This window comes from Flavobacterium sp. (genome assembly GCF_031411595.1).
GTDB lineage: Bacteria > Bacteroidota > Bacteroidia > Flavobacteriales > Flavobacteriaceae > Flavobacterium.
In genome coordinates, this window is the sequence record NZ_JANOBI010000030.1 from 1 (window position 1) to 57,671 (window position 57,671).

At 37.5% G+C, this 57,671-nt stretch carries 60 protein-coding genes (1 of these 60 running past the window's edge); 35 read left to right on the forward strand and 25 right to left on the reverse strand.

Annotated elements, in window-relative coordinates; translation table 11 throughout:
- The first annotated feature begins 89 nt into the window (after window positions 1–89).
- The 16 genes from RMO03_RS06600 (at window position 90) to rocD (ending at window position 16,376) form a co-directional block, all read left to right on the forward strand.
- Window positions 90–1,007: an XdhC family protein gene (locus tag RMO03_RS06600; protein WP_309641303.1), complete on the forward strand. Its 918-nt coding sequence runs from the start codon at window positions 90–92 to the stop codon at window positions 1,005–1,007.
- On the forward strand, window positions 1,004–2,173 hold the full coding sequence (gene glp / locus RMO03_RS06605; RefSeq protein ID WP_309641304.1) for a gephyrin-like molybdotransferase Glp: 1,170 nt from the start codon (window positions 1,004–1,006) through the stop codon (window positions 2,171–2,173). The genes RMO03_RS06600 and glp overlap by 4 nt, the downstream gene beginning before the upstream one ends.
- A 45-nt stretch (window positions 2,174–2,218) precedes the next feature.
- The gene (locus RMO03_RS06610) at window positions 2,219–2,965 is read left to right on the forward strand and encodes a sulfite exporter TauE/SafE family protein (protein ID WP_309641305.1); all 747 of its coding nucleotides are present in this window, start codon (window positions 2,219–2,221) and stop codon (window positions 2,963–2,965) included.
- A gap of 1 nt (window position 2,966) precedes the next feature.
- Window positions 2,967–3,209, forward strand: a complete 243-nt coding sequence (locus tag RMO03_RS06615; protein WP_309641306.1) for a MoaD/ThiS family protein — start codon at window positions 2,967–2,969, stop codon at window positions 3,207–3,209.
- A 49-nt stretch (window positions 3,210–3,258) separates the two neighbouring features.
- The gene (locus tag RMO03_RS06620) at window positions 3,259–4,329 is read left to right on the forward strand and encodes a HesA/MoeB/ThiF family protein (RefSeq protein ID WP_309641307.1); all 1,071 of its coding nucleotides are present in this window, start codon (window positions 3,259–3,261) and stop codon (window positions 4,327–4,329) included.
- Between the two features lies 1 nt (window position 4,330).
- Window positions 4,331–4,777: a molybdenum cofactor biosynthesis protein MoaE gene (locus RMO03_RS06625; RefSeq protein ID WP_309641308.1), complete on the forward strand. Its 447-nt coding sequence runs from the start codon at window positions 4,331–4,333 to the stop codon at window positions 4,775–4,777.
- Between the two features lies 1 nt (window position 4,778).
- Window positions 4,779–5,693 (forward strand): bifunctional molybdenum cofactor biosynthesis protein MoaC/MoaB, encoded by a 915-nt coding sequence (gene moaCB, locus RMO03_RS06630; RefSeq protein ID WP_309641309.1) that lies wholly within the window; start codon window positions 4,779–4,781, stop codon window positions 5,691–5,693.
- Window positions 5,683–6,687: a GTP 3',8-cyclase MoaA gene (gene moaA / locus RMO03_RS06635; protein ID WP_309641310.1), complete on the forward strand. Its 1,005-nt coding sequence runs from the start codon at window positions 5,683–5,685 to the stop codon at window positions 6,685–6,687. Before moaCB ends, moaA begins: the two co-directional genes overlap by 11 nt.
- 187 nt (window positions 6,688–6,874) lie before the next feature.
- Window positions 6,875–8,200: an allantoinase AllB gene (gene allB, locus RMO03_RS06640; protein ID WP_309641311.1), complete on the forward strand. Its 1,326-nt coding sequence runs from the start codon at window positions 6,875–6,877 to the stop codon at window positions 8,198–8,200.
- The gene (gene alc, locus RMO03_RS06645) at window positions 8,182–9,198 is read left to right on the forward strand and encodes an allantoicase (RefSeq protein WP_309641312.1); all 1,017 of its coding nucleotides are present in this window, start codon (window positions 8,182–8,184) and stop codon (window positions 9,196–9,198) included. The genes allB and alc overlap by 19 nt, the downstream gene beginning before the upstream one ends.
- Complete coding sequence (locus RMO03_RS06650; protein WP_309641313.1) at window positions 9,198–10,616, forward strand: urate hydroxylase PuuD; 1,419 nt, start codon at window positions 9,198–9,200, stop codon at window positions 10,614–10,616. Before alc ends, RMO03_RS06650 begins: the two co-directional genes overlap by 1 nt.
- A 9-nt stretch (window positions 10,617–10,625) precedes the next feature.
- Window positions 10,626–11,474, forward strand: coding sequence for a 2-oxo-4-hydroxy-4-carboxy-5-ureidoimidazoline decarboxylase (gene uraD / locus RMO03_RS06655; protein WP_309641314.1), 849 nt, complete (start codon window positions 10,626–10,628; stop codon window positions 11,472–11,474).
- A 136-nt stretch (window positions 11,475–11,610) separates the two neighbouring features.
- Complete coding sequence (locus tag RMO03_RS06660) at window positions 11,611–12,945, forward strand: DUF6986 family protein (RefSeq protein ID WP_309641315.1); 1,335 nt, start codon at window positions 11,611–11,613, stop codon at window positions 12,943–12,945.
- Window positions 12,946–13,123: 178 nt separating this feature from the next.
- Window positions 13,124–14,167, forward strand: coding sequence for a HAMP domain-containing sensor histidine kinase (locus RMO03_RS06665; protein WP_309641316.1), 1,044 nt, complete (start codon window positions 13,124–13,126; stop codon window positions 14,165–14,167).
- Window positions 14,168–14,300: 133 nt separating this feature from the next.
- Window positions 14,301–15,020 carry a DUF1003 domain-containing protein gene (locus tag RMO03_RS06670; protein WP_309641317.1) on the forward strand — a complete coding sequence of 240 codons (720 nt, stop codon included), beginning with the start codon at window positions 14,301–14,303 and terminating at the stop codon, window positions 15,018–15,020.
- A gap of 111 nt (window positions 15,021–15,131) precedes the next feature.
- Window positions 15,132–16,376, forward strand: a complete 1,245-nt coding sequence (rocD, locus tag RMO03_RS06675) for an ornithine--oxo-acid transaminase (protein ID WP_309641318.1) — start codon at window positions 15,132–15,134, stop codon at window positions 16,374–16,376.
- Between the two features lie 29 nt (window positions 16,377–16,405).
- On the opposite strand, the gene RMO03_RS06680 is transcribed toward rocD, so the two are convergent.
- Together RMO03_RS06680 and RMO03_RS06685 are read right to left on the reverse strand one after the other, a co-directional pair.
- Window positions 16,406–16,744 (reverse strand): CCC motif membrane protein, encoded by a 339-nt coding sequence (locus RMO03_RS06680; protein ID WP_309641319.1) that lies wholly within the window; start codon window positions 16,742–16,744, stop codon window positions 16,406–16,408.
- Between the two features lie 20 nt (window positions 16,745–16,764).
- Window positions 16,765–17,028 (reverse strand): DUF2752 domain-containing protein, encoded by a 264-nt coding sequence (locus tag RMO03_RS06685; RefSeq protein WP_409024911.1) that lies wholly within the window; start codon window positions 17,026–17,028, stop codon window positions 16,765–16,767.
- Between the two features lie 123 nt (window positions 17,029–17,151).
- Between RMO03_RS06685 and RMO03_RS06690 the strand changes: the two genes are divergently transcribed.
- The 3 genes from RMO03_RS06690 to RMO03_RS06700 all read left to right on the forward strand — a co-directional run bounded on the left by RMO03_RS06690 (window position 17,152) and on the right by RMO03_RS06700 (window position 18,144).
- Entirely contained in the window at window positions 17,152–17,334 is a 183-nt protein-coding gene (locus tag RMO03_RS06690; RefSeq protein WP_309641321.1) for a hypothetical protein, read from the forward strand.
- A complete protein-coding gene (locus RMO03_RS06695) occupies window positions 17,327–17,875 on the forward strand; it encodes a Smr/MutS family protein (RefSeq protein ID WP_309641322.1) in 549 nt (182 codons plus the stop codon). The genes RMO03_RS06690 and RMO03_RS06695 overlap by 8 nt, the downstream gene beginning before the upstream one ends.
- 65 nt (window positions 17,876–17,940) lie before the next feature.
- Window positions 17,941–18,144: a hypothetical protein gene (locus RMO03_RS06700; protein WP_309641323.1), complete on the forward strand. Its 204-nt coding sequence runs from the start codon at window positions 17,941–17,943 to the stop codon at window positions 18,142–18,144.
- A 97-nt stretch (window positions 18,145–18,241) separates the two neighbouring features.
- Here the strand turns inward: RMO03_RS06700 and RMO03_RS06705 are convergent, their stop codons facing one another.
- Window positions 18,242–19,219, reverse strand: coding sequence for a hypothetical protein (locus RMO03_RS06705; protein WP_309641324.1), 978 nt, complete (start codon window positions 19,217–19,219; stop codon window positions 18,242–18,244).
- A gap of 141 nt (window positions 19,220–19,360) precedes the next feature.
- On the opposite strand from RMO03_RS06705, the gene RMO03_RS06710 reads away from it, so the two are divergent.
- Entirely contained in the window at window positions 19,361–20,485 is a 1,125-nt protein-coding gene (locus RMO03_RS06710) for a cysteine desulfurase family protein (RefSeq protein ID WP_309641325.1), read from the forward strand.
- Between the two features lie 65 nt (window positions 20,486–20,550).
- Window positions 20,551–21,186, forward strand: a complete 636-nt coding sequence (locus RMO03_RS06715) for a porin family protein (protein ID WP_309641326.1) — start codon at window positions 20,551–20,553, stop codon at window positions 21,184–21,186.
- A gap of 82 nt (window positions 21,187–21,268) precedes the next feature.
- Here the strand turns inward: RMO03_RS06715 and RMO03_RS06720 are convergent, their stop codons facing one another.
- From RMO03_RS06720 to RMO03_RS06750, 7 genes are all read right to left on the reverse strand, one after another.
- Window positions 21,269–22,657 carry an alpha-amylase family glycosyl hydrolase gene (locus RMO03_RS06720; RefSeq protein WP_309641327.1) on the reverse strand — a complete coding sequence of 463 codons (1,389 nt, stop codon included), beginning with the start codon at window positions 22,655–22,657 and terminating at the stop codon, window positions 21,269–21,271.
- A gap of 97 nt (window positions 22,658–22,754) precedes the next feature.
- Window positions 22,755–23,231: an SgcJ/EcaC family oxidoreductase gene (locus RMO03_RS06725; RefSeq protein ID WP_309641328.1), complete on the reverse strand. Its 477-nt coding sequence runs from the start codon at window positions 23,229–23,231 to the stop codon at window positions 22,755–22,757.
- A gap of 112 nt (window positions 23,232–23,343) precedes the next feature.
- Window positions 23,344–25,416: a CotH kinase family protein gene (locus RMO03_RS06730; RefSeq protein ID WP_309641329.1), complete on the reverse strand. Its 2,073-nt coding sequence runs from the start codon at window positions 25,414–25,416 to the stop codon at window positions 23,344–23,346.
- 138 nt (window positions 25,417–25,554) lie between these two features.
- The gene (lpdA, locus tag RMO03_RS06735) at window positions 25,555–26,943 is read right to left on the reverse strand and encodes a dihydrolipoyl dehydrogenase (RefSeq protein ID WP_309641330.1); all 1,389 of its coding nucleotides are present in this window, start codon (window positions 26,941–26,943) and stop codon (window positions 25,555–25,557) included.
- A 105-nt stretch (window positions 26,944–27,048) separates the two neighbouring features.
- Window positions 27,049–28,818 (reverse strand): ABC transporter ATP-binding protein, encoded by a 1,770-nt coding sequence (locus RMO03_RS06740; protein ID WP_309641331.1) that lies wholly within the window; start codon window positions 28,816–28,818, stop codon window positions 27,049–27,051.
- A 134-nt stretch (window positions 28,819–28,952) separates the two neighbouring features.
- Window positions 28,953–29,693, reverse strand: coding sequence for a tRNA pseudouridine(38-40) synthase TruA (truA, locus tag RMO03_RS06745; protein ID WP_309641332.1), 741 nt, complete (start codon window positions 29,691–29,693; stop codon window positions 28,953–28,955).
- Window positions 29,694–29,750: 57 nt separating this feature from the next.
- On the reverse strand, window positions 29,751–30,440 hold the full coding sequence (locus tag RMO03_RS06750; RefSeq protein ID WP_309641333.1) for a TMEM175 family protein: 690 nt from the start codon (window positions 30,438–30,440) through the stop codon (window positions 29,751–29,753).
- Window positions 30,441–30,737: 297 nt separating this feature from the next.
- Here RMO03_RS06750 and RMO03_RS06755 point away from each other — a divergent pair, with 297 nt between their 5' ends.
- Window positions 30,738–31,232, forward strand: a complete 495-nt coding sequence (locus RMO03_RS06755) for a metallophosphoesterase family protein (RefSeq protein ID WP_309641334.1) — start codon at window positions 30,738–30,740, stop codon at window positions 31,230–31,232.
- A gap of 228 nt (window positions 31,233–31,460) precedes the next feature.
- Here the strand turns inward: RMO03_RS06755 and RMO03_RS06760 are convergent, their stop codons facing one another.
- Window positions 31,461–31,874 carry a DUF4293 family protein gene (locus tag RMO03_RS06760; RefSeq protein WP_309641335.1) on the reverse strand — a complete coding sequence of 138 codons (414 nt, stop codon included), beginning with the start codon at window positions 31,872–31,874 and terminating at the stop codon, window positions 31,461–31,463.
- A gap of 185 nt (window positions 31,875–32,059) precedes the next feature.
- Here RMO03_RS06760 and rho point away from each other — a divergent pair, with 185 nt between their 5' ends.
- On the forward strand, window positions 32,060–33,823 hold the full coding sequence (gene rho / locus RMO03_RS06765; protein ID WP_309641336.1) for a transcription termination factor Rho: 1,764 nt from the start codon (window positions 32,060–32,062) through the stop codon (window positions 33,821–33,823).
- 108 nt (window positions 33,824–33,931) lie between these two features.
- Here the strand turns inward: rho and RMO03_RS06770 are convergent, their stop codons facing one another.
- The 4 genes from RMO03_RS06770 to RMO03_RS06785 all read right to left on the reverse strand — a co-directional run bounded on the left by RMO03_RS06770 (window position 33,932) and on the right by RMO03_RS06785 (window position 39,685).
- Window positions 33,932–35,047, reverse strand: a complete 1,116-nt coding sequence (locus RMO03_RS06770) for an endonuclease (RefSeq protein ID WP_309641337.1) — start codon at window positions 35,045–35,047, stop codon at window positions 33,932–33,934.
- 13 nt (window positions 35,048–35,060) lie between these two features.
- On the reverse strand, window positions 35,061–36,278 hold the full coding sequence (locus RMO03_RS06775; RefSeq protein ID WP_309641338.1) for a methyltransferase domain-containing protein: 1,218 nt from the start codon (window positions 36,276–36,278) through the stop codon (window positions 35,061–35,063).
- 52 nt (window positions 36,279–36,330) lie between these two features.
- Window positions 36,331–38,307: a KUP/HAK/KT family potassium transporter gene (locus RMO03_RS06780; protein ID WP_309641339.1), complete on the reverse strand. Its 1,977-nt coding sequence runs from the start codon at window positions 38,305–38,307 to the stop codon at window positions 36,331–36,333.
- A 154-nt stretch (window positions 38,308–38,461) separates the two neighbouring features.
- Entirely contained in the window at window positions 38,462–39,685 is a 1,224-nt protein-coding gene (locus RMO03_RS06785; RefSeq protein ID WP_309641340.1) for a hypothetical protein, read from the reverse strand.
- 149 nt (window positions 39,686–39,834) lie between these two features.
- On the opposite strand from RMO03_RS06785, the gene RMO03_RS06790 reads away from it, so the two are divergent.
- A complete protein-coding gene (locus RMO03_RS06790) occupies window positions 39,835–40,881 on the forward strand; it encodes an oxidoreductase (RefSeq protein WP_309641341.1) in 1,047 nt (348 codons plus the stop codon).
- 4 nt (window positions 40,882–40,885) lie between these two features.
- Here RMO03_RS06790 and RMO03_RS06795 read toward each other — a convergent pair whose 3' ends face one another.
- From RMO03_RS06795 to RMO03_RS06810, 4 genes are read right to left on the reverse strand one after another with little or no spacing between them, the layout of a single operon-like run.
- Window positions 40,886–41,335, reverse strand: a complete 450-nt coding sequence (locus RMO03_RS06795) for a sensor of ECF-type sigma factor (protein ID WP_309641342.1) — start codon at window positions 41,333–41,335, stop codon at window positions 40,886–40,888.
- A gap of 19 nt (window positions 41,336–41,354) precedes the next feature.
- Window positions 41,355–41,768, reverse strand: coding sequence for a hypothetical protein (locus RMO03_RS06800; protein WP_309641343.1), 414 nt, complete (start codon window positions 41,766–41,768; stop codon window positions 41,355–41,357).
- Window positions 41,769–41,798: 30 nt separating this feature from the next.
- Window positions 41,799–42,338 carry a sigma-70 family RNA polymerase sigma factor gene (locus RMO03_RS06805; protein ID WP_309641344.1) on the reverse strand — a complete coding sequence of 180 codons (540 nt, stop codon included), beginning with the start codon at window positions 42,336–42,338 and terminating at the stop codon, window positions 41,799–41,801.
- Between the two features lie 56 nt (window positions 42,339–42,394).
- Window positions 42,395–43,510, reverse strand: coding sequence for a GyrI-like domain-containing protein (locus tag RMO03_RS06810; RefSeq protein WP_309641345.1), 1,116 nt, complete (start codon window positions 43,508–43,510; stop codon window positions 42,395–42,397).
- 164 nt (window positions 43,511–43,674) lie between these two features.
- Between RMO03_RS06810 and RMO03_RS06815 the strand changes: the two genes are divergently transcribed.
- On the forward strand, window positions 43,675–45,705 hold the full coding sequence (locus RMO03_RS06815; protein WP_309641346.1) for a dipeptidyl-peptidase 3 family protein: 2,031 nt from the start codon (window positions 43,675–43,677) through the stop codon (window positions 45,703–45,705).
- A 63-nt stretch (window positions 45,706–45,768) separates the two neighbouring features.
- Here RMO03_RS06815 and RMO03_RS06820 read toward each other — a convergent pair whose 3' ends face one another.
- Window positions 45,769–45,957: a hypothetical protein gene (locus RMO03_RS06820; RefSeq protein WP_309641347.1), complete on the reverse strand. Its 189-nt coding sequence runs from the start codon at window positions 45,955–45,957 to the stop codon at window positions 45,769–45,771.
- A 79-nt stretch (window positions 45,958–46,036) separates the two neighbouring features.
- On the opposite strand from RMO03_RS06820, the gene RMO03_RS06825 reads away from it, so the two are divergent.
- Window positions 46,037–46,432 (forward strand): nucleoside triphosphate pyrophosphohydrolase family protein, encoded by a 396-nt coding sequence (locus tag RMO03_RS06825; protein WP_309641348.1) that lies wholly within the window; start codon window positions 46,037–46,039, stop codon window positions 46,430–46,432.
- Window positions 46,433–46,619: 187 nt separating this feature from the next.
- On the opposite strand, the gene RMO03_RS06830 is transcribed toward RMO03_RS06825, so the two are convergent.
- Window positions 46,620–47,687, reverse strand: a complete 1,068-nt coding sequence (locus tag RMO03_RS06830) for a branched-chain amino acid aminotransferase (RefSeq protein ID WP_309641349.1) — start codon at window positions 47,685–47,687, stop codon at window positions 46,620–46,622.
- A gap of 290 nt (window positions 47,688–47,977) precedes the next feature.
- Between RMO03_RS06830 and RMO03_RS06835 the strand changes: the two genes are divergently transcribed.
- The 5 genes from RMO03_RS06835 to RMO03_RS06855 all read left to right on the forward strand — a co-directional run bounded on the left by RMO03_RS06835 (window position 47,978) and on the right by RMO03_RS06855 (window position 50,319).
- Window positions 47,978–48,463, forward strand: coding sequence for a DUF4920 domain-containing protein (locus RMO03_RS06835; RefSeq protein ID WP_309641350.1), 486 nt, complete (start codon window positions 47,978–47,980; stop codon window positions 48,461–48,463).
- Window positions 48,464–48,916, forward strand: a complete 453-nt coding sequence (locus RMO03_RS06840; protein ID WP_309641351.1) for a hypothetical protein — start codon at window positions 48,464–48,466, stop codon at window positions 48,914–48,916. It begins immediately after the preceding gene.
- Between the two features lie 2 nt (window positions 48,917–48,918).
- Complete coding sequence (mnmD, locus tag RMO03_RS06845; protein WP_309641352.1) at window positions 48,919–49,581, forward strand: tRNA (5-methylaminomethyl-2-thiouridine)(34)-methyltransferase MnmD; 663 nt, start codon at window positions 48,919–48,921, stop codon at window positions 49,579–49,581.
- Window positions 49,582–49,697: 116 nt separating this feature from the next.
- Complete coding sequence (locus RMO03_RS06850) at window positions 49,698–49,895, forward strand: hypothetical protein (protein ID WP_309641353.1); 198 nt, start codon at window positions 49,698–49,700, stop codon at window positions 49,893–49,895.
- Window positions 49,896–50,124: 229 nt separating this feature from the next.
- Window positions 50,125–50,319 carry a hypothetical protein gene (locus RMO03_RS06855; protein WP_298225086.1) on the forward strand — a complete coding sequence of 65 codons (195 nt, stop codon included), beginning with the start codon at window positions 50,125–50,127 and terminating at the stop codon, window positions 50,317–50,319.
- 98 nt (window positions 50,320–50,417) lie between these two features.
- On the opposite strand, the gene RMO03_RS06860 is transcribed toward RMO03_RS06855, so the two are convergent.
- Window positions 50,418–51,359, reverse strand: coding sequence for a LysR substrate-binding domain-containing protein (locus RMO03_RS06860; protein WP_309641354.1), 942 nt, complete (start codon window positions 51,357–51,359; stop codon window positions 50,418–50,420).
- A 148-nt stretch (window positions 51,360–51,507) separates the two neighbouring features.
- Here RMO03_RS06860 and RMO03_RS06865 point away from each other — a divergent pair, with 148 nt between their 5' ends.
- From RMO03_RS06865 to can, 3 genes are all read left to right on the forward strand, one after another.
- Window positions 51,508–51,789, forward strand: a complete 282-nt coding sequence (locus RMO03_RS06865) for a hypothetical protein (RefSeq protein WP_309641355.1) — start codon at window positions 51,508–51,510, stop codon at window positions 51,787–51,789.
- Between the two features lie 78 nt (window positions 51,790–51,867).
- Window positions 51,868–53,523, forward strand: coding sequence for a SulP family inorganic anion transporter (locus tag RMO03_RS06870; RefSeq protein ID WP_309641356.1), 1,656 nt, complete (start codon window positions 51,868–51,870; stop codon window positions 53,521–53,523).
- Between the two features lie 74 nt (window positions 53,524–53,597).
- Window positions 53,598–54,236 (forward strand): carbonate dehydratase, encoded by a 639-nt coding sequence (gene can / locus RMO03_RS06875; protein ID WP_309641357.1) that lies wholly within the window; start codon window positions 53,598–53,600, stop codon window positions 54,234–54,236.
- Between the two features lie 28 nt (window positions 54,237–54,264).
- Here the strand turns inward: can and RMO03_RS06880 are convergent, their stop codons facing one another.
- The 3 genes from RMO03_RS06880 to RMO03_RS06890 form a co-directional block, all read right to left on the reverse strand.
- A complete protein-coding gene (locus RMO03_RS06880) occupies window positions 54,265–55,464 on the reverse strand; it encodes an LETM1-related biofilm-associated protein (RefSeq protein WP_309641358.1) in 1,200 nt (399 codons plus the stop codon).
- A gap of 77 nt (window positions 55,465–55,541) precedes the next feature.
- Window positions 55,542–56,111, reverse strand: coding sequence for a YdeI/OmpD-associated family protein (locus tag RMO03_RS06885; RefSeq protein WP_309641359.1), 570 nt, complete (start codon window positions 56,109–56,111; stop codon window positions 55,542–55,544).
- 6 nt (window positions 56,112–56,117) lie between these two features.
- Window positions 56,118–56,645 (reverse strand): superoxide dismutase family protein, encoded by a 528-nt coding sequence (locus RMO03_RS06890; RefSeq protein ID WP_309641360.1) that lies wholly within the window; start codon window positions 56,643–56,645, stop codon window positions 56,118–56,120.
- 159 nt (window positions 56,646–56,804) lie between these two features.
- Between RMO03_RS06890 and RMO03_RS06895 the strand changes: the two genes are divergently transcribed.
- On the forward strand, window positions 56,805–57,671 hold the 5' portion of the coding sequence (locus RMO03_RS06895) for a YihY/virulence factor BrkB family protein (protein ID WP_309641361.1). The gene runs 51 nt beyond the window's last position; only the first 867 of its 918 coding nucleotides appear in the window; the start codon lies at window positions 56,805–56,807; the stop codon falls past the right edge of the window.

Here is a 57,671-nt window from a genome sequence, read left to right on the forward strand (position 1 = left end):
ATTTATCTCGCAAAGACGCAAAGGCGCAAAGAAGAAAATTCATAAAATGATCAGAAAGCGAAATTGATGTAAGATTTTTATAAATTATTATGGTTTTAGATTTTTATAAAAGCGTTCGAGATTTACTGCAACAAGAACAGCGCATTATTCTGATGGTTGTCATCGCCAATGAAGGCAGCAGCCCCGGAAGGAAAGGCTTTAAAATGGCAGTGTCGAAAAGCAAAATGTTCGGCACCATCGGCGGTGGTATTATGGAACATAAACTCGTTGAGTACGCGCAAAGTCTTTTAACGAAATCGACATTCCGTCCATTCATCAAACACCAAATTCACGATAAATCAGCACCATCCGACCAATCAGGAATGATTTGCTCGGGTCAACAGACGATTGCTTTTTATGATTTGAATCTTGACAATAGTGAAGTGATTGATTCGATTGTCACGAAAGAAAATCACAGCATCCGATACACAGAAAAAGGCATCGATATTAATTTGCATCCAACAGCCACACACCAATGGGAATTTGTCGAATCAACTTCACTCCCAAACCGAGTCTACATCATCGGCGGCGGTCATGTAGGCTTAGCGTTAAGCGAAGTTTTAGCAAGACTCGATTTCGAAATCTACATCCTCGACCACCGCGAAAATCTCAATACGATGGAAGCCAACACTTTTGCGCATTTCCGAAAAACCATCGAGTTTGAATCGATTGAAAAAGAAATTCCCGAAGGCAATAATATCTATGTCGTCATCATGTCGTTCGGTTACCGCACTGACGAAATCATCATCAGACGTTTGCTTCATCGACGTTTTAAGTATATCGGCATGATGGGTAGCAAAGAGAAAATTGCCACGTTGTATTCGCATCTACTATCCGACGGATTTACCCAAACTCAATTGGATAACGTGCATTCACCCATCGGCATCGACATCAAAAGCGAATCGGCTCAAGAAATCGCAATCAGTATCGCGGCACAACTCATCAGCATAAAAAATAAAGCCTCATGATTTCAATTGATGAAGCCTTTTCGAAATTAGATGGAGTCGATTTTCCATTGAAGGAAACAGCAGTTTCATTAATGAATGCAAGTCATTGTGTGTTGTCTGAAACAGTATTGTCACCGATCAATATGCCGCCGTTTCGCCAATCGAACATGGATGGTTTTGCGCTTTCTTTACATGAGGCATTGGTTTACGAAATTGTGGGTGAAGTCAAAGCCGGTGATTCCAAATCTATCGACCTCAAACCGGGACAAGCCGTTAAAATATTTACCGGAGCTGCAATTCCTAATTCGGCGCAGGCGGTCATTCAAATCGAGAAAGTTTCAACCAAAGACAACCAATTGTTTTTGCAAGAAACCGTTTTACACGAAACCAACATTCGGCCTTTGGGTTCTCAAATTCAGCAAAATGATATCGCTTTAGAAAAAGGCACTTTCCTTAATCCCGCAGCGATTGGTTTTTTGGCGGGTTTGGGTTTCACTTCCGTGAATGTCTATCAGAAACCAACAGTCGCTATAATCACAACCGGAAACGAATTAGTAGCGGCCGGTCAACCTCTGGCACATGGTCAAGTCTATGAAAGCAATGGCATCATGTTGCAAACCGCATTACATAATTCCCATTTCAATCAAGTGAAAATGTATCAAATGAGCGATGATTTTGAAAACACAAAATCGACGTTAAAGCAAGCCATTGATGATAACGATATTGTTGTGGTTTCGGGAGGCATTTCAGTTGGCGATTACGATTTTGTATACCATGCATTACAGAGTTTGAATGTCGAAACCTTATTCTATAAAGTCAATCAAAAACCAGGAAAGCCTTTGTTGGTAGGGAAATTAAACGATAAAATGATTTTTGCATTACCTGGAAATCCCGCAGCGAGTTTGACTTGTTTTTATATTTATGTGTTGCCGACACTTCAAAAATTTTCGGGTATGAAAACTTCGTATAAAACCACAATTCAGAAGAATTTGGCGAACGATTATGCTGTTGACAATACGCGTGATCAGTTTTTGAAAGCTACGATTTCGAATGATGAAGTCACGATTCTTTCACATCAAGATTCTTCGATGTTAGATTCGTTTGCATTGGCGAATGCTTTGGTCTATTTGAAAAATGGCGATTATACCATGCTCAAAGGCGATAAAGTTGCGGTTTATCTTCTATAGCAAAAGGAATAGTGGTTATCTTTGTTTGTTATTAAAATAATTAAAATGCTCATCGACGATTTATTCAATTCACCATTATTATTACTGTTGTTGCCCATCATCGCTTTTCTTTATGCGAGCGTTGGTCACGGTGGTGCGAGTGGTTATATCGCTGTCATGAGCCTTTTTTCGTTTCCGATTTCGGTAATGAAACCCACAGCTTTAGTGCTCAATATTTTAGTTTCGGGGATTTCGTTTTACTTTTATTTCCGTGAAAAAAAATTCGACATCAAACTGTTCTATCCGTTTGCCATCACGTCGATTCCGTTTTCTTTTTTAGGCGGATTGCTAACCGTTGAAACCCATTATTATAAAGTCATTTTAGCTTCCGTTTTGGTTGTTGCTGTGCTTCGATTGATCGGCATTTTTGGAAAAGAAAAGCCCGTTTTAAAACCCATCAATATTCCATTAGCACTTTTGATAGGAGCTGTCATCGGATTTTTATCAGGATTGATTGGCATCGGCGGCGGCATTATTTTAAGTCCTGTAATTTTATTATTAGGTTGGGCCAATATGAAACAAACCGCAGCAGTTTCAGCGTTGTTTATTTTTGTGAATTCGATTGCGGGACTTTTCGGCTTTGTTTCGAAAGGCGGAACATTGCCGTTGTCATCAACTGTCGTGATTGGTGTAGTATTGATTGGTGGCATTTTGGGAAGTTATTATGGCAGTAAAAAATTCAATACAGTAACTTTGAGAAACGTGCTCGCTTTTGTTTTAGGCATCGCCATTTTGAAATTATATACGACCTAACATGACCATTACCGTAAAATATTTCGGAATCATTGCTGATTTTACTCAAAAAAAAGAAGAAACGTTTGCTTTGAATGAAGTAAACCATTCCATACAATTATTGCAATCACAATTAGAAAAATTATATCCTGAGATAAAAAGCACTACCTATTCATTAGCCATAAATCAAAAGCTGACGAATCAAAATGCAATACTTCACGATCAAGATGAGGTTGCTTTATTACCACCATTTGCTGGCGGTTAAACAAACTTAGAAACTCAGAATCTCAGCTACTCAGTAACTCAGAAAAGAAATGAAACGATACCAACGACAAATCGCCTTGCCCGAAATCGGAATCGCCGGCCAACAAAAACTCACCGAAGCCAAAGTGTTGGTTATCGGTGCCGGAGGTTTGGGTTGTCCGGTGTTGCAACAATTAGCTGGTGCAGGCGTAGGTTGCATCGGTATTGTTGACGGCGATGAGATCGAAGAAAGTAACTTGCACAGGCAAGTATTATATACATTATCCGATTGTGGAAAGAATAAAGCAACGACAGTTGCTGAAGTCATTTTCAAGCAAAATCCAGAAGTAAAAGTGATGCCTTTTTCAAATCATTTCACCACCGAAAATGCTTTCGAAATCATTGAGGATTATCAAATGATTGTAGATTGCACCGATAATTTAGCAACGCGTTATCTCATTAATGATGTGGCATTGGTTAAAAAAATCCCGATGGTTTATGCTTCGATTCATCGGTTTGAAGGACAACTTTCGGTTTTCAATTACGAACTTGGTCCAACGTATCGTTGTTTGTTTCCCGAAAAAGAAGATTTGAAAGAAGATTTGAATTGCAATGATACCGGCGTTTTAGGAATTTTGCCCAACACTTTAGGTTTATTGCAAGCGACCGAAGTACTCAAAATAATTCTTGGTATTGGTGAAGTTTTAAGTGGAAAACTGTTGATTTATGATGCATTGCAACATCAAATGCAAACCATCGAAATTCAAAAAAATCCACTTCAAATTCAAAACGGATTGCTCAATGGTTTAGACATTTTAAATAGCAATAGTAAAGCAGTAAAAAGTATTACAGCAGCTACTTTTATTGAAGCTATTAAAGATGATTCCAAACTAATTATCGATCTTAGAGAAACGCATGAAGAAGCAAAATTAATCGCAAAAAACATCCAAAATATTCCACTGAATCAATTGGAAAACTATTTGGAAAACCACGATAAAAACCAAAAAATTATCTTATTTTGTCTGTACGGAAATAAGAGCTTGCTCGCGGCCAATTACTTGATGAAAAACGGTTTTACCAATGTGTTTCATTTAGTCAATGGCAGTGAAGCTTTACCCGAAATAGAATTCAATGTAAATTAGTATGTCGACAATTAAACCAAAAAAATCATCGTTTATCAACGGCGCTATTTCGTCCGAATTTATAGGCGAATCGATTGCCAAGCACCAAAGTAAAACCACGATTGGCGCGCACAATATTTTCTTAGGTCAAGTTCGTGCTGATGTGATTGATGAAAAATCGGTTGTAGCAATCGACTATTCTGTATACGAGGAAATGGCTGAAGCAACTTTCTATGACATTCGAGAAGCCGCGTTCGCCAAATTCGATTTATCTTGCTTGCACATTTACCACAGTTTGGGATTGGTTAAAGTAGGAGAAATTTGCTTGTTTGTTTTTGTATCAGCACCACGCCGAAAAGTAACCTATGAAGCATTAGAATTTTTGGTAGAATTGATTAAAGAAAAAGCACCGATTTTCGGAAAGGAAATCTTCGAAGACGAAACACACACTTGGAAAAAAAACATTTAAAATGGTCGACATCACTCATAAAATCACAACACTAAGAACCGCAGTAGCGCATGCTATTGTCAAAGTGGGTTCGCCTCAAACCATACAAGCCATTTTGAACAAAACGGTTCCCAAAGGCGATGTGTTGACTGTAGCAAAAACGGCAGGACTGTTCGCGGTCAAAAATACGTCGAACACCATTCCCGATTGTCATCCGATGCCGATTGAGTTTACAGGAATCGAGGTTGAATGTTTGCAAGATTCGATTCATATTGAAGTCACGGTCAAAACGATTTACAAAACCGGTGTTGAGGTGGAAGCCATGCACGGCGCATCAATTGTGGCGTTGACGATGTATGATATGCTCAAACCGATTGATAAGAATGTCGAAATTTCGACAGTAAAATTACTACACAAAAAAGGCGGAAAATCAGATTATGCCAACAAAGATTATTCGCATCTTGCTGTTGCTGTCATAGTTTGTTCAGATAGTGTTGCTGCCGGAACTAAAGAAGATACTTCGGGAAAAGTCATCGTAGAAAAACTTCAAAAATTCGGATTGACCGTTTCCAATTATACCATAATTCCTGATGAAATCGAAACCATTCAAAGCAGCATTCAAAATCTTCAAAGTCAAAAAACAGACTTGGTTATTCTGACTGGCGGTACCGGATTGTCGCACAAGGATGTGACACCCGAAGCCTTGATTCCATTGTTAGACCGAAGAATTCCGGGCATTGAAGAAGCGATTCGTTCGTATGGACAAGAAAGAACACCTTATGCAATGTTGTCGCGATCTGTTGTTGGTTTTATAGGCGATACTTTAATCATGGCATTGCCAGGATCAACGACTGGTGCAGCTGAATCAATCGATGCGGTTTTCCCGTCGGTGTTGCATTTGTTTCAAATATTGAATGGCTTCAATCATGGAAAATAAAACACTTTTGCAGGATTCATTAGGTCGTCATCACGATTATTTGCGCATTTCGATTACGGAACATTGCAATTTGAGATGCACCTATTGTATGCCTGAAGAAGGCATTGCGTTGACACCCAAACCGCATTTGATGACTGCCGATGAAATTATTCATATTGCAGAAACCTTTGTAAGTTTTGGCGTCAAAAAAATCCGTTTGACTGGCGGTGAACCTTTGGTTAGAAAAGATGCGAAAGATATTATTTTGCGTTTGGGAAAACTCGGCGTCAATTTGACCATCACGACCAACGGAATTTTGGTTCCTAATTTCATCAACACATTCAAAGAAGCCGGAATTAAAAAGGTGAATATCAGTATTGACAGTTTAATTCGAGAAAAATTCAATCAAATTACGAGAAGAAATTATTTTGATACGGTTTTGAAAAATATTGATTTGTTGCTTGATGAAGGTTTTCAAGTAAAACTCAATGTGGTGTTGATTCTGGATTTTAATGATAATGAAATCATTGATTTTATTGCTTTAACCCAATATAAAAATATTCAGATTCGTTTTATTGAATTCATGCCTTTCAGCGGCAACCAATGGGATAAATCGAAGTTGGTGACTTACGCGCAAGTGCTTGAAACGGTTCAATCGGAATATCAATTGAATGATATTGAGCGTTTGATTGATGCACCAAACGACACCGCTAAAAATTTTAAAATTAAATCCCATATCGGAAGTTTTGCGATCATCAGTTCGGTAACCAATCCGTTTTGTAGCACTTGCAACCGCATTCGATTGACGGCTGACGGAAAATTGAAGAACTGTTTGTTTTCTAATTCTGAAACATCTTTGCTCGAAACGTTGCGTTCAGGTGCATCAATTTTACCATTAATTAAACAAAATCTTCTTTCAAAAAAAGCAGTTCGAGGTGGTATGGATGATGATTCTAAATTTCAAAATCCCGATTTGTTTTCTAAAAATAGAAGCATGATTGCGATTGGTGGGTAAATTTCTTTCTATTTATTATTTTAAACTTTGCGCCTTTGCGTCTTTGCGAGAAATAAAAAAATGGCTCGCAAAGACGCAAAGGCGCAAAGAAATCTCGGAATGCAATTATTCTAAAACGATACTTGTGTTTTTTTTAATTAAAACTATATTTGTTGGTTGACTTTTATAAAAATACAATTCAAAAAACTTGAAAGAAAGAAAAATATACAGCAACAATGTTTGGGTTGAAAATCGATTGCAGTCTGCAACGGTTTGTTTCCTTAACGGAACCATCACAGCCATTCATTTTGAAAAATCAGAAGGTGCTGAAGATTTCGGAAATGTAGTTGTAATGCCCGGTGTGATTGATGTTCATGTACACATCAACGAACCAGGGCGAACCGATTGGGAAGGTTTTGAAACTGCAACTCAAGCAGCAGCAGCCGGCGGAACGACTACGATTATAGATATGCCGCTCAATGCAAGTCCGGTGACTACAACCCTTGATGCATTCCAACAAAAATTGGAAGCTTCCAAAGGGAAAATGAATGTGAATGTTGGTTTTTACGCCGGATTGATTCCAGGAAATGCTGCTCATTTAGAATCATTAATGCAAGCTGGAGTTGTAGGCGTGAAATGTTTTTTAACCCATTCCGGCATTGATGAATTCCCAAATGTTACTCAAAAAGATCTCGATGAAGCGATGCCCATCATTGCAAAATATCATTTGCCATTATTAGCGCATTGCGAATTATACGATAGGGAAGTCGATAGTGATTTTGAAAATCATCCTACGAGTTACCAACATTATTTGGCAAGTCGACCAAAACAATGGGAAAACGATGCGGTAGATTTAATGATTCGAATGTGCAGAAAACATCAATGCCCAGTGCATATTGTGCATGTGGCTTCCGCAGAAGCGTTGGCTAAAATTGATGCCGCCAAACAAGAAGGATTACCGATTACGGCGGAAACATGTGCACAATATATCTACTTTAATGCGGAAGAAATTCCCGATGGTAATACGATTTTTAAATGTGCACCTCCGATTCGCGAACGCTCTAATAATCTACAATTGAAGCAAGCTTTTCTTACCGGCGTTTTAGATTTTATTACCACAGACCATTCACCGGCACCAGCCAATATCAAAGAAATTGCAACAGGAAACCTCAAAAAAGCTTGGGGAGGAATTGCAGGAATTCAATTTTTACTGACGGCTTCTTGGACTGCTTTGAAAGACACCATGGCATTAGAACAATTCATTCCATTATTGACATCGCGTCCTGCACGATTTATCAAAGCTGATAAAAAAGGGATTATTGCAGTAGGAAATGATGCAGACTTAGTCATTTGGAACCCTGAGAAATCCCAAGTAGTAAATGAAAGCGCAGTGCTTTTCAGACATAAAATAAGTCCCTATATTGCACAAAACTTAAGCGGAGTTGTGCTCGAAACCATAGTCAATGGCGAAACCGTTTATCAAAATCAATCAATACAAAATAAAAATAAAGGACAATGGCTTTTGAAAAAGTAAAAGAAATCATCAAAGAATCACCGGCATTTACACAATTAACCGACTTGGCTGCCGAAAGATTGGGCGGAAAAGTGTTGTATGCAACCGATGATTTTTTTGCGGAAAAAGAAAACCTGATTGCACCAACGCGTGGCATATTCATTACCGACAAATACACCGATCGTGGCAAATGGATGGACGGCTGGGAAAGCCGCAGAAAAAGAACACCGGGACACGATTGGGCAGTAATCCAATTGGCGACTTCAGGAAAAATCACAGGTTTCGATATCGATACGAATTTCTTTTTGGGCAATCACCCACCACATGCTTCGATTGAAGCGGTTAACCTTGAAAGTACTGACGGAATCACCGATTGGGAAAACGTAACTTGGAAAGAAATTTTACCCAAATCACATTTAGACGCCGGTTCTCAAAACTTTTATGAATGTGAAAGCAACGAGATTTTCACGCATCTTCGCTTGCACATTTATCCTGATGGCGGCGTAGCAAGATTGCGTGTTTACGGCGAAGTTTTCAAAAACTGGGATGCCGTTTCAACGAATCAGCAAATCGATTTGGCCGCTACGATTAATGGTGGTCAAGCCATTGCTTGCAACGACATGTTCTTCAGTGACATGAGCAACTTAATCATGCCAAACCGCGGCGCCAATATGGGCGACGGCTGGGAAACCAAAAGAAACCGCACACCCAACAACCGAGATTGGGTAATTTTGAAACTCGCGCACCAAGGCATGGTCGATAGTATTATTGTCGATACTTGTCATTTCAAAGGAAATTATCCTGACAGTTGTTCGATTGAAGCTTGTGCTTCCGATAACGATAATGTTGAAAATGCCGATTGGAAAATCTTGTTGCCACAGCAAAAACTCAACGCTGATTTCATACACGAATTTGGAAATGAAATCAATAAAGGACAAGTCATTACACACGTTAGACTCAATATTTTTCCTGATGGCGGCGTAAGCAGATTAAGAATTTTTGGTAAAATCGTCAAATAGTGAAAGTCAATATTTTTATATTATTGGTATTGTATGTCGTCTACTTTGGCATTTTAATTACGCTGGGCTATCTGACGTATAAAATGCCGGGTTTTAAAATTGGAAAATCGAAAGAAGATTCCGATGAGAATGAAACGATCAAGATTGCCAGTATCAATTATATGTATACCGGAATGCTGCTCGCGATTCTCGGAATTCTTGTCAACACGTATCTGTTGGTGCAAGGAACACCGCTCGAAAGTCACATGATGGAATGGCTCAACATCGTCATTCGCTTGATGCACATTACTTTTGGAATTGCGTGGATTGGCGCTTCGTTTTATTTCGTATTTCTCGAAAATGCTTTGAACAGAACCGAAAATGTTCGTGATGAACTCGCAGGCAATTTGTGGGCAGTGCACGGCGGTGGATTTTATTATGTTGAAAAATACAAAATAGCGCCAAAGGAAATTCCAAAGCACTTGCATTGGTTTAAATACGAAGCTTACTTTACTTGGCTTTCGGGTTTTTGTTTGTTGTTTGTAGTCTATTATTTTAATGCTTCGGCGTTATTGATTGATAACAATGTATTAGACATTTCAGCCACTCAAGGCATCGTAATAGGTATTGGGTCTTTTGTCGTGGCTTGGCTCATTTACGATTTCCTTTGCAAATCAAAATTAATCAAAAACCAACTGCTGTTTTCGATTATTGGATTTCTGATTTTGATTGCTTTTGCAGCGTTTTATTGCCATGTGTTTAGCAGTCGTGCGGCTTACATTCACTTTGGTGCGATGATTGGCGGCATTATGGTCGCGAATGTTTTCTTTGTGATTATTCCGGCCCAAAAAGCGATGGTTCATGCTGCCAAAATGGGCTTGCCGTTAGATCCGACTTTGGGGAAAAATGCTTTGACACGTTCGCTGCATAATAACTATTTTACATTGCCGGTTTTGTTTGTCATGGTGAGCAATCACTTTCCATCGACATTTGGCTATGAATATCCTTGGTTGATTTTGGCGATTATTTCTCTTGGCGCGGCAGGAGTGAAGCATTATCTTAATTTAAAAGAAAAAAAGCAACTCAACGTTTGGATCTTGCCGGTTTCGGTCGTGATTCTTTTAGCCGCTTGTTTTATTTCGGCGCCGAGTACGAATCCTTATGAATGTAAGTCGGAAGTTTCGTTTACGGAAGTCAATGCGATTGTTCAAAAACGATGTGTGCAATGTCATTCGGCTACACCAACGGATGATGTTTATAAAGTCGCTCCCAATGGTGTGATGTATGACACACCGGAAGATATAGTAAAGAAAAAAGATTTAATTATGCAGCGCGTTGTCATTACGAAGACGATGCCGCAGAATAATAAAACCAATATTACAGCAGAAGAACGCAATACGATTCGATGTTGGATTGAACAAGGCGCAAGCTTGAAATAAAATAGCAATATGACACTAACAGCATTTAATACTTTAGATAAAGAAACAGCAAAGCAGCATTTGTTCGCTTGTTGTGGTTCGACAAAATGGGCTGATGCCATGATGCAACATTTTCCTTTTGCGACGGAGAAACAGTTGGTTGATTGGTCAGCTTCGATTTGGTATGATGCATGTGGCGAATCCGATTGGCTCGAATCGTTTACACACCATCCGAAAATTGGTGATGTGAAAAGTCTGACGGAAAAATTTGCGGGTAAAGAGCAAGCTGGTGTTGCTGTAGCGACAGCAGAAACGATTGACGCTTTAGCCAAAGCCAATGCCGATTATGAAAGCAAGTTTGGTCTTATTTTTATTGTATGTGCTACTGGTAAATCTGCCAATGAAATGTTGCGATTGCTACTCGATCGACTTCAAAATACTGCAGCCGAAGAGCGCAATATTGCGATGGGTGAACAACAGAAAATTACCATCATCCGATTTAAAAAATTACTGACAGAAGCTGATTTTGAGTTTTTGAAGGTGAGTCAAATTACCACTCATGTTCTCGATACTGCTGTCGGTTTACCCGGAAAAGATATTTCGATTCGATTGCAAAGCAAACAAAACGGCATTTGGCAAACCATTGCACAAGGCATCACCAATTCCGATGGCAGAATTCCGGATTTGCTTCCACAAGAAAAAAACTTGAAGCCTGATATTTATAAAATGGTTTTCGATACGGGGAATTATTACCAACAACAAAACTTAAAGACATTTTATCCTGAAGTTGAAATTCAATTCAGCACTTTCGACGAAAGCCATTATCATGTTCCTTTGCTCGTCAATCCTTTTGGTTACAGCACTTATAGGGGAAGTTAATTTATAATCGTATGCCCTAGCCCCGATAGAAGGGAAAATCCTTGGCATTGGGAGATTGCCGCGCAAGCTCGCAATGACAAGATTGGAATGATAGCGGGATTAGCTCCTAAAAATTTATAATTCAAAATTCAAAATAATGACCATACCGTCCAACAAAAAAGAACAATTATTCCATAGTTTAAGTCAAGCGAATAACACCTTCAACGAAATTTATCCCGGCGACAGAAGCGATCGCCAACCTGTGCATACTTTGTATGGCGGTGCGAACCTTTTCAAATCGGATGCACCGATTGCTTTGGGACATCGCGCACTTGAAATATTAGAAACCTATGCTCCGAATGCTGAAGTTTTCGGTCAAGCCTTTGGACTTACGGGCGGAAAAGATTTCAGCCAGCGCATTTATGACAAAGTTGTGGCGAAATTAAAATCGGAAGCGATTGAAGATTTCAGAATTGACTTCGAAGACGGTTATGGCAACCGCAGCAATGAAGAAGAAGATGCCACCGCAGTAACGGCAGCTCTCGAAGTAGCTAAAGGCATGCGCGACAAAACACTTTCTCCGTTTATTGGAATTCGCATCAAGCCATTCACGGAAGAAATGAAAGAACGTGGTTTGAGAACGTTGGATATTTTCGTGAGTACCTTGGTGAAAGAAACCGGCGGCAAACTGCCTCATAATTTTGTCGTGATGTTGCCCAAAGTAACGATTCCGCAACAACCTGAAACACTGGCGAATTGCTTTACAATTTTAGAAGAAGAATTGGGGTTGACGAAAGGCATTCTAAAAATGGAAATGATGGTCGAAACCACGCAAGCCATTATGGACATCAACGGAACGAACCCATTATACCGATTCATCAAAGCGGCGCAAGGACGATGTATTGCGATGCATTTCGGAACATACGATTATACGGCAAGTTGCAGCATTACTGCCAAATACCAAGAAATGGATCATCCGGTTTGTGATTTTGCACACCATATGACCAAAGTGGCTCTGGCACATACGGGCATTTGGCTCAGCGATGGCGCTACGAATACGATGCCTATCGGTCCGCATCGTGGTGATTTGACACCGGCACAAGAAGCGGAAAACCGTCAAGTGGTGCACCGTGCTTGGAAAAAAGGTTATGATCATATTCGACATTCGTTATGGAATGGTTATTATCAAGGTTGGGATTTGAATCCGGCGCAATTTCCGATGCGATATGCCGCTGTGTATGCGTTCTTTTTGGAAAGTTATGATGATGCCGTAGAACGTTTGAAAACCTTTGTAGATAAAGCGGCACGTGCGACTTTAATCGGCGATGTGTTTGATGATGCGGCTACCGGACAAGGGTTATTGAATTACTTTCTTCGCGCGTTAAACAGCGGTGCGATTACAGAAGAAGAAGTATTGGCTACCGGATTGACACTCGATGAAATTCGAGGACGTTCGTTTAAGAAAATTTTAGAAAATAGAATGGCGAAATAATTTGATGTTTCAATATAGAAAATGTTGCCGCCACAGCTGTATTAATTGATATATCTGTGGCAGGTTTTTTTAATTTGCTGTGAATCAACGCTATTATTCTTATAGCCATTGTTTTTTTTGTAGATTTAAAAACCAAACGAACAAACAATCGTATATCTATAAACCAAAACAATATATTATGCAACTATACAAAAGATTGTCTCGAGTTGGTTTTCTCCAAAACAGTTATGCTTTTAAATTTCTTTTCATTGCTTTTCTCGGGATTCATATTCCATTAATCGGAATTTTATTTTTTGTGTTGTATGCACCACAATCCGCATCTTCTATGACGATTTTGCTTTTTGCTTTGGTGATGACATTGGTGGCTACAGGGATTACTTTAGTGGTTTTGAAAAGACTGATTCGTCCTATAGAATTGGCTTCGAGTGCGTTGAACAATTACAGAAAAAACAGAACGATGCCATTGTTGCCAATAGAATACAAAGATGAAGCGGGTTTGCTCATGCGCTATATATTAGAAACGATTCAAGACAATGAAAAATACATCAACGAAAAACAAGATTTGATGTATTTGCTGTCTCATGATTTGAGAACGTTTACAGGTAATTCTCAATCGTTGTCTGAATTAATTTTGGCAGAAAAACCAACGGAAACCGTCGCTCAATATGCCGAATTAATATACCAATCAACCACGCAACAATTGCATTTTATAGAAAGTTTTTTGAAGCTACTCAAAGTACAAGATGAAATTGCAAAAAGGCTTCCTGAGTTGCAGAATATTTCGTTTGTCGACATCAACTCAAGTGTTGAACAACAAGTTAAACAGCAATTAACATTGAAGAATATCAAATTGAATTCTACAATAGATGTTAAAGACAAAGCACTTTTAATCAATAGCGAATTACTGGTTCGTGTGTTGGTTAATTTAATCGATAACGCTATTAAGTTTTCATATCCGGATAGCGAAATAATGATAAAATACTACATCAAAGATGAACGTATGATGATTACTATAACCGACAATGGTTTGGGTTTTAATATGAATCAATCTGATGCGATTTTTCAAAAATTTACAGATCAAAAAAAGCTGGGTACCGCTAATGAATCTTCAACTGGAATTGGTTTGTATTTGTGTAAAACTATAGTCGAAAAATACAAAGGAAGATTGATTGCTTCGAGTGAAGGCGTGAATAAAGGCGCAACTTTTACTTTGAGTTTTTAACTGCAAATAACGCAAAGTTTACACAATTCCGAAGCATAGGGGCGCAAAGGGAATTTTGCATCGATAAATAAATTCAACTGCTTTATTTCTGATGCAGAAAAGCCTAACTTAGCCGTTAAATAGAATTGCTTTTATGAAAAAATCTGCAACGTTTAAAAGTGCCATTTCGGGTATTGAATTTACAAATGCCGACAAAATATCTTGTCAAATCGTCAGTAAATCTATTTTTGATTTGATGAAAGCGGAGCATCCAACGTTAAATAATAAAGATTTTATTGCATCCAAAGAATTGAATTTGTATCGTGAAAAATACATTGCCAATTATTTAACCAAAGGTATAGGCGAATTGAGTGCGCTCGAGAGCAAAGTCATGAGTTCATTCAATGAAAATCAGTTGATTGTAAACAAATTAGAAGACGAGCCAAGTCAAACCACTTTCGGTCAAAGAGTTGCTGATAAAGTCGCTACTTTTGGTGGAAGTTGGACGTTTATTATCTTCTTTGGTGTTTTCATTTTGATATGGATTGCCAGTAATATTTACCTTTTAGCCAACAAAGGTTTCGATCCGTATCCGTTTATTTTACTCAATTTAATTCTTTCTTGTTTGGCTGCTTTGCAAGCTCCGGTGATTATGATGAGTCAAAATCGGCAAGAGGAAAAAGATCGTGAAAGAGCCAAAAATGATTACATGATCAATCTGAAATCGGAATTGGAAATCAGAATGCTGCACGAAAAATTAGATCATTTGATGCTGCACCAACAACAAGAATTGATTGAAATTCAAAAAGTACAAATCGAAATGATGAATGATATTTTAGTCAATATTAAAGGCACTGGTAAAGCGAAAGACTAAATTCTTGTTGGAATTTATTAAATGCTCAATTTTTTATCTAATTTTGTATCATAATTGGATGATTTCTCTCCACAAGCAGGAATTGTTATCATATATTTAAAAAACAAGTACATGTCAGTTTTAGAAAAAACAAGTTCTGCTGCGATTATCAACCTCGAAAATAAATATGGCGCGCACAATTATCACCCATTGCCGGTGGTTTTGAGTAGGGGTGAAGGTGTCTATGTTTGGGATGTTGAAGATAAAAAATACTATGATTTTCTTTCCGCTTATTCCGCTGTAAATCAAGGGCATTGTCATCCGAAAATTGTCGGTGCGATGATCAATCAAGCGAAAACACTAACATTAACCTCGCGTGCTTTTTATAACGATCAACTAGGGCCATACGAAGAATACTTGACAAAATATTTTGGTTTTGATAAAGTATTGCCCATGAATACAGGTGCAGAAGCTGTTGAAACGGCGTTGAAGTTATGCAGAAAATGGGCTTATGAAGTGAAAGGTATCGCTGAACATCAAGCGCAAATTATTGTTTGTGATGGTAATTTTCATGGAAGAACAACAACGATTATTTCGTTTTCTAATGATGAAAATGCACGCAAAAACTTCGGCCCTTACACAGAAGGCTTTATCAAAATTCCTTACGACTCTATTGAAGCATTGGAGGAAACTTTACAATCTTCCAAAAATATAGCCGGATTTTTAGTGGAGCCCATACAAGGTGAAGCCGGTGTATACGTTCCACATGACGGTTATCTTGCCAAAGCGAAAGCTTTGTGTGAAAAACACAACGTATTGTTTATTGCCGATGAAGTGCAAACTGGTATTGCGCGTACCGGAAAATTATTAGCCGTGCACCACGAAAATGTGCAACCTGATATTCTGATATTAGGTAAAGCAATTTCTGGTGGAGTTTATCCAGTTTCCGCAGTTTTGGCTAATGATAGCATTATGAATGTAATCAAACCAGGACAACATGGTTCAACTTTCGGAGGCAATCCAATTGCTGCGGCTGTTGCGGTTGCTGCTTTAGAAGTGGTTCTGGACGAAAATCTAGCTGAAAATGCCGAGCGACTTGGAAAAATATTCCGTTCAGAACTCGAAAAATATATTCAGACATCCAATATTGCCACTTTAGTTAGAGGTAAAGGCTTGTTGAATGCAGTAGTCATCAACGATACCGAAGAAAGCGATACTGCTTGGAATATTTGTTTGGCATTGCGCGATAATGGTTTGTTAGCCAAGCCTACACATGGTAACATCATTCGTTTTGCACCGCCACTGGTGATGAATGAAGCACAATTACTCGATTGTGTCTCGATTATTGTAACGACACTACAACAGTTTGAAAAATAAAAAAATCCTCCAATTGGAGGATTTTTTGTTTATTCTACTTCTTCTTGTTGTTTTAGTTTCTCGATTAGGTTTTGTTGGAAGTCTTTAATGCCTTCTTCGCCCATTACCGCATACATGTAGATATTAATAATAAAGTAAATAGCACTCAAAACAATACCGATAATCGCCAATACTCTTCCTGTATTGATGTTCGAATAACCTTCATACAATTCAGGATTTTCAATATACAACGCAGTATCTTTTTTGGCTAGCATCAAAGCGACGATGCCTAATACGAGTCCGATAATTCCCCAACAACAACAAGTCAGAATTGATAATATTCCTAAAATAAGCACTGCTGTAGCATTGGGTAATTTTTGTTTTTCCATATTAAAGTGGGTTTTAAGGGTTAGTGAGTCATTTTATAAATATAAGAAACAATCATAATGATGGCGTTAATAATGGCCAAGCTTACAATGATTTTGTGGTAATTTCTGCCTTTATCAATAAAGTGCAAACCGAGAACACCAAAAAGTAAAAGGGTAGTATAGATGGCCGGAAATTGATGAAACGCTCCCGAAAAATTTCCTTTGAGGATTAAAAGTAAAGCTCTTTGTGTTCCGCAACCCAAACAATCGACTCCGAAAAGTTTTTTGTTTAGACAGGGAATCATGTATTTTTCTAAATCCAAAATGCGTGTTTTTATATTTACAATTTTACAAAAAATATTGATTGAAAATTACAAGTTTGCTAATTTAAAGTTTGTTACTTTTGAATACCTTAAAAATAATTTCGAATGAAAAAGATATTAATTCCTATGATGATTGTTGCGATCATTATCGCATTTTATGAGCAAAGTAAACCAGAAAAAAACATCTATATTATCATTGTCGCCATCGCAATTTTTATGTTTGGGATGATGCGATTGAGTGCCAAAACACCTAGCAAAAATCAAGAAGAGGAGGAGCAAGATGTTTAATATAGGTGACCAAGTTTCGGTATTGGATGAAGCGATTAACGGCGTAGTGGTTTCGATTAAAAACAACGAGATTTCTATCGAAACTGAAGATGGATTCATGATGACGTATTTTGTCAATCAATTGATTAAAAATTTTAAAACCAGTAGTTTAAGTAAAAACATAGGAAGTTTTAATTCAGATAAAATAAAACAGGAAAAAGAAATTCCAAAACCGAGAAGTTTTGTAAAAGAACCCAAAATAAAAGGCGAAATTCCACCACCGGAATTCGATTTGCACATCGAAAAATTAGTCAAAAATTTTAGAGGAATGAGCAATCACGACATCCTCACTTTGCAATCAGAAACCGCTAAAAGGCATGTTGAATTTGCCATCAGAAATCGCATTCCAAAAATCGTTTTTATCCATGGAGTTGGTGAAGGAATTCTGAAATCGGAACTTGATTTTTTATTGGGACGTTATGAAAACATTTCATTCCGAGATGCCAATTATCAAAAATACGGACTGGGTGCTACGGAAGTTTATATCAGGCAAAATAAATAGTCTGACATAAAGATATTGGCAGTGTAAAAATTGCTACTTTTCATCATCAACAAAATTATAAAACTATGAAATCACTAAATTTACTCATGCAGGAAATCATCCAGTTGACGGCAGAAATAGAAACCAAATTTCCGGAATTATACAAGTATTTGAATGAAACGCCTTTGAGTCTTTCCGAAACCAAAAAGGAAGCTATCAGCACCAACGATCTAAAACAGTATTTAGAAAGTTTAAAAACCCAACTGCAACATCATATCGAAACGCATTAGGAATAACACATATGATGACCAGCGTAAAAATTCGCATAAAAACCTACATCGGTAAAGATTTTGCTAAAATCAATCAGGCGCTTACTATTTACTACGGTTAGTCGGCGGTCAATAAGTTGCCCAATAGTATAGAATCCCCAAGGTAAAAAGTGTTGTTGTCTTTTTGAAACGTCACCGCTTTCAAGGTAATGGTGTGAAGATAAACACCCGGACTGTTTGTTGTGCTAACAACCTCAATGATACCGCTAACATCAGCCACACCATCTTTCGCAAACCATTCTTCATTAATGGCAGGCGAAGTAGGCAATATCGCACTGCAGAAATAATCTTGGTTGCTTGTGGTTAAAGCAGTTTCGAATAATCGATAAACCAATTTGTTCGTGGTACTCGAAATCAATCCGGTTTTGGCAACACCCAAATTCGTAATATCTAACAAAGTAGCATCGAAATTTTGAATGTATAAACCTTCAATACCGTTTGTTCTTGCGTTATAAAGCAATTGATTCGATGGACAAATCTGAATGTCATCAGGATCAAAATTCATCGGCAATGTTGTAGCTGTAGTCGAGTATTCACCAAATGGGAAAGTCTCGTAAACTTGTGTGCCGCTTGGTTTAGAAAACACAATGTTTTTGAATACAATATTGTGAATGTATTTCAAAATCTTAGTTGCACCTGTGGTCGTATCAGGGCTAGAATACACAGCTATTGTAGCAATTTGAATGGTTCCAGAAGTAGCAATCCATTCTTCGGTGGCAATGGGTGAAATTGGCGCCGGTGTATTGCAAAGATTCGCAGCTGTTACAGCTCCGTTATAAGCCCTGTAAGTTACGCTAACAGTTCCGCCAATAGCGATTGTTGTTGGGGTATCGAGTGGCGTTACATTGTTGGGAAATGCGTTTAATGATTCGGGGATTTTGATGTATAGCACTTCATTTCCATTCAATTTATAAATGGTTTCTCCGCAACTCCCGGCTTGTACGTTTGTAAAATCGATAGTCTCAATGGTTAAATCTCCGTCATCGCATCCGTTCAACATCAGTATGAAAACCAATAATCCAAGAATTTTTTTCATGTTAAGGCTATTTTTGACAAAAGTAGGATTTTAATTGAAACCCGAGCAAGTATTACGATGCGAATTGTATGGAGTGAAACAAAATAAAATGACAATCAATTTGCTAAGGATTAAGTTCGCAAAATTAGTAACTTTGGCGCCATGAAAAAAGTATATCTCGACAACGCAGCCACAACATCAATCCACCCCGAAGTGATTCTGGAAATGACGCGCGTGATGCAAGAAGATTACGGAAACCCTTCGTCGACGCACAGTTTCGGAAGACAAACCAAAAGTGTATTAGAACTTTCGAGAAAATCGATAGCAAAATCAATCCATGCTTTGTCACAAGAAATTGTTTTTACTTCTGGCGGAACCGAATCAAACAATTGGGTGTTGCGCAATGCGGTTTTGAGTTTGAAAGTAGCGCGGATTATTTCAAGTAGAATAGAACATCACGCGGTTTTGCATACACTTGAAGCTTTGCAAAATGAATTTAAAATCGACATTGATTATGTCAATATACTGCCCAACGGCGAAGTTGATGTGACGCATTTGGTGACATTACTTTCAGACAATAAGAAAACATTGGTGTCACTAATGCATGTCAATAATGAAATAGGAACTGTGTTAGACTTAGATTTAATCAGTAGAATATGCAAACAACATCAAGCGTATTTTCATTCCGACACCATCCAATCTATAGGAAAAACAACCTTCGATTTGCAGCAACTTCCCATTGATTTTCTCGTGGCCAGCGCGCATAAATTTCACGGTCCTAAAGGCGTTGGTTTTATATTCATCAGAAAAGCATTGCCGATACAACCGATGTTATTCGGCGGTGAACAAGAAAAAGGTTTGCGTCCGGGTACAGAATCGATTCACAATATTGCCGGCATGGCTAAAGCTTTAGAGATTTCTTATGCTGATTTAGAAGCGAATCAAAAGCATATTGAAGATATAAAATCTTATGCAGTGGCTCAATTTCAGCAGCATTTTCCTGATTTTAAAATCAATGGAAATACAAACGGATTTTACAATATCATCAATATTCAACTGCCGTTTTCAGAAGATAAAACAGCGATGATTTTATTTCATCTCGATATGAAAGGCATCGCAGTTTCTCGTGGTAGCGCTTGTCAGTCGGGCAGTATCAAACCTTCTCATGTATTGGCGGAAATATTGAATGATGCTGATTTGAAAAACCCTTCACTGCGAATTTCATTCAGCCATTTCAATACAACAGCTGATATTGACTATTTGATTGAGGCCTTAAAAGCTTTATAGTTTTTGAAAATTTATTAGTAATATTCTTTTATTATAGTATGTTTACGGAAATTTAAATCTAAAACATGAAAAGAATACTGACCATCACACTTTTTACATTTTGTTTCTCTGCCCTTACGTTCGCTCAGAAAAAAGGCGATACTGAATTTGGATTCAACGTTGGTTTTAATGGTTCAACTGTTTCAAATGTCGATGGCAGCTCCAAAATAGGAAATGGGATCAATCTTGGTTTCGCAGCAGATTATTATTTTTCAAATCGATGGAGCATCAAAGGAAAACTGATTTACGACCAAAAAGGTTGGAACGACGGCTACATTGAGTTTTTTAATGAATTTGACCCAAGTATTCCTGGGAATACTTATAAAACAGATTTCAATTTAAATTATTTAACCATTCCGGTAATGGCCAATTGGCACTTTGGTAGAAAGAAAAATTGGTATTTGAACTTCGGACCTTACATTGGATTTCTAATGAGTGCTAACGAAACCAGATTTGACACGGATTTAAAAGACGGCTTCAACACCACAGATTTTGGACTGTCAGTAGGTATTGGTGTTAAAATTCCAGTCTCCGATAAATTAAAAATTTCGTTGGAGTATGATGAGCAGGATGGTCTTTCAGATGTATTCAAGAGTTCGGGTAAAACCGTTACCAACAGTCGTTTTAGTTTGAATGTTGGTGTTAATTTTATTTTAAAGTAAATTTCAAATAGCTTTAAAAAGTTAGCCACAAATGCACAAATTAATCTGTGCGTTTGTGGCTAATTAATTTTAAAAGTATCGTTTATTTTACTAAAACCAAATACTTCCAAGGTTCTAAGGTAATGACATCATCGCCTTTCAACGTAAAATCAGTATTAGAAAAAAGCTCTTTGTAAGTTCCCTTTTGGTATTTCGAATTCAATTTTACACTAACTGGCTTATCACTATAATTGATAATCGGAATCACCTGATTGTCGTCTTTACTTCTTGAAAACGAAATGACTTGCTCTGGTTTGTCATTAAAAATTCGAATCATAACACCGCCTTGTTCGCCATTCCATAAAGCATGATTCTGATGTTTTAAATCAAACAGCTTTTTGAATAATGTTTCGTAAGGCATTTTACTCCAATCAATCAAGTCTTTATCAAAAAATTTAAGCGATCGGTCAAGCCCGGCTTCTTGCCCGCCATAAACCAACGGCATACCATTGATGGTGCCACACAAAACCATCGATGCTTCTAGGCCATCGCCGAAATTGGCTTTCATATTGCCATTCCAAGAATTCATATCGTGATTGTCGGTGAAAACCATTCGGTAGCCATCGCGCGGGAAAGTGCTTACATCATGCGCCATATATTCGATTAGTCCGCCCAAAGGTTTGTGGTCGCGCGTTACGGCTGCCATTTTATCCCACAATGTCCAAGAATAGGTCATGTCGAAAGCTTTTTTGTGCAAGTCACGTGATTCCCATTCTGCGAGCATGAAAACGGGTTTCACAGCATCCATTTCTTCGCGTGCATTGTCCCAAAAATCAGTAGGAACAAAACCCGCAGTATCACAACGGTAACCATCAATGTCGAAATCTTTTACCCAATATACGAGCGCTTGGGTCATGTATTTTCGTATTCCCGGTTGTTCGTAATCAAAATCAATCACATCATCCCAATCGTACCATGGTGTTGGCTGAAAATGACCTTCAGGCGTTTTCGAATACCAATCCGGATGCTCTTTTGCCAGTGGATTGTCCCACGAAGAATGGTTCGCCACCCAATCCACAATAATATGCATGCCCATGCTGTGGATTTTGGTTACTAAATTTTTGAAATCGTCTTTGGTGCCAAATTCAGGATTGATTCCGTAATAATCTTTCACGGAATAATAACTACCCAAAGTGCCTTTTCTTTTTTCAACACCAATCGGATGAATCGGCATGAGCCAAATGATATCAACGCCCATCGCTTTGAGTCGTGGCAAATGCGATTCGAATGCTTTGAAAGTACCTTCAGGCGTAAACTGCCGAACATTGACTTCATAAATCGTAGCATTCTTGCTCCATTCGGGATGTTTGAGTTCAACATATTTTTTGGGTTGATAACGAGCATCATCAAGGGTTTCTTTTTTTTGAGTCGAATGACAACCGATGATGATGAAAGCGGTGAGAAGTGAAAGAAAGTACGGAGTAGATTTCATAAAAATAAATTTTAGCTTTATAAAGATATTATTTTTTGAAAATAAAAAGCCATTCTACTTGAGATCAATAGAATGGCTTTTTTGGGTGTTGTAATGATTATTTTGCTGCAGGTGGCATATCGGAATTGTAACAATCGCGATGCAACTTCCAAACGCCATCTTCCTTTTTAAACAATTCTAACGATTTTCCGGTATCGACTGTTTTACCGGTGATGTCGATAAAACTCCAGTTTTCTTCAGCAGTAAGCGTGTTGTCATCGCCCCAAACTTCGATGGTTTGAATCGCAAACTGTGGCATTCCGGCTTTCATCCATTGTCCGAATAGTTTTTGAATGTTGGCTCTTCCTTCGACGGCTTTTCCGTTGGGCTGCATGAATTTGGCATCTTTGGTATAGCAATTGGCCAAACCAACAGAATCTTTATTATTCATGGCTTCAACAAAATCTTTGCTTCTTTCTTCAACAGCGGCTTTGGCAGCAACGGGATCAAATGTTGCTACTGGTTCTTGTTTTTTGCAACTCGTGTTTAAAAATAAACTGAGTACGCCAATCATAGTAATGAACGTTGTTTTCATAATGAATCATGTAAAATTAAAGTTACTATTATTTTGGAATTCAAGTAAATTTAACTTTTTTTTAGTTAATGTGTTGTTTTTTAGCAGTATAAATTTTAAACACATTCCTTTTTTAATGCATGATTACTATTTTTTGAACACTCATTTGAACATTACTTTGATAGATTTTACAATAATAAATTCCATTAGCAAAACGCGCTACATTGATGGAAATATCTGATGTAATCAGGTTTGTTCTGTAGATTGACTTTCCGGAAGCATCAAAAATTTCTATAGATTCGGGTAAATTAGTATGGTTCTGAAAATGCAAATGCTCATTGGCAGGATTGGGATATAAAATAAAATTTTCTTCTTGACGCACTGGATTGACACTCAAATTGCAATTGTTGGCAACACCGGGAATATTCGCATCCAACCAAACCAAACGCAACGTAATCCAGTTTTTAAATTTGGTAATTTGATCTTCGAAAGTGGCTGGATCGGCTTCTATTTCGGGCGCTCCGGTATTCACACCCAGATTGCCCCACTTTTCAAAATGCCGCGATTGCGCTTCGGATAAATAATTCGCATAAGTATCGATGTCATTATTTAAAGCAGCATTGCTTAAAATTGTAGTTCTTAAAGTTTCCCATCGACAACGGAATTGGTTTTCGAAATTAGGATCTTGCATCAACCGAACATACCAACCCGAAGAATTCACATCGGGCGCACAATCGTTGATGTGATGTGCCCAACCCGAACCATCAGTAGCGGAAAAAATCGAACATTCATTAATGTTTTTCCAAGCCCAATCAAAATCCCAAACCGGACCGGCATTGAGTTTCGCAATGGCTGTGGCGGAATCTTTGTCTTTATGAAAGTAACTGCTCTTTTTAAAACCGTCATTATTTCTGGCCAATTCATTGACGATTAAATAATCAATAAAGGAATTGACATCAATGTATTTTGTGTAGCCATTAATAGGATCGGCATAATTAGGACTGTACAAAACCGTTTCAAATTGATTGATAAAATCTTCAATATAGCTTTTTTGTTGCGGCGTGATGTTGTCAGGTTTTGGATAATCATACACCAGATGCACATCGAGCTCAGGATGATCAATCGGATGAAAATTTGTAAGCCAACTGTTACTATCATCCCAATAATCATTTTTGATGATGTAACCGCCTGTGAGATCAATACCGGAATTTTCAGTAGTTTCTAATTTGGCAATAACAACGCGATTGTGGTCTCGTTTGATGCTTTCCATTAAAAGGTAAATCCCTTGATAAATTCCATTGACAACCACTTCACAATACTGACTTCTGGCAGCGTAATGTCCCATATCCGTAAAAAGATCATACGCCAATTTATTTCGCATGAAAACTTTATCATTGTAATTGGCAATCAAATTCCAATCATGTTCTTCGGGCATGCCCAACAAGGATACATTGAGTTCCGCATTTTCTGAATCTTGTGTTTCTATTTTGTATGGTTTCTGCGGCAAAGATTGCGAGTAAGCGCCACGAAATTCAATCGAAATATTGCCATTAAAATTATTTGGAGTATCAGTTGCAACATTTAAATTTCCTGTGCCATGATCTATAATACCCATTGTGGCATTGATTGGCGGTTCATTCGAAATGGGAGCGCCGCCGGTATTAATGATGACAATGGGCAAATTCGATGAAGTAAAAACAAAAGGTGTTGCAGCATTGCTCCCGAAAGAAATGCTCCAATTGTTGACAATGCCAATGTCTTGCGCATAAGTATCGATGATTCTCAGTTTCCAAACGCCATTTCCGTTTTGACCATTGTTGCAATTGCCGAGCGTTTCTTGCGGTTTGAAAGTTCCTGTAAATGGAGCCGTCGCCGTGTTGATTAAATTGGTTGATGATTGATTCAAACAAGTATCGGTAAAATTATCATTGCCGCCACCAATCCCGGAGAATAGATTGACGGTGGTTCCGTCGGGAGCGATTAGAAAAACATTCAAATCCGAATCGTAGGTATGTGAAATATTCAAACAAACTTGAACCAATCCCAATGACGCATTGAGTTGGTTTGAATCCAATCCTGAAACAGTTACCGTAAAATCATTCGCCTGTCCATCATCCGAAACAGTTCCGATAGTTCCCGAAAAAGTTTGGGAATTCGATATAGCTATAAAAAACAAGAAAAAAAGGAAAGACAATTTTTGTTTCATGGGAAATCAATGTCAAGTTTATTGAGATGTAAAGGTGAATCAAAGATATGTAAAATGAAATATAAAAAAATCCGTCCTGCTTTCACAAAACGGATTCTATCTAATAATATAAAGATCCAAAAATCTAATAATCTATATTTACAAGTGAATCACTTCCCCATAAGCATCAGCTACCGCTTCCATCACGGCTTCACTCATTGTTGGATGTGGGTGAATCGATTTCAAAATATCATGACCGGTTGTTTCTAATTTTCTTGCTACGACCGCTTCGGCAATCATATCGGTAACACCGGCGCCAATCATGTGGCAGCCCAACCATTCGCCATATTTTGCATCAAAAATCACTTTGACAAAACCATCCGGAGTTCCGGCAGCTTTCGCTTTTCCTGAAGCTGTGAATGGGAATTTTCCGATTTTCAATTCGTATCCTTTTTCTTTGGCTTGCTTTTCTGTCAAACCTACTGAAGCAATTTCCGGTGTAGCATAAGTACATCCCGGAACATTTCCGTAATCGATTGGTTGAACGTGAAGTCCGGCAATTTTTTCCACACAATTGATTCCTTCCGCAGAAGCTACGTGCGCTAAAGCTTGACCAGGGGTTACATCACCAATCGCGTAATATCCGGGAATGTTGGTTTGGTTGTAAGCATTGACCAAAATTTTGTCTTTGTCTACAGCAATACCACATTCTTCCAATCCGATATTTTCGATATTGGTTTTGATACCGACTGCTGATAGCAACATTTCCGCTTCTAAAGTTTCTTCGCCTTTGGCCGTTTTCACCGTGGCTTTTACACCTGAACCTGAAGTATCGATTTTCTCGACAGAAGAACTCGTCATGATTTTGACTCCGGCTTTTTTCATCGAGCGTTCCATTTGTTTGGAGATGTCTTCGTCTTCAACAGGAACGATGTTGGGCATGAATTCAACAATAGTTACATCAGTACCCATGCTGTTATAGAAATGCGCAAACTCAACTCCAATCGCACCTGAACCTACAATAATCATCGATTTTGGTTGGCTTGGCAACGTCATCGCTTGGCGGTAACCAATTACTTTGATACCATCTTGTGGCAAGTTTGGCAATTCACGAGAACGAGCGCCTGTTGCAATGATGATGTGATCTGCGGAATATTCGGTTACTTTTCCGTCAGCGGCAGTAACATCCACTTTTTTTCCTGGTTTCAATTTTCCGAAACCTTCAATCACATCGATTTTATTTTTTTTCATTAAGAATTGAACGCCTTTGCTCATACCGTCAGCCACACCGCGACTTCTGGCTACAACCGCATTAAAATCCTTATCGAAAGAAGAAACCGACAATCCGTAATCGGAAGCATGCTTTAGGTAATCAAAAACTTGTGCCGATTTTAGTAAGGCTTTGGTTGGGATACAACCCCAATTAAGACATACGCCACCTAAATTTTCTTTTTCAACTACGGCTACTTTAAAGCCCAATTGAGAAGCCCGAATTGCAGTTACATAACCACCGGGACCACTTCCTAAAACAATAATATCGTATTTCATTACTTGTATATTTAATATTTTATTTCTTGATTTTTACCTGAATAAATTGCGTTGCGAAATTAAACAATATTTCTCGAAAAATAATTACGAATTGAGAATTACGAATTACGAATTTTCAGAATCCGCTTCAACCAAAAACTGCGAGTAATATAAATTCTTATAATAGCCGTCGGAAATATTGAGCAACTCGATGTGGTTGCCTTGTTCTACTATCAACCCTTTGTCCATCACGACAATTTTATCAGCATTGACAATCGTCGCCAATCGGTGCGCAATGACAATCGATGTTCTGCCTGTGGTGATTTTTTGAGTAGCACTTTGTATCAATTCTTCAGAATACGTATCAATTGATGACGTGGCTTCATCCAAAATCAAAATACTCGGATTGCTTACATACGCTCTTAAAAAAGCAATCAACTGACGTTGCCCTGAAGACAACATGACGCCACGTTCTTTTACATTGTAATCGTAACCGTGAGGCAAACTCATAATAAAATCGTGCACGCCAATTTTTTGAGCGGCTTCAATCACTTCAGCTCGGGTAATATCAGGATTATTGAGTGTGATGTTGTTTAAAATCGTATCGGCAAACAAAAATACATCCTGCAAAACCACGGCTATTTGCTTTCTAATCGAACTCAAACTGTATTCGGTAATGTTTTTTTCATCGATGCAAATCGTTCCTTGATTAATTTCATAAAAACGATTCAGCAAATTAATGATTGTCGATTTTCCCGCTCCCGTTGCTCCAACAATCGCAATGGTTTCGCCTGCATTGACATTGAGATTGATGCCTTTGATGATTTCCTCATTCTCGATATAACTAAAATGCACCTCTTTAAATTCGATGCTACCTTCAAATTTTGGTGCTTCAATAATGCCTGTATCTTGAATCTGATCTTGCGTATCGATAATATCAAAAACACGATTGGCCGCAATCATACCCATTTGCATCTCATTGAATTTATCGGCAATCTGACGCAACGGATTGAACAACATTCCAATAAACATCGTATAGGAGAACAAATCTCCAAAAGTTGTAAAATGATCGCCATGTAGGATTTTAATTCCGCCAATCAATACGACAAAACCCAATGTCAGTGAAGTAATAATATCGGCAATCGGGAAAAAAATCGAGTTGTATAAAATGGTTTTAATCCAAGTTACGCGGTGTTTGTCATTGATTTCGCTGAACTTTTCCGCTTCGATATCTTCACGATTAAAAAGCTGCACGATTTTCATGCCCGTCACTCGTTCTTGTACAAACGTATTCATATTCGCCACTTGATTCCGCACATCTTCAAAAGCGACTTGCATTTTGCGTTGGAAAATTCTGGTAAAAAACAATAAAAGCGGCATCGCAACAATGACAATCCACGTGAGTTTCCAATTCATGTAAAACATAAAAATCAGCACCACGAACATTTTCATCAAGTCGCTCAGAATCATAAACAATCCTTGGCTGAAAATTTTGGCAATCTGCTCGATATCTGAAACCGAGCGCGTGACCAATTGCCCCACCGGCGCATTGTCGTAATAGCGCATTCTGAAACTCAGCATGTGCTGAAAGAGTTTGATTCGAATGTCTTTTACGATGTCTTGTCCGAGCCAATTCGCCCACAACACGAAGTAAAATTGAGAGAAAACCTCGAGCAGCAACACGATTCCCATAAGTGTAATGTAGAACAACAAGCCATGTGCGTCGTGGGTTTTGATATAGCCGTCAACGGTTTCTTTGAGCAAATACGGTCGCAATGCAGCGAAAATCGACAACGAAATCGCAAACGCAATCACGCTGTTGAACCGCCATTGATACGGTTTGGTGTATTTTAAAATTCGTTTAAAAACGAGGGTGTCAAATGCTTTTGCTTTCATTTTTGAGTTGCTGAGCGGCTGAGTCGCTAAGTTTCTGAGTTTCTTTTAGGAGCTAATCCTGCTTTCGCCTTTATCTTGTCATTGCGAGCTTGCGCGGCAATCTCCCAATACCAAGGATACCGGCTCAATCAGGGCTAGGGCTTTAAGTAATCATACACTATTTCGGTTAAATACAATCCGTGTGCAGGCACAGAAAATCCGGCTTCACTTCGGTTTTTACTTTTGATGATGGCTTCAAAATCGGTTAAGGTAATTTTATGCAATCCCACATTAATCAAAGTTCCAACTATGGCTCGCACCATATTGCGCAAGAACCGATCGGCGGAAATGGTAAAAATAAGATTATTATGGTTTCGAGTCCAAAGCGCGTTGGTGATTTTACAATCAAACGTGTTGACGTCGGTGTGCACTTTCGAGAAACATTCGAAATCGGTGTGGTTTAGTAAAATTTTCGCAGCTTCATTCATCAAATCAACGTCAAGTTTTTGCTGGTTGTACCAACTCAAATCACTTGAAAAAACATCTTTAAACGTATTGATATGGTATTCGTAAGTCCGTTTTTTAGCATCGAATCTGGCGTGTGCGTTGTCATGCACGGGAATAATTTCAAAAACGGCAATGTCTTTGGGTAAAAAAGAATTGAGTTTGTGCACGATGCTTTCGGATTCAAAAGGCTTGTCGAGATCGAAATGGGCGTACATGATTTTGGCATGAACACCGGTATCCGTGCGGCCCGCGCCCATGAGTTCAACGGTGGTGTTGAGCACGGTCGACATGGCTTTGGTTAAAGTTTCTTGTACAGAAGCAGCGTTGGGTTGGTATTGCCAGCCGTGATAATGGGTTCCGTTATAAGAAAATTTGATGAAGTATCTCAAGAGTTTGTGTACCTTTTTTGAGCGACAAAGTTACAAAGTTTTATTGTTGGCGAAAGGTTAAATTTTCGGAATTACAGCCATTTTCGATTTCTTTCTTTTAATAATGATGTTATAGATTACGGCAAAAACGGCCATCCACATGGTCGACATCGATTTCATGTTCGGATCCGGAATACACATGTAAGTCAAGACGACTAACATGCCGGCCAATGAAAAACCAATTAGGGATACTTTTCTTTTATACAATTCCGCTTGGTGTTCACTGAGGTCAATGTTCAAACGGATTGTTGGTCTTTGAACAATATAGCTGTAGAGTAGATATTGTGCTATGATGCAAAGCATGATCATTCCGAGATAGATAAAAAACGGAAGCATTTCTCCTTTAGATCTTGAAATCAGCGTGGCAGTGAATGGGAAAAGGCCAACAAAAAACAACAATAGCATATTGCGGATAACCAATCCTTTGTCGTAATCTTTGAGGATACTGAACATTTTAAGATGCTGGTACCAGACGGTTCCTATAAAGCCAAAACTAACAACATAAGCGAGTAGTGTAGGCAACAAATGAAATAACTGTTTTGGCAACATTTCATCGGTAAGGATTTCTGTTTCGGGAATTTTAATTTCAATAGCCATTAGTGTTATGACAATGGCGAATACTGCGTCGCTAAACAGGATCATGCGTTCGAGTTGAAATTCTTTTTTGATTTCTTCGCGGATAATTTCTTCGTTTTGATGTTGGCTCATCTGCTTAGGTTTAATGTTTTGTAAATCAAATCTATGAAAAAATTTATTTGCGGTGAAATTTTCTCGCGAAGACGCAAAGCCGCAAAAAGTGTTTGTAGTGATTTTTTATTTGGAATGAGATTGTTTATTTTTACCGATAACCCCCTAGCCCCGATAGAAGGGAAAATCCTTGGCATTGGGAGATTGCCGCGCAAGCTCGCAATGACAAGATTGGAATGATAGCGGGAAATAGCTCCTAAAATGAACGAACAGAATAACAATTAGAGATTGCTTCGCTGCGCTCGCAATGACGGTATTATGAAGAAAATCCTTTTGCTTTCCGATACGCACAGTCACATCGATGAGGTGATTTTGAAATATGTTGCTATGGCTGATGAGGTGTGGCATGCGGGCGATATTGGCAATCTTAATATGACCGATACTTTGAAAAAATTCAAACCATTGCGCGCTGTTTACGGCAATATTGATGATGATAAAGCGCGTATGGAATTTCCATTGCACAACCGTTTTTTCTGCGAAGGTGTTGATGTTTGGATTACACATATCGGTGGTTATCCTGGAAAATACAACCAGGAAATTCGGACTGAGATTACCAAAAATCCACCGAAGCTTTTTATTTGTGGGCATTCGCATATACTCAAAGTCATTTATGATAAGAAACTCAATTTGCTTCACATGAATCCTGGCGCTGCCGGAAAAAGTGGTTTTCATCAAGTGCGAACGATGTTGCGTTTTGTAATTGACGGTGAGGCGATTAAGGATTTGGAGATTGTGGAGTTGGGGAAGAAATAGACACGCTTCGCTATGGACACGCTACGCTACAGACACGGCTACGCCTTTAGACACGACCTTCGGGCTTTGGACACGCTTCGCTTTAGAATGTCCAACAATCCAAAGCCCGTAGGGCGTGTCTTAAGTGCAATGTGTCTAAAAATCTAAAAGGCGCAGCCGTGTCTAACAAAAAAAACCCGGACATACATCCAGGTTTTTCTTCGCACTAAATAAACTAAGTTTATAGGTTTATCTCAATCGGTCGACAGATTTTACGAGATCTTCATCCTTTTTGATGGCTTTGTTGGCCAGCACTAAAAAAACGATAGCAATAATCGGTAGAAACATCCCAATACCCTTCTCAGAAACCGTGACGGTTGCTCCAGATACGTTTAGCGAACGATATACAAATAAGCCTAATAAAATTAAATTTAATATGATATTCAATCTGCCTAACACAAATTGATGTTGTCTTTTTTTATAAAACAGTATGCTTAATAATGACAGCGATGTGCTCAAACCGAACAATATAGCATACAATTGATTGCTCATGAAGAACTCCTGTTGGTTGTTGCTCAATGTCCATAGTGGAAATACGAATGGCAATACACCGGTAACCACGAAAGCCAAAACCAAATAAACCGTTTGAATTCTTTGAATCATTTTTGTTTTATTGTGCCACAAAAATATATTTTCTTTTTAATAAATACTATTGTATGATAAATTTTTATTCGTATTATTGCATAACAAATTCGTAAGTACTTCATTTTACGACTCGTTCACAGCATAAAATTTCACTTCACATTTTATAGTCTATTCCAAATCAACCTAAAATTCAAAGAACATTCATGTTTGAAATTTCTGTATTAAAAGAAATGAAGCTTACTGAGCTTCAAGATATCGCTAAATTAGCAAAAACCATCAAGTTTAATGGCGTTAAAAAAGAAGCTTTAATCGATTTGATTATCAAGCATCAAGACGCTAGTGAAGCCAACAACAAAAAGGATTCTTCACCAGTAAAAGACGCTGAAGAAAAATCGAAAAGGCAAAGAATTACGGCTGAAAAAAAACCTGCAATTACTAAAGGAGCCACACTTTTTTCTGCTCCCGAAGAACCTGCAACAGTCAATGAACCTACACCGACTGAAGAAAATAGGACAGTAGAAAAAACTACTGAAAACAATAGTCCAAAAGTAATCAAATTCAAAAAAGCGGATTACGAAAAAAAGATAGCCAAAAGAGCAGAGAAAGCTACAACACAGGAAGTTTCCGAAGTGGTTGAAACCGAAGCATCGGAACCTACAGAAGAAAACGCGGTTGCAGTTCCTGAGAAAAAAATAAACCCGAATCAACTTCACAAACAGAATCAAAACCAAAACGGTAACCAAAACGGAAACGGAAATGGCAACCCAAATGGCAATGGTAACGGAAGTAACGGCAACCAAAATCCAAATTTCAAAAATAAAAAGAATAATTTTCGCGATGCAGATTTCGAATTCGACGGCATCATTGAAAGTGAAGGTGTTTTAGAAATGATGCCTGACGGTTATGGATTTTTGCGTTCGTCAGATTACAATTATTTAGCATCACCTGATGATATTTATTTATCGACTTCCCAAATTCGTTTGTTTGGTTTGAAAACTGGTGATACTGTAAAAGGTGTTGTGCGTCCACCAAAAGAAGGCGAGAAGTTTTTCCCTTTGGTACGCGTTTTAAAAATCAACGGACATGACCCACAAGTGGTTCGTGATCGTGTATCTTTTGAGCATTTGACACCGGTATTTCCAACCGAAAAATTCAGATTGGCTGAAAAAGGAAGCTCGATTTCCACAAGAATTATTGATTTGTTTTCTCCAATCGGGAAAGGCCAACGTGGTATGATTGTCGCGCAGCCGAAAACCGGTAAAACAATGTTATTGAAAGACATTGCGAATGCCATTGCAGCGAATCATCCTGAAGTTTATTTATTGGTGTTACTCATAGACGAACGTCCTGAGGAAGTTACCGATATGCAGCGTTCTGTTCGTGGTGAAGTGATTGCTTCAACGTTCGACAGAGAGCCGCAAGAGCACGTGAAAATCGCCAATATTGTTTTGGAAAAAGCAAAACGCTTGGTAGAATGTGGTCACGATGTTGTGATTTTATTAGATTCGATTACGCGTTTGGCAAGAGCTTATAATACGGTACAACCAGCTTCTGGAAAAGTATTGAGCGGTGGTGTTGATGCCAATGCATTGCAAAAACCAAAACGATTTTTCGGAGCGGCAAGAAATGTAGAGAACGGCGGTTCGTTGAGTATTATCGCGACGGCATTGACCGAAACCGGTTCTAAAATGGATGAAGTGATTTTTGAAGAATTTAAAGGAACAGGTAATATGGAATTGCAATTGGATCGTAAGATTGCGAACAAACGTATTTTTCCTGCGATTGATTTGACTTCATCAAGCACAAGAAGAGACGATTTATTACTCGATGAAAAAACACTGCAACGCATGTGGATTATGCGTAAATATTTATCGGATATGAATCCGGTGGAAGCGATGGATTTTATCAATGATCGTTTTAAGAAAACTAGAAATAATGAAGAGTTTTTGATTTCGATGAATGACTAGTCAATTAAAAATTAATAATAAAAAAAGCTCCAATTCTATTGGAGCTTTTTTGTTGGATAAAAAAATGCCTTCAACTACTGAAGGCATTTTAAATGTAAAGGTTATATTTTAGTTGACGATTACTTTCTTAGTAATTGATTTTCCTGCTGATGTTGCTTTCATAAAATAAAAACCTGAAGGCAGATTTTCTAATGTATAAGCATTGTTTTCTAACATTGGATTTTTGATTTCTTGTATCAACTGTCCGTTAATGGTAATCAACTGAATGTCTTCGAGATTTAAAGTACTACTGATGGTAATCGTGTGATTGTTTGTTGGATTGGGATATACTGAAATCGCAGATTCTAAAGCAATAAAGTTTTCATTGGCTAAAGCAATACAAGCAGTATTCCATACTTGACAAACATATTCCGGATGATCGATATACGGATTTCTATTATTTTGACGGGCGTAAACCGCGTTATTTCTATCGATTTCTCTTTGGCTTACAGGATCTAAATTATTCCATGTAAGTAAAATGCTTAAAAAGGTTGGGTTGAAAACCTGATCGCTTGTATTGTTGAACATTGGAAAGGTATACCCGGCAACTACATCTTCATAACGCGTGGCAAAATATAAAATACAACGTGCAATATCGCCTTTAAATTCATCGATAGGTTCAAAAACAACTCCGGTGTAACCCGCAGAATACCCTGAATTTAAGTTAGAACCTCTTTTAGTTCCATTGGTGGATGTCCAATTCGCAACACCTACTTTTCCAAACGGCAAATCACCTCGTTGTGCATTCACGTGTTTGTCGGAAGGCAAAACAAAATGAGCATCCGAATACATTGGTGTTGCAGAACCAAAAACAGATTGCGGTACTAAGTGTTCTCTGTTGTAACGTTCGCATTCGTTGTTTCCAAGGGTTCCGTCGTCTTGATTGGTTCCGTAGGTGAATTCACATTCAGCACCGGTTGGATTTTCAGTATAATTATCCAACATGGTTCCGTCATTTTCGTAGTAAAAATCTTTATCAGAAGTAGTATAAGTAGTATACAATCCGGCATAACCTCGGTCATTATGGCCGTTAATGATATTGTATAATTGTGTTTTTAAAGTATATCCGGTTCCAGTAGCTGTATTGTAATAACCACTCGGAATGGAAGCGCTGTTTCGTTGTAATGCTTGAGCAAATCCAATGGTTAATGAAAATAATAATAGTAGGGAAAGTAATTTTTTCATAAATGAGGTTAAATTAAATTGTTTTGCGTTCGAGCAACGCCATATAAAATCCATCGAATCCGGATTCGGAAGCCAGAATTTTTGAATCCTTAACAAAGGTAAATGTTTTACCAGTTTCGGTAGTTAAGAAATGCTTAATTTGTTCTTGATTTTCAGAAGGCAATACAGAGCAAGTGGCATAGACTAATTTTCCGCCTGGTTTTACGATTCTAGCATAGCTTTCTAAAACTTCCGATTGCACTTTTCTGATATTATCGATGAATTCGGGTTGCAATTTCCATTTGGCATCGGGGTTTCTTTTTAAAACACCCAATCCGCTGCATGGTGCGTCAATTAAGACTCGGTCGGCTTTATCGTATAGTTTTTTGATGATTTTTGTCGAATCGATGATGCGGTATTCAATATTGAAAGCGCCGTTTCTTTTGGCACGTAATTTCAATTGTTTGAGTTTGCTTTCATACAAATCCATCGCGATTAATTGCCCTTTGTTTTCCATTAAAGAAGCAATGTGTAAGGTTTTTCCACCAGCTCCTGCGCAAGTATCGACTACCCGCATACCAGGTTTAACATCTAAAAATGCAGCAACTAATTGCGAATTGGCATCTTGCACTTCGAAGAAGCCATCTTTAAAAGCATCGGTTAGAAATACGTTGGCTCTTTCTTTGAGAACCAAGGCATCGGGTTGGTCTTTTAGAAATTCGGTTTCGATGTTTAAGTCCATAAGAATGGCTCTTAATTTTTCTTTAGTCGTTTTAAGCGTATTGACTCTCAGAATCACTTTCGCAGGTTGATTTTGAGCGGCAATTTCTTTGTTCCAAACTTTTTCACCCAATTCTTTTACGCCTAGTTCATCCATCCAATCAGGAATCGATTCGCGGAATGTTCTGATTTTGGATAGTTCATCAAAACGGCCTTTTATTTTGCGTTCCGGAGTGCCTTCTAACTGTCTCCAATCGGGAATTGGATAGCCTCTTAGAACGGCCCAAACGGCAAACATTCTCCATAAATTATCGCGATCGTAAGGTTCTTTAACTTCGGCGATTTCGGCGTACAAACGTTTCCAACGCACGATTTCATAGATGGTTTCAGCGACGAATTTTCGATCTGAACTTCCCCAGCGTTTGTCTTTTTTTAAGGCTCGTGCTACTACTTTATCGGCATATTCTCCTTCATTAAAAATCGCATTCAAAGAATCGATAGTAGTGTATACTAAATTTCGGTGTAATCTCATTTTTTGTAATTGAGGTGCAAAGGTACTACTTAAAGCTGGGTTTGCAAGCCCTTTAATTGATGCGTGTTAGGCATATTTTTTCAGGCGGATGCAGTACCATCGGGAATTTTTCAATCTTCACCGAGCTGCTGTCCAATCCGAATCCGTTTTCTTCAGATAAACTGAATTTTTTGATTAGGAAATAAGTATTCATAATCACTTTTTCATGCCAAAGTAAATCACTGTCGTTGGATAAGAACTTTTCAGAAAGCACGAATTTAAAATCCCCAAGAATGTTGTTTTTGTTTAAAGATTCGTAGCGGCTGGTCACATCGACTTCGCCATTTTTCACCATATCGGTAAGCACTTCTTTAAACATTAAATTGATTTTCGTTGGTTCACGGAAACCCAAATTGAAATCGATTCGGAACAAATCATCTTTGATGACTTCGGTAACTTTGTATTCGGAACGGTAAGGTTCGCTCAAAATATTGACGTGAACAAACCAATAAATATCGGCTCTTTTCGGACGTTTTTGCAAGATAGAATACATTACTTTTTCTTCAATTTCATCGACTCTTCCGGCGTTGGTCATATAAACCAAGTGCGTGGCGTATTTTGGTATGGATAAATCGACGCTGAGTTCAGCGAGTACTTTTTTATAGTTGTCGATTTTCACAAATTTCGTATAGGTTTTACTAATCTGTTTCGCCATATACCAAGTCGTCATAATTGAAATTAATGCAATGGCAATGATTAATGTTACGTAACCGCCATCGGCAAATTTGGTAATGTTGGCAAACAAGAAACTCAATTCAATGATTAAATAAATGGTGATTAGTGGCACTAGAAAATACCATTTCACCCGTCTTATAATCAGATAATAATTGAGCAATATCGTCGTCATGATCATACACAAAATAATCGCCAATCCGTAGGCATGCTCCATATTGCTGGATTCTTCGAAGTGAAGTACTATTCCGATACAACCTAATAAAAGCAACCAGTTTATCGATGGAATGTAGAGTTGACCTTTCAATTCCGTTGGATATTTTATTTTTACTTTGGGCCAGAAATTCAATCGCATGGCTTCATTAATCAATGTAAATGAACCGCTGATTAAAGCTTGTGAAGCGATTACAGCAGCCATTGTAGCCACCACGATTCCAACAGGTTGAAACCAACTTGCCATTGACAAATAAAAAGGATTGGCATTAGAACCACCTAAACTTCTTAAAGTTTCCCCTTCATGCTTAATTAAGTAAGCGGCTTGACCAAAGTAATTCAGAATCAATGTAATTTTTACAAAAATCCAACTGATGCGAATGTTCTTTCTGCCGCAATGTCCCATGTCAGAATACAACGCTTCGGCTCCGGTGGTACAAAGGAAAACAAATCCCAATACGAAGAAACCTTCAGGATTGACTCCGTCATCGGCGATTAATATTTTATATGCATAGTATGGGTTGACGGCCTTTAGAACCTCATAATTACCCATGATTTGCAGGAAGCCAACAGCGCCTAGCATAAAGAACCACAGCAACATGATTGGTGCAAAGAATTTTCCGACGAGCTTGGTTCCAAATTGTTGAATGGTGAATAATGCCACCAAAATTCCAATAACGATAGGTACGGTGTTGATATGTGGATAAAAAGTTCGAACGCCTTCAACAGCTGAGGAAACGGAAATGGGTGGTGTGATAATGCCATCGGCTAATAATGCACTACCGCCGATAATTGCGGGAATGATAAGCCATTTGATTTTGGTTCGTTTGACCAATGCATATAGCGCGAAGATTCCACCTTCACCGTGGTTGTCGGCACTTAATGTGATGAGAACGTATTTGATTGTAGTTTGTAAAGTCAATGTCCAAAAGACTAACGAAATGCCACCCAGAACCAATTCTTTATTGATGGCGAAATCAAGCCCAAGAATGGCTTTCATTACATACAAAGGAGAAGTTCCAATATCGCCATAAATAATCCCTAAAGAAATTAGCAATCCACCTAAAGTGAGTTTACTGTGTAGGCCGTGATGTTGAGAGCTCATAAAAAACTATTAAAAAAAGAGGACAAATTTACTATTATAAATACATATTCATTAAAAATCGCCATTTATTTTTAGCAAAGTAATTTGACTTGAAGTGTTATAAAATAAAAAACACCGCATAAGCAGTGTTTTTATTAGGACATTTGTGAATTGTTTATCTTCTGTTTCCTCTTTCATTTGAAGATCTTTCACCTCGTGAAGAACCTGAATTGTTATTTCTAGTTTCCGTTCTTTCATGGCTTCTACCTTCATTAGAATTGGTTGGTGATTTAACACCTGAATTAGAATAATCGTATCTCGTAGTGCTTTCAGTTCTGGTTCTTTGTCCTCCATTGCTATTATTTAAAGAACCATTGCTGGATTTGATTGGAATATTGGATTCTGAATGTTGACGTCCGCCAATGTTCGTTTCGTTTCTTGTACTTTGTTTGATCGGATCGTTGTTTCTTCCATTGCTTCTTGTGGTGTATGGCGCATCGTTTCTTGTACTTTGCTTAATCGGATCGTTGTTTCTTCCGTTGCTTCTTGTGGTGTATGGCACGTCGTTTCTTACACTTTGTTTGATAGGATCGTTGTTTCTTCCATTTCTGGTATTGTTGTAAGCCAAATCATCACGAGTGCCAACAGTTCTTACATTTCTTGTACGGTCTAATTCATATCGATTAGCATAATTATTATTTCTGTATGTAAAAGCCCGGGTTGGATAAGTTCTCTCACAATAATTGCCTCTTATCGGTTGATGCATAACTACTGCTCGAGTGCATCTTCTAGTTGTAACATAGTCATAATGATTATTAAAATTGATATGGATGCCGATGTTATGACGGTATCTAAAAACCGGACAAGGATTCCATGCATAATAATACGTCGGATAATAATTCCAGAACCAAGTAGAACAATAAGGTCTGTAATGTGGTGCCCAAAAAGTAGCGTAAATGATTGGAGTTGCTACATAAACAGGTTCGTAAATATAATTTTGTCCGTACATATAAACATCACCAACAACTTGCACTTGCACCTGATTGTTGCGGTCTCTTTCTACTTCAATCGTGGCTACATCTTGAAAAGTATCTTTTCCTAAAACAGATTGAATGATGATTAAATGGGTGTTGTCTTCAACCGATTCAATGACTCTTAAATAGTCCACTTGATTATCTTCGTTTAAATCTAAATTAGAAATTTGAATTTTCGGATCATTCAATTGTCTTTCGAAATCATCCAAATTTTTAGCATCACCAAAAATGGAAGCAATCGCTCTAAGGTCTAAATTATCACTAATTTCTGAACTCGTAGCATTAACAGTCGTTCGGTCTTGAGCTAATATCGGTGAGGCAAAAAGGAAAGCAAAACAAGCGGAAAGAATAATTCTGGTTTTCATGACTTTGGTTTTTTGATTAATAATAGATTGATTAACAACTAAAGGAATAATTGTTCGTTTGATGCCGGTTTTCCAATTACTGTGCCACTAAGTTTTTATGAAATCCCATTTTTATGTTAATAGTTGTAAATTAGCTTAAAATAGTACCAATGAAAATCACACTAGTTTCATTATTATGTTTACTTTCAGCATGTGCTGTAAAAAACAAGCATGCAACAACTGATTTTTTTCAATCGGTTACTGTTGATACACTTTTAAAAGAAAAAATCAATTCTCGTGCGATTATTCCAACTGCGGATAAAGTCTATTATGCAGGTGGCAACGGGATTTTCGGTTTCGTGAATTATGCTGATAAAAAGAAAACCCAAGTTAATATCGATGTTTCTAAAAATCCAATGGAATTCAGAAGTATCGCTAAAACTTCAAATGCTATTTTTGTTTTGAGTATAGGAAATCCGGCGCAACTTTATAAATATTCTAATGATTTAATCGAAAAGAAATTGGTTTATAAAGAAACCCACGACAAAGCCTTTTACGACAGCATGCAATTTTGGAATGAGAATGAAGGCATTGCGATTGGAGACCCGATTGCAGATTGTTTTTCAATCATTATCACTCGAGATGGTGGTAATTCATGGCGAAAAAGTACTTGTGAAAATTTACCTAAAGTAATCGATGGCGAAGCCGCTTTTGCCGCCAGTAACAGCAATATTATCATCAAAGAAAATGACACTTGGATTGTCTCGGGCGGAAAGAAAGCAAGGGTTTTTTATTCATCAGATAAAGGCAATCATTGGCAGGTTTTCGAAACACCAATGGTGCAAGGTTTAGAAATGACCGGAATTTATACAGCGGATTTTTATAATAGTAAAATAGGTGTAATCGCTGGCGGAAATTATGAAAAGCAAAACGACAATTTCTCAAACAAAGCCATGACCTTCGATGGCGGAAAAACGTGGAAATTGGTTGGCGAAAATCAAGGATTTGGTTATGCTTCGTGCATGCAATTTGTTCCTGAAAGTAATGGTTCAGCGTTGGTTTGTGTTGCTGGAAACGGATTGTATTATTCTCATGATTTTGGAGCAACTTGGACCATGTTATTAGAAACTAAAGAATTATACACATTGCGATTTTTAAACAAAAACACCGCAATTGCTGCAGGCAGAAGCGGTGTTTTTAAAATTAATTTTAATTAACCAATTAATCTTTATTGTTATCTCGGTATTGTTTCAATAATTTTCGATTGAACCCTTCTTCCGATTTTTTGAGTTTGATGATTTTAATAGGAGGAATGACGCCTTTTAAATTGGCAATGAATTTTTTTCGCAACTGATACAATTCATCTTCGGTACTTTCCATTTGATTTAAAAACGCAATCGCTTCTTTATCGCTCATTTTATCAATTTCGATGCCTTCCATTCGATCGAAATAAGCCCGTTTTTTTTCCTGTTTTAATTCTTTTTGCTTGTCATCAAAAGCATTATATAAGGGCCAAAATTTTGTAGCTTCTTCAGAAGTAAGTTTCAGTTCGTCTGTAATATAAGCCACTTTAAGTGCTTTGATTTGCTCTTTTTTTTGTTTCAAAAACGGTTGCGCAAACGAAGCAGTAGTTAATAACAGCAATAAGAAAATAGTTTTATAGGTTTTCATGATGTTTGTTTTAGGATTCTTAATCAACAATATAATCTTCAATTTGGCCATCGGCAGTTAAAATATCTTCAAGCTCTTGGTCATCTATTTTTAAATCGATTTTCATTTTTTGAATGTCTTCTTCATTAAGCAATTCAACAATATCATCATTAGAAATGTCAGCATTATTGGCGAGATAATTTTCTAAAGTGCCTTTGTCGATTTCAGTTGACGAAGTATTCATATAATTAATCAACGGAATACTTAAGCCAATTATAAAAACTGCGGCAACAGCCAACATCCAAGTTTTTCTTTGCGAGAATAACGAAATGACTGGCATTTCTTGTTCTTGCAATCGTTGATTTACTTTACTTTGAAAGTTATCAAAATAACCATCCGGAGCTTTAAATCCGCTGGTTATTTTAGGTTCATTATCTAGTTTAAATGCTTTCATGGTCGTTGGACAAATTTAATGGAATTAAGTTTAATTGGATGTCATATAATTTTCAATCTTCTTCACCGCATGATGATACGAGGCTTTCAACGCGCCGACTGAAGTGCCCAGAATTTCGGACATATCTTCGTATTTAATTTCGTCATAATACCGCATCTTAAAAACTAATTGCTGTTTTTGCGGCAAAAGTGCAATCGATTTTTGTAGTTTGATTTGAATTTCATTGCCATCAAAATACTCATCTGCTTTCAAGTTTTCTACAATTCTGGTCTGCAAAGCTTCACTCGTAATGCCATTTTGTTTGGCTTTTTTGTTGATGAATGTAATGGCTTCATTCGTGGCGATACGATACATCCAAGAGAATAATTTGCTTTCCCCTTTGAAGTTTTTGAGATTTTGAAAGATTTTTACAAATGTATTCTGCAACACATCATCAGCATCGTCATGGTTGAGAACAATGTTGCGAATGAGGCTGTATAAAGGTCTTTGATAATCGGACAAGAGTTTTTGAAACGCAACATTTTGCGTCTTGGGATCCAATAAAGTTGCTATGAATTCTTGTTCTTCCAATCCACTTTTTTTATTGGAGTTTATTTTACGCCAATGGTTTAACGCCTCGCCTAAAATTAAGGAGTTTTATTTTCTGTTGTAGTAGCAGTTGGAGTTTCAGTTGGTTGACTCGTAGTAGTTTGTGTTGGAATTACAGGTTTAGGAGTCGCAATAGTTTTCGATTTTATCGGAACATAAATTTCAGTAACCCATTGTGATGGATTCGCAATCTGAACCATATTCTTACTATAAATTTCAATATGAGCGCCTTCTGTGTTTTCGGTCAAATTGTTCTTTTTGACATAATCAACGGTTTTGTTCCAAGCTTCACGAGTATGAGAATAATCACCGATTAAAGTGGTTTTTACGGCTTGAAAAGGGTAGAGCAATCCAGAAGTAATATCGCTGCCATCACTCGTATGAATTTCATCTTTGACCGGAATGCAAACCGACAATTTACTGATGCCATTCGCCGTGTCATAAGTATGATAAATGACAAACGGTTTTCCATACATCACCAAATGATTCTTACCGAAAAAGCGCGTCATCTGCGGAATCATAATGCGAAGATTGTAAGGAATTTTGCTGATTTTACTCGTAATGGTCTGCTTCAAGTAAAAGGTTCCGGTTTTTTTAACCAAGCCATCCACTTTGATTTTATAAGTATTGATTTCATAAACCAACGTCTTATCAAGATTGGCCAGTGTTTTCTCTTGCATACTTCCGAATGCTTGCGACGCACCACCTTTGAAAAGCGAATACATTTTAAACTTAAAAGGCATCGTTCCTTTCGAACGCCAAGTGATTTTTGTTCCGCCAAGTGTGTCTTTAAATGTCCAAGTTGATTCTGATTCCGAACCATTAATATTTAAGGTTTGTCGAATAAACTCACTGTCTTTCAAAGCGATAGTTTTCATATTACCATCGCCATCGGCACTTTTCCAAGAATACGAACCGCCATTACCAACGGTGTTTTTAGGATAATAAAATTGCGCTTTTGGATCTTCTTTTTTCCACGAAACAAAAGTTTCCCAATTTCTGTAATCGTTAACGTAATTGAATAAAGTGGCTTTCGGAGATTTAATAAAAGCAGTTGTTTTTACATCAAAATCGCCTTTAAGTGTTGCAACATAAACCGTCGATGCAAAAAGTGCCAAAAGTAAAAGCAGGAAAAGATATTTGAGGATTCTCATAGTTCATGGGTTGGTACTTGGTAAAGTTAGAAATTTAATTCACATTCTCTGCCCATTTTATAAAATCATTGGGTCAATATCGACTTTTATTTAATCGTATTTTTTAGTGAAACTATGTTTATATTTGTTTGCGATTTTTAAATCAATACTTAAATATTTATATAATGAAATTATTAAATTTTAGCTGTGTTTTCTTCACGGTTTGCGTTTCATTCATTGGAAATGCACAATCGAAAAAAGATGCTGCAACTGCCAAAGACTCTTCTTTTAATTATGTAGTGGAACAATTTGCCGACATTCGCGTGTTGCGTTATCAAATTTCGGGTTGGGACAAACTGACGTTGAAAGAAAAAGAACTCGTTTATTTTCTAACGCAAGCCGGAAATTGCGGGCGCGATATTATGTGGGATCAACATTATAAGTACAATCTCAAAATCCGAAAAGCACTCGAGAAAATTTACACAACATACAAAGGCGATAAAACCAAAACCGATTGGAAGAATTTCGAAGTGTATCTAAAACGCGTTTGGTTCTCTAACGGCATTCACCACCATTACGCAAGCGATAAAATCAAACCTGCGTTCTCAAAAGAATATTTGAATGGTTTATTGAAAGCAACGAAAACTTCACTAGATGCAAAAATTGTTGACATTCTTTTCAATGATGTTGATGCCAAAAAAGTAAATCTCGATGAATCGAAAGGTTTGCTTGCGGGTTCTGCAATTAATTTTTATGATAAAGGTATCGAAGTCAAAGAAGTCGAAGATTTCTACTCGAAAATGAAAAGTCCCGATGCTGCGAAACCGTATTCTTACGGATTGAATTCAAAATTGGTTCGAAATTCTAAAGGCCAACTTGAAGAAAAAATCTGGAAAAGTGGCGGCATGTATGGCGCAGCGATTGACAAAATTACGTATTGGTTAGAGAAAGCAAAAGGCGTTGCAGAAAATAAAAAACAAGCCGATGCCCTAGCATTGTTGATCGATTTTTACAAAACAGGAAGTCTAAAAACTTGGGACGATTACAACATTGCTTGGCTTCAAGCTACCGAAGGCAACATCGATTATATCAATGGATTTATTGAAGTGTATAACGATCCGTTAGGCTATCGCGGTTCTTATGAAGGTGTGGTTCAAATCAAAGATTTCGACATGTCGGCCAAAATGGAAGTGGTTTCAAAAAATGCGCAATGGTTCGAAGACAATTCTCCATTGAAACCGGAACATAAAAAAGATACTGTAGTTGGAGTTTCATACAAAACCGTTGTCGTTGCAGGAGAATCAGGAGATTCATCGCCAAGCACACCCATCGGAGTCAACCTTCCAAATGCGGATTGGATTCGCGCAGAATATGGTTCGAAATCAGTTTCTCTAGGAAACATTATCGATGCCTATGCAAAATCAGCAGGAAAAGGAAAGTTGTTAGAATTTGCTAATGATTCAGAAGAAATTGCATTGGCTCAAAAATATGGTGAAATCGGAGATAAATTGCACACGGCTTTGCACGAAGTAGTGGGTCATGCTTCTGGTAAAATTAATGCGGGTGTTGGAACGCCAAAAGAAACTTTAAAAAGTTATGCATCAACTTTAGAAGAAGGCCGAGCGGATTTGGTTGGTTTGTACTATTTATACAATCCGAAATTGCAAGAATTGGGTTTGGTGGATGATTGGAAAAAAGTCGGTATGGAAGCTTATGACAGTTATATCAGAAACGGTCAGATGACACAATTGGTTCGCCTAGAATTAGGTGCCAACATCGAAGAAGCGCACATGAGAAACCGCCAATGGGTAAGTGGTTGGGTTTTTGAAAAAGGCCAAAGAGACAACGTGATTGAGAAATTAACACGTAACGGAAAGACGTATTATAACATTACCAACTACGAAAAATTGCACGAATTGTTCGGCGAATTATTACGCGAAGTGCAACGTATTAAATCAGAAGGCGATTTCAATGCAGGAAAAAATCTCGTGGAAAATTACGGTGTGAAAGTCGATCAAAAATTGCATGCTGAAGTGCTTGAAAGAAACAAACAATTTACAAATGCACCTTACAACGGTTTTGTAAATCCGGTATTGGTTCCGCAAATGGATAAAGAAGGAAACATTACGAATATTATTGTAAAACAGCCAAAATCATTCGCTGAGCAGATGTTGCAATATTCGAAAGAGTATAGTTTTCTGCCTTCGGAAAATTAATCAGAAGATACAATCAATAAAGAAACGCTTTCAAATTTTGGAAGCGTTTTTTATTTTAAAAAGTTAACGCTTCATAGTGACTTTAATCACAAAAAGCAATGCGATAAAAACCAAAAAAGCAATCAAAACTTTGTAATTTCCTTTATAGAATTTTTGATGTACGAGAATGTCTTTGCGGTATGAAAAGATCATAATGATTACAAAAGCGACGAAAAATAAAGCGGCAAATGTCCATTGTCCGGTTGAAAACATAGTGATAATATTTTGAGCAAATCTAAGCAATTGTATGCAAAAGTTATTATTTTGCACTACCAATTAATTCATAAATATTATGCAAAAACAACTGCTTGCCGTAAAGGAATTTCATACTGCTTTTGCTATTGGACACAGTGAAATTCCAAGAGCTGATTTGGGTGAAATCAAAAACATACTTCGTTTCAATCTGATGAAAGAAGAAAATGAAGAATACTTAGAAGCCGTTCAAAACAATGATTTAATTGAGATTGCTGATGCTTTGGGCGATATGCTCTACATCTTATGCGGCACCATTATCGAACACGGATTGCAACATAAAATAGAAGAAGTTTTCGATGAAATTCAACGCAGCAATATGAGCAAGTTAGGCGAAGATGGAAATCCAATTTATAGAGAAGACGGCAAAGTGATGAAAGGCCCGAATTATTTCAAACCGGATTTTTCGAATATTATTGGAAACGCTACGCTTTAGAGACGCTGCGCTAGAGACACGGTTGCACCTTTAGACACGCCCAGCAGGCTTTGGATAAAAAAAGATTCAATAAAAAACCGGAAACATTATAATTTCCGGTTTTTTTATTCTAACAGTCTAAAGCGAAGCGTGTCTATAGGCGTAGCCGTGTCCAAAGCCCGTAGGGCGTGTCTTGAGCGCAGCGTGTCTAAATTTTAACCGTCCACCCAAAAGTGTCCTCAGCCAATTTATATTGAATGTTTGTCAATTTATCTTTCAATTCCAACGCAACAGAATGTTCTTGTTTCGGCACTTCATAATACACATCATCATAAGAAAATCCTGCAATCGGATTGACCACTGCGGCTGTTCCGGCGCCGAATATTTCTTTCAAACTACCATCTTTGGAGGCATTGATTAGTTCAGAAACCAACACCGATTTTTCTTCGACTTTAATGCCGTCGCGCTTGGCAATATCGATGAGGCTTTTTCTTGTCACGCCGTCGAGAATTCTTTCGCTTGTTGGCGCTGTATATAAAGTATCATTGATTCTGAAAAACACATTCATCGTTCCGGCTTCTTCCAATTTGGTGTGCGTCGCATCATCAGTCCAAATGATTTGTTGGTATCCTTTCTCATTGGCCAGTTTCGTTGGATAGAATTGCGCAGAGTAATTTCCGGCAGCTTTTGCAGCTCCGATTCCACCATTGGCAGCACGGCTGTAATGATCTGCAATGAGTACTTTCACTTCACCGGAATAATAAGATTTAGCAGGTGAAAGTATAATCATAAAACGATATTGCGTAGAAGGTGCAGCAATAACGCCACTTCCAATCGCAATCATAAACGGACGGATATATAACGTATTTCCCATGCCTTTCTTGACCCAATTGCGTTCGAGATCAATCAATTGATGCAAACCGCTCATGAATATTTCTTCTGGAATTTCTGGCATTGCCATACGCACCGCTGATTTATTCAAACGATTCAAGTTCTGATCCGGACGGAACAACCAAACTTCATCTTGCTCGGTTTTATAGGCTTTCATACCTTCAAATATGGCTTGCCCGTAGTGAAAAACTTTCGCCGACGGATCGATCATAAAAGGTTCGTAAGGTTTGATTTGTGGTTTGTGCCATTGTCCTTCTTTAAAATCACAAACCAACATATGATCGGTGAAAACACTCCCGAAAGAAAGGTTTTCAAAATCAACAGTATTAATTTTTGAAGCGGGAACAGTAACGATATCGATTTCGTGAGTAGTATTTGAACTCATTTACAGCTGGGTTTTGAAATGAAATAAAATTGTAAGTACTTGATAATGAATGACTAAAAAACGATATTTTATAAAATAAAATTTTCGGTTTTAATTTTGGCTAAAATAATAAAATTGCCGCATTTTATTGATGCTAAATCGAATAAATTACTTCTTTTTCTTTTTTATGAATTTTAAAACTTAATAGGCTGTCGATTTGGCAATTGGAAATAAAAAAGGCCGTGATTTCTTTCTGTGTGAATAAATAACTGCCTATTTTTGCTTTCATCCTATAATTTAAATTCATAAAAATGAAAAAAATAATCCTTGTTATAAGTATAGTTGTATTGAGTTGGAATTGTCAAAATAAATCGAAAGTCGAGCAACCAAAAGACGAATATGCTTCTTTCGGAAAAAAGATTTCCAAAGACAGCGTCATGTCGAAAGAAGAATTGTTTGCAAAATATGCAGGTTTGAATGAAGGTGATACCATCAATATCAAATTTGCTTCCAGAATTGATGATGTATGCCAGAAAAAAGGTTGCTGGATGAATGTTGATTTGGTCAATGATGAGAAGGTTTTTGTGAAATTTAAAGATTACGGTTTCTTCATGCCATTGAATTCAAAGAACGAACAAACCATTGTCAATGGTAAAGCATTCTTGAGTGTTGAAAGTGTTGCCGAATTGAAACATTATGCAAAAGATGCAGGAAAACCTCAAGTTGAGATTGACAGTATCAAAACACCGGTAACGACTTACGGCTTTTTGGCTGATGGCGTTTTAATCAAAAAATAAATGAAAAAATTACTGATATTGTTGGTTTTGATTTTCGCTTGCAGTTGTGGTAAAAAGCAAGAAACAGCGAAAGAAGAAACCTGTTCTTCAAAAATAAAAGTAGAGAAAGAAGGCAAGTTTAAGATGTATGAAATGTCTGAAATGTCTACTTTAATGGAACAAATGTATGTCGATAACCAACGATTGAAACAACGCATCCAAAAAGGCGATACGATTGGTGCATTTCCCAATCACTTTCTTGAAATCCATAAAGCGGTGATGACTGATCCAAGCGAGAATGACGCTTTTTTCAAAGACCAAGCAGCACAATTCATTAAAGCGCAAGAATTGATTTATCAAGATCCGAAAAATGCGAAAGAGCATTTCAACGACGGCGTTAATGCTTGTATTCAATGTCATGAAGTGAAATGTGCCGGACCGATTCAAAGAATCAAGAAATTGTATATTCCATAAACATGCAAAGAGAAATCATTACGACTTCCGATGGCTCGACGACGATTCACTTGCCGGAATGGAATGAAAATTACCATTCAAAACACGGGGCCATTCAAGAGGCGAAGCATGTTTTCATCCAAAACGGACTTTCATTATTCACAGGAAAATCGATTGCCATTTTAGAAATCGGTTTTGGGACTGGGCTTAATGCATTCATCACTTACCTCGAATCGAAAAAACTCAATATCGATGTTGATTATGTTGGAGTAGAAGCGTATCCGATTTCTCAAGATGAAATTTCATCGATGAACTACGTTAAAGAATTGAATGCCAATGCAGAAAATGCAGTTTTTGAAAAAATGCATGCTTCTGCATGGGAAGAAAAATTTGAAATCTCCAAAACATTTTCATTAACTAAAAGACAGCAATTCTTCAATACGATTGATGACATCGAACGTTTTGATCTAATCTATTTTGATGCTTTCGGCTATCGTGTGCAACCCGAATTGTGGAGCACGGCAATTTTTCAACGGATGTATAACGCCTTGAAAACCAATGGCGTTTTAGTGACTTATGCCGCACGCGGTGTCGTCAAAAGAAGCATGATTGAAGTGGGATTTACAGTCGAAAAACTCGCCGGACCACCCGGAAAACGCGAGATGTTTCGCGCTACCAAAAATTAATTGAATATTCCTTTGCCAATTAACGTTTCGTTTGTAAAAGCGAATTATTTTTTATTTAAATTTGACTAACGTTTTTAGATTTAATCAACCAATAACCCAAAAGGTAATTTTATTTTATGAAAAGAACCATGTTTGCTTACACCAAAAACATACTTGAAAGAGTAAGTTTTGATCCTTTACTTTTTTGTAAGGAATTAGAGAAAGCATTGAAACTGCTGCTACCTTATGAGATTGAGCAACTAACGGAATGGCTTTTAAATTACACCGTTGAAAAACCCGAATTAAGGCAATGCCTTATTTATGTGAACCGATAAAACTAAAAGGAGCTTAAATGGCTCCTTTTTTAATGCACTATATCGAAATAGTTGTTAAATTCTTCTTAATTTACGTAAGATAAATCTTTATTTAAATTTAAAAAAGTGCATTTCATCGATTTTATTGGTGCTTAATCGTATTTTTTTAAACTTTTCTATTGTAGTGAATGTTTTTTTCTTTTACATTTACCAAACGTTCTTACTAAGATAACCCCTAAATCTTACCATTATGCCTAGAATGATCTACGACTACACGAAATCGGTGCTCGAAAGAGTGAGCTTCGATCCGGTTCTTTTTTGTAAAGAATTACGAAAAGCAATTAAAAATTTGTTGCCTTATGAGCTTGAACAATTAAAGAAATGGTTGACCAACTTTACTACTGAAAAGCCTGAACTGCAGCAATATATAAGCATTGTAAACTAATATCGAAAAAGATACTATTTGGTTTCTTTTTTAAGACAAATTGCACTAATTAGCACGAATTAATCCGTGTAAATTAGTGCAATTCGTGTTTATGGAAATTACTTTTTAGACATCGGACTAATAATTTCCACATTCTGAAAAACTATCGCGCCTTTAATGACACCGGCTATCGTAGCTCTTAACGCGTCGATGATTTGGATTTTAAGTTCTGTTTTCGGGAAAATCAAACTGACTTCACGCGCAGGTTTGGGTTCTTTGAAATGTTTCAGTTTCGTTTTGTCGCTGTCTTTCAAATCTAACGTATGCAAATAAGGAAGTAGCGTAATGCCCAATCCTTCATCCGCCAATTTAATCAGTGTTTCAAAACTGCCGCTTTCCAATTGAAAATGATTGATTTCGTTTTTGCTGACGTTTTTGCACAAATTCAAGATACCATCGCGGAAGCAATGGCCATCCTGCAATAGTAGGATTTCATCTATATTCAAATCACTAACTTCAATTTCTGTTTTCGAATAATTCTTATGCGATTGTGGAATGTAAGCCACAAAGGGTTCGAAATACAAAACGATTTCCTTAATTTTTTCTTCCATCAATGGTGTTGCGGCAATCGCTGCATCGAGATGTCCGTTTTTGAGTCTGGTGATGATTTCATCAGTATTTAATTCTTCGATGATGAGTTTAACTTTCGGATACTTTTTAATGAAGTTATTGAGGAACATCGGCAGCAAAGTCGGCATAATTGTCGGTATAATACCCAAACGAAATTCACCGCCAATAAACCCTTTTTGCTGTTCGACTATGTCTTGCATGCGGTCGGCTTCATTGACAATATTCTTCGCTTGATTGACAATCTTATGCCCAATTTCAGTAAGTTGAATAGGCTTTTTACTACGATCAAAAATCTGAATATTGAGTTCTTCTTCTACTTTTTGAATCTGCATGCTCAATGTGGGTTGGGTGACGAAACATTTTTCTGCAGCGAGTGTAAAATTCTTATGTTCAGCAACCGCCAAAACATATTGTAGTTGAGTAATAGTCATTTATAATGTAATTTGATGCAAATATAAAAAATCATCAATTTAAACTATAGTTTTAAACATTTTATCTTCCATTTTATGGATGTTAATTTTATTTTAAATTTCTAACCGCCATTTCCCATTCCAATCTTGAACCGTTACATTTGCGCTCATGAAGTTCATCGCAAAATTACTTTTGATACTGTTCATTACTTTTCTTTCAACGCCAACTATAGTAAGCTTGATTGAAAAGAAAACGGATACGTCTTGTTTTTACAGCACTTCTGAAGAAGAACAAATTCATAAAGAAGTGAAAGCTGAACTCAAATTAGAACCGGAATACACTTTAGTTACTTTCCCAATCACTACTTCAAGTTTGATTCTTTCAGAGAATTTATCAAAGCATGATCACATTGCTTCGAAGATATTCATTCCACCGCCCGAACAAGTTTAATACATCGTTTTTATTTTAAAAATCATTCTCATTTTTCAATGAGAGTAAACGTTTTGTATTCAATTTTATTAAGGTATCATGACAAAAAAAATCAATATTTTGGCCAACCTTAAATCTGATTTTGCTTCAGGTTTAGTGGTTTTTTTGGTGGCGCTTCCGTTATGTTTAGGCATTGCCATGGCATCGGGCGCACCGTTATTTTCAGGTATTATTTCAGGAATCATCGGCGGCATCGTCGTTGGTTATTTAAGCCAATCGCAACTTAGTGTTTCCGGACCGGCAGCGGGTTTAACCGCAATTGTTTTGACTGCAATTACAGATTTAGGCGCATTCAATATTTTCCTGACTGCCGTTTTCATCGCAGGTTTAGTTCAATTATTACTAGGATTCATCAAAGCAGGAAGTATTTCAAATTATTTCCCAACCAATGTCATCGAAGGCATGCTCGCGGGAATTGGAATCATTATTATCCTAAAACAACTGCCGCATGCGTTTGGTTATGATAGCGATTTTGAAGGCGATGAAGCTTTTTTGCAACTCGATGGTAGCAATACGATTTCGGCATTCACAGCGCTCTTAAATCACGTTGAGTTGGGTTCGATGATTATTACGGCAATTTCCTTAATGATATTAATTGCTTGGGATAAAATTCCAGCATTGAAAAAAATGAAATTGATTCCGGGAGCTTTAATAGCAGTTGTTATTGGAGTTGTTTTGAATGAAATTTTCACCGCGACCGGAAGTTCATTAGCTATCGAAAAGCAGCATTTGGTTTCTCTGCCAATCCCAACTTCTATCGAAGAATTAAAAACAATTATTACGCTCCCTGATTTCACCGCAGTAACCAATTCAAAAGTTTGGATAACGGGTTTGACCATTGCGGTTGTCGCTTCCATTGAAACCTTATTGTGCATCGAAGCAGCTGATAGAATGGATGCTCAAAAGCGTTATACCGACACCAACGTCGAACTAAAAGCGCAAGGAATCGGAAATATGCTGAGTTCACTTTTAGGTGGTTTGCCAATGACTTCAGTAGTTGTTAGAACTTCGGCGAATAGCAATGCAGGTGCGAAATCAAAAATGTCGACGATGATTCATGGCATTTTATTATTGTTGAGTGTGATGATCATTCCGGCTGTTTTGAATAAAATTCCACTCGCAACATTGGCTGCCATTTTATTACTCGTTGGATATAAACTCGCAAAACCAGCAACGTTCTTTCATTTCTGGGAAAAAGGTAAATACCAATTTGTTCCGTTTATTGCGACATTGATAGCTGTGGTTTTCACGGATTTATTAAAGGGTGTTGCATTAGGAATCATCATCAGCATCATTTTCGTTTTGAAAGGCAATCTCAAACGCGCTTACAGTTTCCGCAAAGAAGCTTATGCCGACGGTGATATCATTCACATCGATTTGGCACAGGAAGTTTCATTTCTGAATAAAGCTGCAATAAAATCAACTTTGAAAGCTATTCCTGAAAATTCTCGTGTCATTATTAATGCGCACGACACGGTTTACATCGCGCATGATATTCTCGATCTGATTCGTGAGTTTAAAACAACACGCGCCATTGATGAAAACATTAAAGTCAAACTCAAAGGTTTCAAAAAGGCATACCAGCTTCAAAATACAGAAGAATCGATGAATAAAGTAACCTTCGAACACTATTATGACGCCGCTAAAAGGAAAATGGTTCAAAAGGAAATTTTTAATGAAGAGAATAACAAATAATGCATAAAACTTACAGATAATTTTCTATTTTTATAATCGATTAACCCAATGTGGTTAACTAAAAAACAACAACTATGAGCACTGATTTTTATAAAAAAATATTAGAGAACAACAAGCAATGGGTTGAAAAAGCTTTAGCCCAAGACCCCAATTATTTTAAGGATTTAGCGAAAGGACAAACGCCGCCACTGCTGTGGATTGGTTGCTCTGACAGCCGCGTTCCAGCAAATGAAATTATAGGCGCCAAACCGGGTGAAGTTTTCGTACATAGAAATATTGCCAATATGGTCGTGCATTCGGATATGAATATGCTAAGTGTACTCGATTATGCCGTAAATGTACTCAAAGTAAAACACGTCATCGTCTGCGGACATTATGGTTGTGGTGGTATAAAAGCCGCAATGGGCAACGATTCAATCGGGATTATCGACAACTGGATTCGCCATATCAAAGATGTGTATCGTTTGCATCATGTGTATTTGGATTCGATTATCAATGAAGATGACCGTTTCAACGCATTCGTAGAACTCAATGTTAAAGAACAGGTTTTCGATTTGGCCAAAACTTCGATTGTACAAGCTGCCTGGCGACACGGTCAAGAGTTGACGCTGCATGGTTGGGCGTACGGATTGAATTCTGGTTTTGTGACTGATTTGAATGTCAACATCAGTTCCGAAAGAGATTTGGATCAGGTGTATCAATTGAAATTCTAAAAATAAAGTCGCTTTCGGGCGGCTTTTTTTATTCGTCTTCTAAATTTTCATTGAATGAAGAAGGTAATAATTGCGGAATGAATTTAATCAAAATGGGCAACAACAAACTACCACCTGGAATTAGGAAAATCGTTAGTGAAGGCACGCTTTTGCAAATATCAAGCAACTGCTTTTTGACTTTCTTTTTCTCGTCTTTATTAAGATCTCGCTGCGTTGAATAGGCGAGAAGCACCATCAATTCTTTGCTTTCCGAAATTTCTTTGACTAGTCTTTTTTGGTTTCGCTTGATTAAAGTAACCACCATTTGTGTCGTTTGGTCGTAGAAATGTTTTACAGGATTTGAGTAATTGAAATATGGAATTTCTTTTTTATATTTTGTAATGAAAGCGTCGGTTGCAGTAATACTTTTCTTGACAAAATCATCAGAAACATTCATAATCGCAGCTAAAGAATACAAGAAATAAGCTTCATCATTTTCTACTTTACCGTCACTCCACATCGCCAATCCGGCCATATCAATCAAGTAATAGCGCTCTAATGGGTTTTCAAAATAAGGCAATTCGAGTGCTTCGAGATTCTGAATATTGACTTTAGAAAACTTACTGTAACGCACTGAAGCTTCAAAAAGTTTGATCAGTAAATCATCGTGTTGTGATTTATTCGACTTGGTTCTAAGCGCCAATGTGACAATACTGACAATATTTTCTTCGAGTTTTTGCAGGTATTTTTCAGGAATTTTACCTTCATTCAAATAATGTTGAAATGCTAAAATATCTACAAACAACAAAGCATTCGTAACAATATGCGAGAAGTTTTTGCTGATGATGTTGTCGTTGGTTTGCACGCGATCGTCGATGATTTTTTCTAGATTCAACGCCGGTGAAGAGCTTGACCAAACCTTCTTAAACAGCGTAAACCCTTGTGGATTCATTTCGTTGTAAAAAGCTACTGCTTGATTTAAAAAATGATTGGTGCTTTTATCAGTCGAATTCAGTTTAAAAATCTGATACAATGCATTGAGCAAAGCTGCTTTCGAAACCTCGTCGTTGAGCCAACCGTTGATATTGGTTTTGTTTTCAGTAGAAAAAGAAATGATGTGCCCATAAATGAAACCTGTTTTGCGGATGTTTTCATAAAACAAATCGACATCTTCCAAATCAATAGCCTTCACAGACTTTTGATCCGTAAAAAATTTGTCAATCCAACCTGGTGCTGATGGGTTAATCATGCCTTTGATTTTAGGCTACAAAGCTATACTTTTTTGAGAATTTTAGCCGAATTGTAATTTATTTTATTGTCAACAAATTAGGGTCTCGATTTGATGTTTTGCTCACAAAATTTTATAATTTCCAGTATTCGATTTTGTCGTGTTTCTTCGCGTTTCGCATGATTGAGCCAATAAAGATAACTCTTTCGATACGACGGACTAAATTTTTGATAATTTTCGTAAGCTTTTGGATTCGCATTAAAAGCCGTTTGTAAATCTTCAGGAACGACTAATTCTTCTACATTATCGAGCGTTGTCCACGAACCGTTTTGCTTGGCGATTTCGATTTTTTTGAGGCCACTTTCATGCATTAGGTTTTCCTCAATAAGTCTTTCGATATACGTTTTATTGAGTTTACTCCAAACACTTTTTTCCTTTCTCGGTGTGAAGGTTTGTTTGCGGCGTTCTTCATCTACTTTTCGCACAGTCGAATCAATCCAACCGTAACAAATCGCCACTTGCACCGCTTCTTCCCAACGCATGCTTTCAAATGTACTGTCGACACGGTAAAATATTAAATCAATGCCTTTTGATATATGGTGATGCTCATGCAGCCAATGGCGCCACTCCTGAGCATTTTTAAAATAATGTAATTCTTTTTCTTCCAACTCAAATTATTTTATGATGGCTGAACATGCTACTCTTGCACCTGCATTTCCCGAAGGTTGTGTCGTAAAGTCGTCGGTTCCATCGTGAACAATAAGTCCTTTTCCAAGTATGTCTTTAGCAGGATCGCCGCATCCGATGCACCATTCATTGGTAGTTAATGTAATGGTTCCATTTCCTTTAGCATCGGCTGTAAAATTGCCAATATCGCCTTTGTGATATTCACCAACACCCCATTTTCCATGCTTTTTGAAAGTCGGATTCCAATGACCTCCGGCTGAACTTCCATCAGCTGCTGTACAATCTGATTTTTCATGAATGTGAATCGCATGTACTCCGGGTTTGAGTCCGGCCATGTTGGCAACAAAGGTTACGCTGCCGTTTTTTTCAACAAACGATGCTGTTCCGGTAACATTACTGTTACTTTTTGATTCGAATGTGAGGCTTAATTTTTTGGTATCTGCCGAGTTGCTATTGGTTTTGCAACTGAAGATTATCGCGCCAATCAGAACGAAAAATAAAATGATTTTTTTCATGATGTGTTTCTTTCAAAGGTAAACAAAAACAAAAAATGGCGTATTATTTTTATCGTAATTATGAAATATATCTAGCGAATTATAAAAATTCCCTTTTGTATTTTTGAGACAAGTCTGCATTTGATATGGCTTGTGATTGTGTATTTTAAATCGATGACTATGAAAGTGATTCCGTTTTTGAAAACAACTTGGCACTTACTTAAAGATACCTACAAAGAATTTGACGATGACAATGCGATAAAACTCAGTGCTTCACTTTCGTATTATACAATTTTTGCATTACCGCCATTGGTGATGATTATCTTATCTATATGCGGTGTTTTTTTTGGTAAGGATGCAGTCAACGGCACATTTTTCTGGCAGATTCATGGCATGGTTGGAAAAGAAGCAGCACTACAGATTCAGGAAACGATTAAAAATATTCAACTGTCAGACAGTAATGTATTCGCCACGATTTTTGGTAGCATTACTTTATTGATTGGCGCTTCCGGAGTTTTTGCCGAAATACAAAGTTCTATCAATTTTATATGGGGATTGAAAGCCAAACCCAACAAAGGCTTGATGAAATTTATCAAGAACCGGTTGATGTCATTTTCGATGATTGCTGCCGTTGGATTTTTACTTTTGGTAAGTTTAACTGTCAATGCGGTTATGGATATACTGAATGCTAGACTGATTCGTTATTTTCCGGATGCGACCGTATTGCTGTTCTACATATTCAATATCATTATTTTACTGCTAATCACAACGCTGCTGTTTTCAATCATTTTTAGGAGTTTGCCCGATGGCTCGATTGCTTGGAAAGATACGTTGATTGGCTCATCGGTCACCGCGATTCTTTTTATGATTGGGAAATTTGTAATTGGATACTATATTGGAAGTTCGACCATAGGTTCAGCATATGGCGCTGCAGGTTCGGTCATTATTATTTTGGTTTGGGTGTATTATTCCGCGATTATTTTATATTTCGGCGCAGAATTTACAAAAGTGTATGCGTTACAATACGGCAAAAAAATCATTCCTAAT

Coding starts and splice junctions, on each gene's coding strand:
- RMO03_RS06665 (WP_309641316.1), top strand. CDS start 13,124: ATGCAACTATACAAAAGATTGTCTCGAGTTGGTTTTCTCCAAAACAGT.
- RMO03_RS06890 (WP_309641360.1), bottom strand. CDS start 56,645: ATGAAAAAAATCATTTTATTTTTCGTTCTGATTGGCGCGATAATCTTC.
- RMO03_RS06600 (WP_309641303.1), top strand. CDS start 90: ATGGTTTTAGATTTTTATAAAAGCGTTCGAGATTTACTGCAACAAGAA.
- moaCB (WP_309641309.1), top strand. CDS start 4,779: ATGGTCGACATCACTCATAAAATCACAACACTAAGAACCGCAGTAGCG.
- RMO03_RS06725 (WP_309641328.1), bottom strand. CDS start 23,231: ATGAAAACAACGTTCATTACTATGATTGGCGTACTCAGTTTATTTTTA.
- RMO03_RS06715 (WP_309641326.1), top strand. CDS start 20,551: ATGAAAAGAATACTGACCATCACACTTTTTACATTTTGTTTCTCTGCC.
- alc (WP_309641312.1), top strand. CDS start 8,182: ATGGCTTTTGAAAAAGTAAAAGAAATCATCAAAGAATCACCGGCATTT.
- can (WP_309641357.1), top strand. CDS start 53,598: ATGAGCACTGATTTTTATAAAAAAATATTAGAGAACAACAAGCAATGG.
- uraD (WP_309641314.1), top strand. CDS start 10,626: ATGACACTAACAGCATTTAATACTTTAGATAAAGAAACAGCAAAGCAG.
- RMO03_RS06670 (WP_309641317.1), top strand. CDS start 14,301: ATGAAAAAATCTGCAACGTTTAAAAGTGCCATTTCGGGTATTGAATTT.
- glp (WP_309641304.1), top strand. CDS start 1,004: ATGATTTCAATTGATGAAGCCTTTTCGAAATTAGATGGAGTCGATTTT.
- RMO03_RS06760 (WP_309641335.1), bottom strand. CDS start 31,874: ATGATTCAAAGAATTCAAACGGTTTATTTGGTTTTGGCTTTCGTGGTT.
- RMO03_RS06870 (WP_309641356.1), top strand. CDS start 51,868: ATGACAAAAAAAATCAATATTTTGGCCAACCTTAAATCTGATTTTGCT.
- RMO03_RS06785 (WP_309641340.1), bottom strand. CDS start 39,685: ATGAAAACCAGAATTATTCTTTCCGCTTGTTTTGCTTTCCTTTTTGCC.
- RMO03_RS06740 (WP_309641331.1), bottom strand. CDS start 28,818: ATGAAAGCAAAAGCATTTGACACCCTCGTTTTTAAACGAATTTTAAAA.
- moaA (WP_309641310.1), top strand. CDS start 5,683: ATGGAAAATAAAACACTTTTGCAGGATTCATTAGGTCGTCATCACGAT.
- rho (WP_309641336.1), top strand. CDS start 32,060: ATGTTTGAAATTTCTGTATTAAAAGAAATGAAGCTTACTGAGCTTCAA.
- RMO03_RS06695 (WP_309641322.1), top strand. CDS start 17,327: ATGTTTAATATAGGTGACCAAGTTTCGGTATTGGATGAAGCGATTAAC.
- RMO03_RS06685 (WP_409024911.1), bottom strand. CDS start 17,028: ATGATTCCCTGTCTAAACAAAAAACTTTTCGGAGTCGATTGTTTGGGT.
- RMO03_RS06700 (WP_309641323.1), top strand. CDS start 17,941: ATGAAATCACTAAATTTACTCATGCAGGAAATCATCCAGTTGACGGCA.
- RMO03_RS06660 (WP_309641315.1), top strand. CDS start 11,611: ATGACCATACCGTCCAACAAAAAAGAACAATTATTCCATAGTTTAAGT.
- rocD (WP_309641318.1), top strand. CDS start 15,132: ATGTCAGTTTTAGAAAAAACAAGTTCTGCTGCGATTATCAACCTCGAA.
- RMO03_RS06825 (WP_309641348.1), top strand. CDS start 46,037: ATGCAAAAACAACTGCTTGCCGTAAAGGAATTTCATACTGCTTTTGCT.
- RMO03_RS06795 (WP_309641342.1), bottom strand. CDS start 41,335: ATGAAAACCTATAAAACTATTTTCTTATTGCTGTTATTAACTACTGCT.
- RMO03_RS06800 (WP_309641343.1), bottom strand. CDS start 41,768: ATGAAAGCATTTAAACTAGATAATGAACCTAAAATAACCAGCGGATTT.
- RMO03_RS06820 (WP_309641347.1), bottom strand. CDS start 45,957: ATGTTTTCAACCGGACAATGGACATTTGCCGCTTTATTTTTCGTCGCT.
- RMO03_RS06610 (WP_309641305.1), top strand. CDS start 2,219: ATGCTCATCGACGATTTATTCAATTCACCATTATTATTACTGTTGTTG.
- RMO03_RS06835 (WP_309641350.1), top strand. CDS start 47,978: ATGAAAAAAATAATCCTTGTTATAAGTATAGTTGTATTGAGTTGGAAT.
- RMO03_RS06755 (WP_309641334.1), top strand. CDS start 30,738: ATGAAGAAAATCCTTTTGCTTTCCGATACGCACAGTCACATCGATGAG.
- RMO03_RS06690 (WP_309641321.1), top strand. CDS start 17,152: ATGAAAAAGATATTAATTCCTATGATGATTGTTGCGATCATTATCGCA.
- RMO03_RS06815 (WP_309641346.1), top strand. CDS start 43,675: ATGAAATTATTAAATTTTAGCTGTGTTTTCTTCACGGTTTGCGTTTCA.
- RMO03_RS06625 (WP_309641308.1), top strand. CDS start 4,331: ATGTCGACAATTAAACCAAAAAAATCATCGTTTATCAACGGCGCTATT.
- lpdA (WP_309641330.1), bottom strand. CDS start 26,943: ATGAAATACGATATTATTGTTTTAGGAAGTGGTCCCGGTGGTTATGTA.
- RMO03_RS06780 (WP_309641339.1), bottom strand. CDS start 38,307: ATGAGCTCTCAACATCACGGCCTACACAGTAAACTCACTTTAGGTGGA.
- RMO03_RS06830 (WP_309641349.1), bottom strand. CDS start 47,687: ATGAGTTCAAATACTACTCACGAAATCGATATCGTTACTGTTCCCGCT.
- RMO03_RS06750 (WP_309641333.1), bottom strand. CDS start 30,440: ATGAGCCAACATCAAAACGAAGAAATTATCCGCGAAGAAATCAAAAAA.
- RMO03_RS06790 (WP_309641341.1), top strand. CDS start 39,835: ATGAAAATCACACTAGTTTCATTATTATGTTTACTTTCAGCATGTGCT.
- RMO03_RS06840 (WP_309641351.1), top strand. CDS start 48,464: ATGAAAAAATTACTGATATTGTTGGTTTTGATTTTCGCTTGCAGTTGT.
- RMO03_RS06730 (WP_309641329.1), bottom strand. CDS start 25,416: ATGAAACAAAAATTGTCTTTCCTTTTTTTCTTGTTTTTTATAGCTATA.
- RMO03_RS06865 (WP_309641355.1), top strand. CDS start 51,508: ATGAAGTTCATCGCAAAATTACTTTTGATACTGTTCATTACTTTTCTT.
- RMO03_RS06620 (WP_309641307.1), top strand. CDS start 3,259: ATGAAACGATACCAACGACAAATCGCCTTGCCCGAAATCGGAATCGCC.
- mnmD (WP_309641352.1), top strand. CDS start 48,919: ATGCAAAGAGAAATCATTACGACTTCCGATGGCTCGACGACGATTCAC.
- RMO03_RS06860 (WP_309641354.1), bottom strand. CDS start 51,359: ATGACTATTACTCAACTACAATATGTTTTGGCGGTTGCTGAACATAAG.
- RMO03_RS06880 (WP_309641358.1), bottom strand. CDS start 55,464: ATGATTAACCCATCAGCACCAGGTTGGATTGACAAATTTTTTACGGAT.
- RMO03_RS06680 (WP_309641319.1), bottom strand. CDS start 16,744: ATGGAAAAACAAAAATTACCCAATGCTACAGCAGTGCTTATTTTAGGA.
- RMO03_RS06810 (WP_309641345.1), bottom strand. CDS start 43,510: ATGAGAATCCTCAAATATCTTTTCCTGCTTTTACTTTTGGCACTTTTT.
- RMO03_RS06770 (WP_309641337.1), bottom strand. CDS start 35,047: ATGAAAAAATTACTTTCCCTACTATTATTATTTTCATTAACCATTGGA.
- RMO03_RS06775 (WP_309641338.1), bottom strand. CDS start 36,278: ATGAGATTACACCGAAATTTAGTATACACTACTATCGATTCTTTGAAT.
- RMO03_RS06705 (WP_309641324.1), bottom strand. CDS start 19,219: ATGAAAAAAATTCTTGGATTATTGGTTTTCATACTGATGTTGAACGGA.
- RMO03_RS06850 (WP_309641353.1), top strand. CDS start 49,698: ATGAAAAGAACCATGTTTGCTTACACCAAAAACATACTTGAAAGAGTA.
- RMO03_RS06855 (WP_298225086.1), top strand. CDS start 50,125: ATGCCTAGAATGATCTACGACTACACGAAATCGGTGCTCGAAAGAGTG.
- RMO03_RS06615 (WP_309641306.1), top strand. CDS start 2,967: ATGACCATTACCGTAAAATATTTCGGAATCATTGCTGATTTTACTCAA.
- RMO03_RS06710 (WP_309641325.1), top strand. CDS start 19,361: ATGAAAAAAGTATATCTCGACAACGCAGCCACAACATCAATCCACCCC.
- RMO03_RS06720 (WP_309641327.1), bottom strand. CDS start 22,657: ATGAAATCTACTCCGTACTTTCTTTCACTTCTCACCGCTTTCATCATC.